Here is a 57,671-nt window from a genome sequence, read left to right as displayed (position 1 = left end):
GTGATTGTGCTGCTGGATGGTCAGGGGGGCGATGAGACGCTGCTGGGCTATCATCGCTATTATGCGGCGTGGCTCCGCGACCAGCTGGATCACTCCGGTGTAAGGGGATTCCTCTCCGCCTTCCGCGCGGCCACACAGGCTGGCGTTTCGGCTCAGCGCTTGCTGATGTACCTGTTTGGCGCCAGCTCGGCGGTGCTGAGGGCCACATTCTACCGTTGGCGATACGCCTTCCTGAAGAACCCGGACCTGCCGGAGTGTCTTCGCCGTTTTGCGCGGGAGACGAGGGACGCGCAGGAAATGCAGGTACTGGAGATCACGGAAACCAACCTGCCGATGCTGCTTCGTTTCGAGGACAAGAACTCGATGCGGTTTGGGATCGAGACGCGATTGCCGTTCCTGGATTACCGATTTGTTGAGTTTGCGTTGAGCTTGCCGACGCGCATCAAGTTGAACAATGGGTGGACGAAGTGGCCGCTTCGTGCGGCCATGCAGGAGGTTCTTCCGGCCAGCATCTCCTGGCGCAAGGACAAGATCGGTTTCGCCGCGCCCGATCGGCTATGGCTCAACCGACACTCGCCTGCAATGTATGAAAAGGTGGCCGGCAGCGCACTGCTTGCCCGGTACGTGAACATGGCTGCGGTGAAGAGGAAATTTCACCGGCTCGACCTCGGAATGCGCTGGCGGCTCTATTGCGTGGCGCTTTGGGCTGAGCGCTTTGGGGTTGAAGCCCCATGAAGATTTGCATGTTGTCGAGTGTCCATTCGGCCGATGACATTCGAATTGTCGAGAAGGAGGCGCGGAGCCTCTCCGAGGCCGGTCACGACGTGACTGTCGTGGCGCGATCACCCCGTCCGAGCGATCCAGGTCGCATTGAATTCAAGTTGATCGAGGTGCCGCCGGTTCCCCGATGGAAGCGCCCGTGGGTCGCGGGACGAGCGGCACTTGCGCTTGCCCGCGCGACCGGCGCGGATGTCGTGCAATTTCACGATCCTGAGCTGATACCGTTCGCGCTGCGGCTGAAGAGCCGACGTTGCAGGGTGATCTACGATGTCCACGAGGACGTGCCGGCGGACATTTATTCCAAGAAGTGGATACCTCGGTGGATGCAGCCGATTGTCGCATTCGGTATGGAATTGGTGGAGCGGAAGACGGCGTGTCGGTTCGATGCCATCATCGCGGCGACACCGGCGATTGCCCAGCGTTTTCGTGACTTTGGCGCGGCCGTGACGCTAGTCCGAAATAGCGTTCGGTTGAATGAGTTTATCGAGCCGACTGATAACGCGCCGAGAAAGAGACAAGCGGTCTATGTAGGGCATGTGAGCTTTAATCGGGGGCTTGTTGAAATGGTCGAAGCCTGTGAAGCGGCTCGTTTGCCGCTGGTCCTGGCGGGAAGTATCGGTGTGGCCGAAGCTGACTGGTTGAAGTCGGTGTCTGGTGACGTCGTTCACCGTGGAAAATTGGATCGATCCGAGATCGCTACTCTGCTTAACGAGAGTCTAATCGGACTATGCCTCTTCCATCACGAGCCCAATCACCTTCATGCCATGCCAACGAAGATCTTCGAGTATATGGCTGCTGGAACGGCGGTTATTACCAGCGACTTGCCAAGATCGAAAGAAATCGTCGAGGCGGCCGGCTGCGGATTCTCGGTGTCTCTGGATGACAAAGCTGAACTAGTGGAGCGTATCGCATTGCTAGCGGGAGAACCTGAACAAGCGATCAAAGTGGGGCAAGCAGGTAGAGTAGCCGTTGTCAGAGACTACAATTGGCAGCATGATGCGGCCGAACTGAAAAATCTCTACGAGAAGCTCGCGTCATGAACATTTGGCTGCTGCATCCCTTTGCAGGGGGGCCGGCCCTGGGGCGTCATTGGCGTCCGTTCTGGCTTGCAGACGCTTGGCGAAAGATGGGGCATCGGGTGTTGGTGGTCAGCGCCGCCTTCCATCATCTGCACAGGGAGCCACGCGTACCGGGACCGCAGTGGATCAATGACGTCGACTTCTGGTTTCTCGACACACCGCGCTATGGCAATGGCAGCTTGGGGCGGCTTCGCAACAACCTGAGCTTTGGGCCAGCCTTCCGCTCCGCAGCGCCTGCAATCGCCGCGCAGTTCGGTAAACCGGATCTGATGATTGCGTCGAGCCCGCATTTGTTCTTCATCTCGGCGGCAGATCAGATCGCGCGGCAGTTCGGTGCCAGGTTCTGGCTGGAGGTCCGCGACCTCTGGCCGGAGAGCATCGTGGCGCTTGGAATGACGCCCGCCTGGCATCCGCTGATGAAGGTGCTCGGCTGGAAGGAGCGCTCGGCCTATCGCGCGGCAGATCGCGTGATCTGTCTGCTGGCCGGGGCTGAGGCGCATATGCGCGCGCGTGGCTTGCCGCCTGGCAAGTTCACGTGGATCCCCAACGGAGTGTCCGACGGTGAAATACAGAGCGCGCTGACGATCGAAAATCTGGCTCACCCTCTGATCGATCGCATCAATCTGTTGAAGCGGCAGGGCAGGCGCGTCGTTCTCTACGCCGGCGGCATGGGCCCGCCAAATGCCGTGGAGGCCATTCTCGACGCTGCTTCCATCCTCGGCAAAGCAAACCCCGAGATCCATTTCGTGATGATCGGTTCAGGCACTTCGAGGGAGGCGTTGAGACAGCGGGCGGCCACGCTTGCCAATGTGGAGTTTCATGATGAAGTCGATCGATCGGTCGTGCACGGCATGCTGCATGCCTCCGATTGCGCGGTCGTGGCCTTCCACAAGAACGCGCTCTATCACCATGGCATCAGCCCCAACAAGCTGTTCGACTACTGCCTGTTCGCGCCGCGCAGCGTCATTGCCTGCGAAGAGCGGGCGCTTGCCGGCCTCGAGGATTTGGTGACCGCACGATGCGCGCCGAACGATCCCGGTGCGCTCGCTGCGTCCCTGCGCGCCGCCCTGGACGGTCCAGCGCGTCCACTGGGCGATCGAATAGCTGTCGCGCGGCAATACAGTTATTCAACGCTCGCGGCGCAATATTTGGCCCCCCCCCCTGATCGGGCCTGAAGTGTGGCCATTGCGACACATTGGCTTGATTAAAAATTCCTGTGCAATCAGTTAGTTGCGGCGTTCATCGTATGAACGAATTCGCTTGACGTTCATTGAGTGAACGCGCTATCAGCCTCTCCCAGTGGGGATAGGTGTGATGGCAGGCATTCTACCGACGGATGAGAATGACAGCGACCGGCTCGTGCTCGGCCTGCTCACCTCCCTCGAGGCGGATGGTGCGCAATCGCAGCGGCGGATCGCAGCCGAACTGGGCGTCGCGCTCGGCCTAGTCAACGCTTACCTGAAGCGGGCGGTCAAGAAGGGCTTCGTCAAGGTCGGGCAGGCGCCTGCGCGGCGATATGCCTACTACCTCACGCCGCAGGGCTTCTCCGAGAAATCGCGGCTGACCGTTCAATTCCTTTCGGACTCCTTTTCGCTCTTCCGCAAGGCGAAGGACGAATATGGCCGGCTGTTTGAACGCGCGCAGGCGCGTGGCTTCAGGCGGGTTGTGCTCGCCGGACAATCGGATCTTTGCGAAATCGCGATCCTGTGCGCGGTCGACGGGCCAATCTCGATCCTTGCTATCGTTGATCCCGATGCAACCGCGACGCGGTTCATCGGCGTCAAGGTGGTTGCCTCCTATGCGCTGGTGGACGAGCCGTTTGATGCGGTCGTTGTGACCCATTTGACGGGCGCTCGAAGTGTATTCGACCAGGCCGTCAGCAATTTCGGGGCAGAGAAAGTGCTCGCGCCAGACCTGCTGGGCTTGCGTCCGAAGCAGTCGCTGGGAGCGTGATCGCCATGGAGTCCGGTTCCCGCTGGTACGTCGTGCGGACACAGGTCAATGCCGAGGCAAGAGCGGCGGCTGGCCTCGTGCGGCAGGGCTTCTCCACCTACCTCCCCCGTTATCAGAAGCGCCGCAGTCATGCGCGGAAGGTGCAGTTTGTGCCGCGACCGCTATTCCCGCGCTACCTCTTCGTCGCGATCGACATTGCGGCCCAGCGGTGGCGCGCGATTCAATCGACGCTCGGGGTTTCACATCTCGTGTGCGTGGGAGACCGGCCGGCCGCGGTGGAAAATGGCGTCATCGATGCCTTGAAATCGCGCGAGGATGAAACCGGATTCGTCGCCCTTGCGCGCAGGCCGGCGTTCTCGCCCGGCGACACGGTGCGAATCGTCGAGGGTGCATTCGTCGACAGTCTTGCGCTCGTGGAAGATGCCAGCGATCACCATCGCGTGGCGGTTCTGTTGAACTTGTTGGGCCGAAAGGTTCGCGTTCTCGTCGGGGCGGATCTCATCGCTGCGGCTTGAGTGCGTCTGCCGCCTGGCAGGCGTGATGGATTATTTTGGCTTGGGTGTGACGCTCGATTCACCCCGAGTGCGGTAGCTTGCCTAAATCAGAAGCTCGAAGAGAGGAATTTCATGACGATCTACGCGCTGATCGGTGCCGCCGGCTACATCGCGCCGCGACACATGCGGGCAATGGCCGATACCGGCGGAAAGCTCGCTGCGGCCTACGATCCAAATGACTCCGTGGGAATCATGGACAGCCATTTTCCCGATGCCGAATTCTTTACGGAGTTCGAGTTGTTTGATCGTCATGTCGGTGCGTTGCAGCGCGACGGCAAGAAGATCGACTACATGACGATCTGCTCGCCGAATTACCTTCACGACGCGCACTGCCGATTTGCGCTTCGCTCCGGGGTGGATGCTATCTGCGAAAAGCCGCTGGTCCTCAATCCCGGCGACATCGACGGGCTGGCGGCGATCGAGCGCGATACCGGCCGGCGCATCTCCACCATCCTGCAGCTGCGGCTGCATCCGGCGATCATCGCGCTTCGGGATCGCTTCGCGAAATCACAGAGGCGCCACAAGGTCGAGCTTACCTACATCACGTCGCGGGGACGCTGGTATCACGCCTCCTGGAAAGGTGCCGAGGCGAGATCCGGTGGCGTCGCCACCAATATCGGGGTGCATTTCTTCGATATGCTGAGCTTCGTGTTCGGACCCGCCAGCCGCAACGAGGCGCATCTGCGCGAGGCGGAGCGGGCGGCCGGCTCGCTGGAGTGCGAGCGCGCCGATGTTAGCTGGTTCCTGTCTCTGGACCGCAACGACCTGCCGGACAGCGTGAAAGGCAAGAAGACGACCTTTCGCTCGATCACCGTCGACGGTGAAGAGGTCGAGTTCTCCGAAGGCTTCACCGATCTCCATACCAGAAGCTACGAGGAAATCATCGCCGGCCGAGGCTTCAGCCTGGACGAAGTCCGCCCCTCGATTGATATCGTCTCCACCTTTCGGACGGCGCCGATCGTTCGCAGCAATGGCGTTCACGCGTTTGCCCAGAAGGCGATGCACAAATGAGCGGGATGCGCGAAGATCCGCGCTTTCCGGGCGTATTGATCCATCAATCCAGCTACGTCGACGACGGCGCAGTGCTTGGACGCGGCACCAAGGTCTGGCACTTCTGCCACATCCTGCCGCGCACGATCATCGGTGAGAACTGCTCGATCGGCCAGAACGTGATGATCGGCCCCAATGTCAGGATTGGAAACGGCTGCAAGATCCAGAACAACGTCTCGATCTATGACGGCGTCGAGCTCGCCGACGACGTGTTTTGCGGCCCGAGCTGCGTCTTCACCAATGTCAACAATCCGCGTGCCGACGTTTCGAGGAAGGATGAGTTTCGCAAGACGCCGATCGGGCGCGGGGTGAGCATTGGCGCCAATGCGACCGTCGTCTGCGGACATTCCTTGGGTGACTACTGCTTCATCGGGGCCGGTGCGGTGATCACGAAGGATGTCCCGGCATTTGCGCTGATGGCGGGTAATCCAGCACGACGAATTGGCTGGATGAGCAGAGCAGGCGAGCGGCTGGGCAGCGATTTGGTGTGCCCGCGCACTCACCGTCGCTATGAACTTCAAAATGAAGCGTTGGTAGAAATCGAGGGTTGAAGAGAATGGACATTCGCGGAAAGAAGGTAGTCGTTATCGGGGGCGCCGGACTGATTGGATCGCATGCGGTCGATCAGCTGACGAAGACCGATGTCGGCGAGATCGTCATTTACGATAATTTCGTACGTGGTACGCATGAAAACCTTGCCGTCGCGTTGCGCGACCCCCGCGTCAAGGTTTTCGAGGCTGGCGGCGATATTACCCAGACCGATATCCTCGATGCTGCCCTGAAAGGAGCCGACGGCGTCTTCCAGTTCGCGGCGCTCTGGCTGCTGCAATGTCACGAATTTCCGAGGACGGCCTTTGACGTCAACGTCAAAGGAATGTTCAACGTCCTGGACGGCTGCGTCCGCAACGGAGTGAAGCGGCTGGTCTGGTCATCGTCGGCGTCGGTGTATGGCGACGCCGTCGAGGAGCCGATGACGGAAGATCATCCCTTCAACAACAAGAACTTCTACGGCGCCACGAAGATCTGCGGCGAGGCGATGGCTCGCGCCTACCACTTCCGGTACGGCCTCGACTATGTCGGACTTCGCTATATGAATGTGTACGGCCCGCGGCAGGATTATCGCGGCGCCTATATCGCGGTCATTATGAAGATGCTCGATGCAATCGACAAGGGAGAGGGGCCGACGATCCTGGGCGACGGATCGGAAGCTTTCGATTTCGTCGCGGTCGAGGATTGCGCGCAGGCCAATCTTTGCGCGATGCAGGCGACCGCCACCGACCGCTTCTACAACGTCGGTACGGGAAAACGCACCTCGTTGAAGGAGATTGCCGAAAAATTGCTCAACCTCACTGGCTCCAACCAGCCCGTCAACTACGCGCCCCGCAGTCAGGCGACGCTGGTTCGCAACCGCATCGGCTCGCCGAAGCGCGCGCAGGGGGAGATCGGCTTTACCGCCGCAATCGACCTGGATGAGGGCCTGCGTCGGCTGATCGACTGGCGGAAGCAGCACATCGATCAGGTCGAGCAGCGTCGTGCAAAAGCACAGATATGAACTCGCGGACCTGAATTCGTTGAATAGCTCGGCGAGCGACATATGTGCGGCATAGCCGGAATTCTCCACCGCGACGGGCGACCCGCTTCGATCGCCGCGCTGACCGCGATGACAGACGTCATCGCGCATCGCGGACCGGACGGCCAGGGACAGTACTGCAACGGTCCTGTCGGACTTGGTCATCGGCGGTTATCGATTATCGATTTGACCGACGCGGCGCGTCAGCCGATGGAGACGCGCGACGGCAGGTTTGTGCTGACCTACAACGGGGAGATTTACAACTACAAGGAACTCAAGCTCGAGTTGTCGTCCCGAGGACACACGTTCAACTCGTCGGGCGACAGCGAGGTTCTGCTCCAGGCGTTTGCCGAGTGGGGGCTCGATGCCCTGCTCAAGTTCAACGGCATGTTCGCGTTCGCAATCTGGGATACCAAAGAGCGCAGGCTTACCATCGCGCGCGATCGGTTTGGGGTGAAGCCGATCTACTATGCGGAGATCAACGGCACGTTCCTGTTTGCCTCGGAACACAAGGCCTTCCGGGCGTTTCCCGAATACGTCTCCCGCCTGGACGTCGAGGGACTTGCTGAATACCTTTCGTTTCAGAACTTCTTCACGGATCGCACGCTCTTTTGCAACGTGAAGCTCCTGCCGGCGGGTTGCTACATGCAGCTGGATCAGACCGGAAAGAAGGCCGAGCCGGTCCAGTATTGGGATTTTCATTTCGAAGAGCCTGAAGGCAATATCGGCGAAGCCGATGCGCTCGACGAACTCGACCGGCTGTTTCAACAGGCGGTCAATCGGCAGCTGGTCAGTGACGTCGAGGTTGGGTCGTACCTCTCCGGTGGAATGGATTCCGGTTCGATCACGGCGCTGGCTGCCGCGCAATTGCCGTTCATGCGAACATTCACCGTGGGCTTCGACCTTAGCTCTGCCTCGGGCGTCGAGCTTGGCTACGACGAACGCTCGAAAGCCGAGTACATGTCGTACCGCTTCAAGACCGAGCACTATGAAATGGTGCTTAAGGCCGGCGATATGGAGCGTGCTCTGCCGACCCTCGCCTGGCATCTCGAGGAGCCGCGCGTCGGCCAGTCGTATCCAAATTTTTACGCGGCGAAGCTGGCCTCGAGGTTCGGCAAGGTCGTCTTGAGCGGGACGGGAGGAGACGAACTGTTCGGCGGGTATCCCTGGCGATACTACAGGGCCGTGGTGAACGATGACTTCGACCACTACGTCGAGAAATATTTCGGCTTCTGGCAGCGCATGGTTCCGAGCGGAACGCTTCCGCGATTGATGGCTCCGGTGTGGAGCGATGCGAGCCGCGCGTCGCCGATCGAGATTTTCCGGAGCGTCTTCAAGGACCACGCTCCGCAGCTGACGCGTCCAGAGGATTACGTCAATCACTCGCTCTATTTCGAGGCCAAGACGTTCCTTAACGGGTTGCTCGTGGTCGACGACAAGCTTGCAATGGCACACGGGCTCGAGAGCAGGGTGCCGTTTCTCGACAACGATCTCGTCGATTTCGCAATGAAGCTTCCGGCCAAATTGAAGCTTGGAAACCTGACCGAGGTTGTTCGTCTCAACGAGAACGAACCAGGCGGCAAGGCGCAGCGCTATTACGAGCGCACGAGAGACGGCAAGTTGATCCTGCGCAGGATGATGAGCCGGCACATTCCTGAAGAGGTTGCCGAGCGCGAGAAGCAGGGTTTCTCCGCACCGGATGCAAGCTGGTTCAAGGGCGAGAGCATCGACTACGTCAAGCGCAGGCTCTTCAGCAACAGCGCCCGCATCTACGATCTGGTCGACCGGAAGACCGTCCATTCACTCGTCGACGATCACCTGGAGGGGCGCGAGAACCGGCGGTTGCTGATTTGGTCCCTGCTCAATCTCGAGCAAATCATGGAAAGCTACTTTTAGTCACGTGCAAATGAGAGCTTACGTCAGAACATGAGCGGCATTTTTCCGGCAGCGAGATGGGTACGGGTCGGCTTGTCTCCGTACCGCAATTCCCAAGCGCTATGGATCAGCATCAAACAGATCCGGCGATATCGCGAGCTCTTGCGAGAGATGGTGCATCGTGACCTAAGCGCCGCCCATGCGATGCATGGTTTTGGTGCCTTGTGGATATTCATACATCCCCTGGTCATCGTCGCGACGTACCTGCTTATCTTTGGATTCGTTTTGGGCAGCAAGTTGGCGATTAACGCTGATTTCCCCGGCGATTATTCCGCCTACATCCTGGCCAGTCTTGTCCCGTGGCTGATGCTACAAGCTGCGATCGTTCGCGGTCCCGGGGCACTCCTCGCAAGCGCAAATCTCGTCAAGCAGGTCGTGTTTCCGATCGAGGTGCTGCCGATTGCAGCGACGATCGCCGCAACGATCCCTCATCTGCCTGCGCTCGCGCTGGTCACTCTCTACAAGGCCTACGTTGGTGGTCTCAGCTGGATGGTGCTGCTCCTTCCGGTGGTGCTGGTCATGCATGGCATTCTGGCGATCGGCTTGAGCTTTGCTCTTTCTGCGATCACGCCTTTTTTCCGTGATTTGCGCGATATCGTCACGGTCTTCACCTCAATTGTCATGTACTTGATGCCGACGGTGTATCTCCCGGATTGGATGCCAAGTGTCCTTCGCCCGTTGATCTATTCGAATCCGTTCAGCTACGTCGTCTGGGTGTATCAGGACGTCCTCTTCTTCGGCACGTTCAAGCATCCCTACGCCTGGGTGGTCACTCTCCTGTTTGCGTTGCTGAGCCTGGGGCTCGGATACCGCACGTTCGAAAAGTTGAAGCCCTACTATGGCAATGCTCTCTGACAATCAGCTAGCCGGCGCGCTAAATCCGCTGATCGGCTCATCGGTGCCCGGATACGCCATTCGTGTCACCGGTCTGGGAAAGGCCTACCGGTTCTACCAGCAGCCGTTGGATTTCCTGAAAGAAGTCGTTACGGGCAAGCCTCGACACGTCGAGCACTGGGCAATTCAGAACGTCTCGTTCGAAGTGCCGCGGGGCTGCGTGGTCGGCATCATCGGGCCCAACGGAGCCGGGAAGAGCACGCTCCTGAAGATCATCGCCGGGTTGCTGGATGCCACAACCGGGCGCGTCGAGGTGGCTGGCAAATTGTCCGCGATTCTGGAGTTGGGGACCGGCTTTCATCCGGATGTGTCGGGCCGCGACAATATCGTCCTGGGCGGCATGTGCCTGGGAATGTCGCGGGCGGAAATAGAGGCGAAGGTTCCCTGGATCATCGACTTCAGTGAGCTTGGAGATGTCATTGATCAGCCATTCCGGACCTACTCCAGCGGGATGCAGGCTCGACTCACGTTCGCCACGGCCATCAGCGTTGATCCGGAAATCTTCATCGTCGACGAGGCTCTTGCGGCTGGCGACGCGGCGTTCGTTCACAAGTGCATGAAGCGCGTTCGCGAGATCTGTGAAAGCGGAGCTACGGTCTTGTTCGTCTCGCATTCGAGTGGATTGATCGGCGAGTTGTGCGACGAAGCGATCTGGATCGAGAAGGGGCGGGTCCTGATGCAAGGCAATGCTCAGCGCGTCAGCAAGGCGTATGAGCAGAGTGTCTGGGATCTTGAGGAAGCGCGCAATCTCAAGGCAACGCAGAAGCTAAGCCAGGCGGTCGAGAACACGTCCGAAACCGGCAAATATGAGCTTGGCGGCGATACGCTGCGTATTGCCTCGGTCGAGGTGATCGATGCCGAGGGCCGGGCGGTGGGCCTCGTAACGAACGGTCAGCCGCTTCGGGTGCGGATCTCGTGGTCAGGAACAACGGAGCACAAGCAGATCTACGCCAGCTTGCGGATCGATAGCGGCCGCCTGCAAGCCGTCGCGGGAATTGAAGGCTATGACGGTGGCATGTTTCTGGACGCGGACGGCGTTTTGCCGGCGCGCGGGAGCATCGTCTACGAAATACCGGAACTCGCCCTCGGCGAGGGCCAGTACTTCGTTTCCGCGGCTCTCTGCCGTCACATGCTGCCGAAGGGATCGGAAGCCATTCTCCACTACGTGGAAAAGGCCGCTCAGTTCTCGGTTGCCCGGAATTCCCTCTGGCACTTCAACTATATCTATGACCCGAAATTCACATGTCGGATAGAGAGCACTGAATAGCACAAATGACAGATCGTGATTGGCAGGAAAAGCTTGAGGCGTTCTTCGAGCTGCGCGCGAGACAGATTTCGGAGGTGCCCACGCTGGATGACCTCTGCTATCTCGCTGGCAGAAATCCGCTGCTCTGGACCGACCAAAACCTGCTTTCCGATCTCAAGTCCCATGTCCTTGATCTGATGCAGCTTGATCAGACTTCCAAGGTGCTGGAAGTCGGGTGTGCGGCTGGCCTCCTGGCATCCCTGATTGCGCCGAAGGTTGGCAAATACGTCGGGATCGATCTTGCGGAGGCTCCTCTCAGTGTCGCACGGCGGCTAAAGCTGGCCAATGCCGAGTTCCGGAAAGGTGATGGACAGAACCTGCCATTTGGAGATCGCGAGTTCGACGCTGCATTGTGCTACGACGTGTTCTCCAATTTTCCGGCGTTTGAGACAGGCGAGAAGATCATCCGCGAAATGCTGCGCGTGGTGCGAAGCGGTGGGCGCGTGCTGGTCGGTTCTATCCCGGATCGGAACGAAATCGAGCAGTCACAGCAAATCTCGGCTCGATTGGCCGCCGGATTTGGCACGCAACAGAGTCGTCCCCCCCTGCAAACCTTGGTCAAGGCCGAGAAGGCCGGCCCTCTTGCAAGACTTTCGAGCTATTTGGGATTGACCGATAAGGACGCCGTCCGGGAGATCAAGCCGGAGATCGTGTCGTATTATTTTTCCAAAGACGACTTTGTCCAGTTCGGAAGTCGTCTTCAAGTTGAGACCCGAATTGCGGATATTCATCCGCGCAATCCGTATGCCGGCACTCGCTTCAACGTCATATTCACCGCAAAATGAAGATCCTCAGGTTTCACGAACTCGGTCCTGATCGCTGGAACCTGCTGGCCGCGTCCTCGGCCGAGGCGTGGCTGAACCACGACGCTGCGTGGGTTGCGATCGAGGAGCGGTTCTTTGTGGGCGCCAACTTGTCGTTTGCTCTCGTTGAAAACGACGAAGTGCTCGGAATACAGCCGCTCTATCTGGACGAGGGGGCAAGGGTACCGTTCGGCGAACGACTGCTTCATTCGGGAATCCATCGGCATGCCGGCTTGGCGACAAGCGAAGCAATCGGTCGGAGCACCAGGAGGGCCGTGCGCTCGGCGGCCATGGAGGAAATATTCAGGCTTGCCGAACTGTACGATGTCGATCGCATTCAGTTGAATACTCATAACCTCGCGCCGGTCAATCGCTCGACTTCACGCGAGGAAATTCCTTTCTGGGTGAGTGACTTCGGATTCCAGCTGGGAATTGCTTTTGGTCCGAATGGAATGATGCCGTTTCCGGGCCTTTCGACGGTTAATGCTGATCAGTTGATCGATCTTGATCGATCCGAGAATGATCTGTTCGCGAGTTTGGATGAGGGGTGTCGCAGGGCGGTTCGGAAGGCCATCAAGGCGGGTTTCGAATTCGAGCCTGCCAACGATCGTTCCGCGCTGCGGAGCTATGTGGAGATCGCCGAGGAATCCGCCACAAGGACCGGTGAGGTACTCCCGCCCATAGACTATTACGAAGCGATCCTGGACCAATTCCTTCCCCAGGGTCGCGCCCATCTGCTGTTCGCGCGTACTCCGGCTACCCGAGCGGCAGGCCTGATCCTGTTGAGTGACAAGAATGCCGTGCATTTCTTGGCGGGGGTTTCACGGCCCGATGAATTGAAGCTCAGGCCAAACGATTTTCTCCACTGGAGCGCGATGGTATGGGCGAAGAGCGCTGGCTTTCAAACCTACCGATTGGGGCCGTGGTTTCCTGAAGTGCCGCGAGACTGGCCAATTTCCAAGGTGTCGCGCTTCAAGACCAAGTTCGGATCGAAGTCTTTGCCTATCATTCAGGGCAGCCTGTTTCGACGCCCCGAGAAATACATTCAACAGCTTCCCGCAATCCGGAATGATTTGAAGATTGGACATGGTGCCGCATCGACCTCGGCATCTGCGCGAACCGGAGGCGAATTTGTTGCTCATCTTCTCCGGATTTTTGGCCTTCCCGGGGCCTCGGCATCTATGGACGGAGTGCCTGTCGTATTGTATCGCCCCCGGCAGGAGGCTGTAGCCGAGGCGCGCGAAGTTCTTGCTCGCGGGGGGACGGTCGTGGCGATGCTGCCCGCACTCGAATTTGCTGAAGCATTTGCCGTCGTCCTGCAGGCAAGAACCACCGGCTCGCCACAAGTTCTGCAAGCCGAGATGGCGGGGTCCAATGCCTGGAGAAGGCTGCGAACCTTGCATTCCTACATGCGCTTTTCCTCGGCGGATGGCGTATCCGTCGTATCCGACGACCAGGGATGCGCCGCTTGGCTTTACCTCGACGTGGTCGCAGGAGGCCGGATCCTATTCATCGGAACCGATTTGGTTTCGGACGTCGTTCGCTATCGCCAGGGCGATCCAGCCGCGGCCGCAAGGCGGCCAACGGAAGCGCAGTGGGGCTACGCCGGCGAGCGGCCAAACTACCTGTTCGAACCCCAGCTTGCCGGCGAAGACGCTCGTGCACGGCCGGCGGATTGGTGGTGTGAAGCGCTGGCCGATGCGTTGGAAAAGCTCTGCGGTCTGGCCAGATCACCGATGTTGCCGAAGGGGGCACCCGGCGCGATCGTCGTGACCGGCGATGACGACCAGGCGCCGCTGCATCGCTATGCTCAGCAGCAAGAGGCGTTGGGGTCGATGCCGATCACCTATTTTCTTCATCCGCTCACGAAGCACGACAAGGCTTCGTTGCAGCAGCTTGGAGAGGGTCGGCGCGTTGAACTCGGGCTTCATCCCGATGCGCTTGATCGTCCCGACCAATACAGAGAGCTGTTTTGCGAGCAGGCGGACTGGTTCAGGCAATTGACGGGCGAGGACGCGCGCACGGTTCGAAACCACGGCTTCCTCAATGACGGCTATTGGGGGCATGCGGCAACGTGGAACGACCACGGTGTCGAAGGGAGCTCCAATCTGCCGGGATTGGATGGCCGCATCATCAATGGCTCGCTCCTCCCGGCGCGACTACTGCTTGACGATAAACTAACGGAGCACTGGAGCATCCTTACCGCCATCGGAGATGGGATCGTCTTCGTGCACGGTTGGGACGATGTCCAGTCGGCGGCGTGCGTACTGGATTTAGCCGACCGGATTCGGGCGAGCGGCGTCCCCGGGGTGATCGTCATCAATCTCCATCCCGAGAACATTGACAAGACGCGAGGAATGCACCAGGCGGTCCTTAAGGTTGTCGAGGACGGATTCCTGCCCTGGACGATGAGTGAGTGCTTCGAATGGTTCGGAAAAAGTGCATCGCGAAGTGCCACGGCAGTTGCTTCAGATCGTGGGCGCAGCTCCGTTCTCGAAAAGGTTCGCCATCTGCTGAGTTGAACCGAAATGCTGCTAGGTGTTCTGTCAGATGCTCACGGAAATGTGGAAGCGTTTCAGCTTGGATTGAATCTGTTGGCGGAAGCCGGCGTCGACGCCGTCTATTTCCTCGGCGACGCCGTCGGATACATTCCGGATGCCGGCGTGGTGTCCCTGCTTCGTCAGGGTGAAATCCGTTCGATCAGGGGAAATCACGACGACATGCTGGTGCGACGAAGCGCGACCGCCGACCTCGACAAAGTCTACCGCCACAGCGAGACTTTTGCGAAGCTCAGCGATGACGAGCGAGATTTCCTGATGACGTTACCGTCACAGCTCAGGCTCAGCAGGCCGGGAACTGATATTCTGTTTGTTCACGGCAGTCCGTCCGATCCCCTGGCCGGTTACGTGTATCCAGACACCAGCCTGACCGATTTTATGAACGTGAATGCAGATGTCGTGTTCATGGGCCACACGCACCATCCGTTTGTTCGTCGGCAAGATGAGAAGCTGTTTGTGAATGTCGGCAGTTGTGGCCTGCCAAGAGGACAGGACCTTCGCGGAACGGTCTGTATCTTCAATGTCGATCAGCGGGACGTTGAGATCATCAGGTACGACATCTCGGCATGCTGTGAACGCGTACTTTCGCGCCATTTGCTATCATCGTCGGTTGCCGCACTGTTGGATCGATGTTCTCAGCCTATGACGGGAGAACAAGCATGAAGACTCGGCGCGCAAAGGTCTTGCTGACAGGAATTGGCGGCGGAGGGCACGGCGAGCAGATTTTGAAGGCGCTTCGGCTTGGCGAGATCGAATACAATATCGTCGGGACCGATACCAGCGATGCCTGCGCGAACCGCAATCGTGTCAATAAGTTCGTCCAACTGCCGCGGGCAACCGATCCGAAGTATCTCGATGAGCTGCGATCCCTGGCCCAATCGGAGAAATGTCTTGCGATCTTTCACGGCTCCGAGCCGGAGATGGCGGTCTTCAGCCGATCCAAGCCGTTGCTGGAAGCCGATGGATTCTATGTGCCCGTCAACCCTCCCGCGGTCCTCGAGATCTGCCAGGACAAGTTCAGAACGATGGCGCACCTGACCTCTCGCGGCTTTCGTACCCCGAAATTCATCGAGGTGCGCAAGCTCGAGGATACGGAAGCGTGGCACCAACTGCCGGCCATCTTGAAACCGTCGGTCGGCGGAGGCGGCTCTGCGAATGTCTTCATCGTGCAATCGAGGAACGAATTGCTGGCGTTCTCGCAGTACCTGCTGGGGATATGCGAATGCTTCATATTGCAGGAGTATGTCGGCAGCTCCAACGAGGAATACACCGTCGGAGTATTGTTCGGGAGAGATGGCTCGTTCATCAACTCGATCGCGATAAGGCGCGTCATAAACAATGCATTGACGATCCGAACTCAGGTACCGAACCGGACCTCGCGGGGCGAACTCGGCTCTCGATTGATTGTATCGACGGGTATCTCACAGGGACATGTCGCCGATTGGCCTCAGGTTCGAGAAGCGTGCGAGGCAATCGCCTCGTCCCTTGGGCCCACTGCTCCCGTGAACGTCCAATGTCGCGTGGTGGATGGTGCGGTCATTCCGTTCGAGATCAATCCGAGGTTCTCCGGAACCACCTCGCTCAGGGCAATGGTCGGCTACAATGAGCCCGACGTCTTGATCCGCAGAGATGTGTTCGGCGAGAGTATCGCGCCGCGTTTTCCATACAGGGAAGCGATGATCCTGCGCGGTCTTGAAGAGCATGCCGTCGCTTAACCTGGATTTCCCGGTACCCTCGAAGGAGAATGAACCGATGTCTGTTCGCTGTCCGGTCTGTAGTTCCGATCAGTTGCATGATCTCTATCCGTCGTTTTCGGGCACTTGCATCACGTCCGATATGATGGTGCTGCGCAATGCTTCGCTGGACAATCGGCTCTGCTCGGGCTGTGGGCTGATATTCAACGCCGGCGGCACGCGTGGCTGGAGTGAGGCCTTCTACAAGGGCAGCTACAGCTTGATGATGAGAAGCCCAAACGCGGCCATTCAGAGCTTTTCGGGCCCGGCGCCGATTTCGCAGGCGGAGCGCACGCATCAGATATTGAGAGAGATGAGCGAATTGCCTTCGCAGGGAGCGATCCTGGAGGTGGGCGCCGGAAAAGGCGATTTCCTGGGACACTTCCTCGAGCAATCGACGGAATGGCGGGCCACCGCGTTCGAGCCGAGTTCGGCTTTCGATGTGTTGAAGCAACGGTTTCCGAGCGCCTCAATTCATCACTGCGATTACAAGGAGTTCGATGCCGGCGCGGCGAGGTTCGATTTGGTCGTGGCACTCGGCGTCTTGGAGCATGTGGAGAACCCGCTCGACATGCTTCGATGGGGGTACGAGCGTCTGCACGAGTCCGGGTTGTTCTACATTCGTGTTCCCAATTTCGCACGCAATCCCAACGACCTGTTTTGTGCGGATCACCTTTCGAAGCTTACGATCCACAGCCTAACGTCGTTGGCGAAAGCTGCCGGATTTGATGTGGTCGCGTCGAAGGAGGCGGGTGTCCCGATCTTCGTGCTGCTTAGAAAGAACGGCCATCCGACAGCTTCGATCGAGAACGTGGCGGCCGTCAACCGGAGCGTGCTGGACCAGAATTTGCCTGTTGCTGGGAATGCGATGGAGGCGATCAACCGTTGCCAGACGGCAGCGCGTGCAGCGGGAGAGCCGTTCGCGATCTTTGGACTGGGACCCTCGGGCCTGTTCGCTCCGTTCTATTTTGGATTCGATGTGGCGGAGATTTCGGCGTACCTCGATGAGAACCGATCGACGTGGGGAAGCGGCATTCATGGTCGCCTGGTGGGCGGACTGGACAAGATCGACGAGCTGGGCATCCGCCACGTAGCGCTCGCCATAAGTCCGGTCTACTTCGACCAGGTGAAGGCAAAATTGGCCGGGCACAAGGTTCAAGTGTATTCGGCCTAAAGGTCAATGATCGTCCCGGTAACTCACCAGCGAACTACGGAATGGTTCGTAGGAGGTGGACGGGATATCTGCATCAAGAGTAACAGTTAGATGAACATCACAGAGCCAAGTTTCGACGAGACTGAAATAGAGTTGCTTCGGGAATGTCTCAGCTCGAAATGGGTCACGCAAGGCCCGTTCACCGAGCGGTTCGAGCGGCTTATCGCCGAGAAGCAGGACGTGAAACATGCGCTCGCCTGCACGTCATGCACCGCCGCCCTGCATTTGGCGACGATGGCGCTCAAGCTCGGTCCTGGAGACGAGGTTATTGTTCCGGCGTTCACGTGGGTGACAAGTGCGCATTCGGCGGAATACGTTGGCGCAAAACCGGTATTCGTCGACATCGACCTATCGACCTTCAACATCGACCCGGATGCCCTTCAGGCGGCGATTACGCCGCGAACAAAGGCAATTGTCGCCGTCCATCTGTTCGGCCTTGCCGCACCGATGGATGAAATAAAGGCCATTGCGGAGCGTCAGGGCATTGCCGTGATCGAGGATGCTGCTTGCGCGATCGGCACCACTTACAGGGGCGCACCGGTTGGCGCGATCGGCGATATAGCTTGCTTCTCGTTCCACCCGCGTAAGGCGGTTACGACGGGAGAGGGAGGAGCTGTAACCACGAACCGCGATGATCTCGCCGAGCGCGTGCGATCGCAACGAAACCACGGCTCCACGGGCGCGCCGGATTCGTCGATTGAGCCGCATGGTCCGTGGACGATGGCGACGTTCGACAACCTTGGCTTCAATTTGCGCTTATCGGACATTCAGGCGGCTGTCGGAGTTGCACAGATGGGGAAGCTCGACCGTTTGCTATCGGAGCGCAGACGTCTCGGACGTCGCTATTCCGAGCTGCTAGCCGGAAACAATTCGATCGGGCGACCGCTGGGCGGGGACGTCGATGGACATACGTATCAGTCCTACGTCATTCGCCTCTCCGAGGGGAATCGAGTGCGCCGTAACGCGGTGATGGCGGCGCTGGCGGCGGCGGGAATCCAAACCAGGCCGGGCACCCACGCGGTACATCGGCTCGGCTATTACAAAAGCAAGTATGGACTCAAGGCCGAGCAATTTCCAAAGGCGGCACTTGCGGAGGACACCACGATTACGCTGCCCATTTTTCCCGGCATGACCGAGCAGGATCAGGAGTTCGTAGCCGATACCGTAAATCGAGCCATTACTTGAGGCGTCCCGTTGTGTTTGCGCTAAGGCTGGCTCGGTCGGTTCGAAAGCTGTTTGGGATCGATTCGGACTTTCCCAACCTGAAGCGGTTCGCAAGACGAAACGCGAGCTTTCGCGAAGCTTCGCGAAAGCTGTTCCCAAATAGCTCACTTGCAAAGATAGGCGAGAACCTCTTGCAAACGGCAGATCGAATTGCTGTTGAAAAGGATTATTCGCAGGTCATTCTTCTCCTGGATGTCTTGCGGCCCTTCCTCAATCCGGATCAATCTACCGACGCGCAGGATTTCTGGAACGCCTTTGTTGGCGATTGCCGCAAGATCTCCGAGAAGCGAGTCCTGGCCGGCCATCTCAACTCGCTATGGGGGGTCACGCCAATCGTCAGTCTTCGCGCGTGCGTCGCGGCGGATCGTGCTCTGAACGTGAATGCGAGTTCAGTCGTATTTACCACTTATCACACGGCATCGGATTTTGATTTCGTCTTCGCCGAGATTCAGTCGCGTCTTGCCGCCGAGCGCAGTGAGGACGTTTATTTGTTTAGGTGGATCATATTGATCTGGGCCATTGCGAATTTCGATTTCTTTCACCTGTACAATGACCGGGGAATTATTGAGCCTGCGGGCGGTTACGGCAGCCCGCGCTTTGGAATCGCAGTGCGGGAAATGGAGCTGTATCGAGAGGCGGGAAAGCGTCTCTACACGTATGCGTATGGCGCTGACCACCGAACGCGCAATAAGACTCTAGCCTTGGGAAAATGGAGCTTCTGTTCGGAATGTCCTGAGCCAGGCCAGTATTGTGTCTGCGACGATGCCGGCGGGGCGAGCATGTTGGGGACCATCAGAGAATACTCGACAGCGGTCGTTGCGCACGGTCTTGCCGCAAAGCTGATTCCTGGCGCCAGGAATGTCCCGTATCTTACGGTGGATGTTGCCAAGTTTAACCCGCGAAAACTTGTGGGGCGCCGGGGTGGGGAATTGCTTGTTGGTCACTTTCCAAACCATCCCTATTTTAAGGGATCCAGGTATCTTGAGAAGGCTGTGCTTGAACTGCAGTCGGAGGGATATCGTATTGAGCTCCTGCAGCTCAGTGGAAAGCCAAATGACGAGATCTTGGCCGCAATGCAGACGATCGACGTCCTTGTTGATCAACTTGTGAGCGGATCGTTTGGGCTGACCGCTGTCGAAGCGATGGCCTCGGGGTGCCCCGTGATCTGCTACTTGCACGCAGGAGTAGGTGTCGCAGATCTCGACACCTGTCCAGTGATCTACGCCGATCCGGATACGATCAAGGATGTCCTGAGAGATCTTGTCTCGGACCGCGCGCGCCTCTCTGTGGCTGAAGCGGCCGGGCCAATTTATGTCAAGCGAAACTACTCGATAGAGGCACTCGCGGGACATTTGGCAAGCCTGTACGTGGAGACGGCAGATCTTCCCGAGCTCGAAGCAGCCAAAATGGATCAGAGAGCCAAGGCTCTCGCTCTATAGGCCGTGCCATTGAACGCGAGCAGCTTCCCGGTTCGCATTGGGCGCCAAGGAAGCGAGCGCTGTGCATCCATGCGAATGCGGCGGTGTCGAGAACGAAAGGGGCAAGAGCTTGTTGAATGCTATGACAACCGTGGTAGCGCGGTATCCTAGGCTGAAGAAGTGGTTGCGCCCGGTTTGGTGGTTCGTCAACTCGCGGCGACCGAAGCTGGCGCGTAAACTGGAATTCCCTGCGCGGGTCGTCCGTGGCGTGCGGTCGAGATATCTGCGTATCAGCACCATGTTTTTGCAGAACGCGGAATTGATGCGTCAGCGCCTTCCGTTGCTCCGGGCGGCTTCGCGGCAAGGTCCTTTCTCCCGGATCGGCACGAATGCCAGCGGGACGGAGGTTGTCATGCTTGTAGTATCCGATCTCCGGATCGATCCTCGCGTGGAGCGCGAGGCTCGCGCGCTGGCCGAGGCCGGATATGAGGTCACGGTGCTTTGTCCGGAGCCGTCCGACGGGGCCGGAGAAAGCTTCAAGATCGATTGGGGGCCGTCGGTGTCGATCAAATGGCTGAATTGGACGGCAGCGTCATTCGTCAGCGAATCTCCCGGATATGTCGGAAATCAGCTCTATGCCGCCGCCGTCACGCTGAAGCCATTTGCGTTTCATGCACACGATCTCAATACGGCCTATGTCGCGCTTGCCGCAGCCAACGTCACCGGCGCCCATCTGATTGTGGACTTTCATGAGTGGTTTTCAGAGAACGTGCATTGGGACTCGGGGCGCAAGGAGTACTTGCCATATCCGCAGCCTTGGAAGCGGCAATTGCAGAAACTGGAAGCTCGCTGTTTGCGTGAGGCGTCCGCCACGGTCACGGTTTGCGATTCAATCGCCGATGCCATGAACGCGGAATTGGGAGGCAAGCGTCCCTTGGTGGTGCGGAACATACCTAACATTCACCGCAGCCCGACGAAGAAATATCCGCCGCTCAAGGAACAACTGAGTCTCGATCAATCGACCTTCGTCCTGCTCTGGCAAGGCGGAACGGGGCCCACCCGCTTGATAGAGCCGATTATTCAGGCTTTGGAATACGCAACGAAGTGCGTGCTCGTCATCAGAGGGCCTTCGCTTGAACTGTTCGGTGAGGGGTATCGTAAGCTAGCGGCCGAGATCGGTGCTGAAGGCCGGCTCATTCTCTTGCCTCCCGTGCCCTCCCACGATGTCGTAGCGGCCGCGCGGGGCGCTGATGCGGGCATTTGGACCTTGCCGGCTCTGTGCAGGAATTTTACGTTTGCCCTGCCCAACAAGATCTTTGAATACCTCGCTTCGGATCTGCCGGTCCTGGCCGCCGATTACCCGGAAGCAAGACGTCTCGTGTCAGGTAACCAGGTCGGGTTGATGTTCGACCCGTACGATCCGAAGTCGATCGCCCGTTCCATCAACAAGCTGATCGAGCAGGCGGATCTGACTGCCAGGCTCCGCGCCAACATAGGCGTAACGCTCGCAAGTCTTGATGCAGGGCGTGAATGGCAGCGTCTGGTGGAAGTCTACAAGCAGCTGCCACGGCGATGATGCAACGTGTCATCCGCTAGTGACGGCATGTATAACCTGCTTCCGTTCATGGCATGCCGCAATACGGCATTTCGGCGACATGCCGCATGGCTAGATTCGTTTTGGCCAACGACGGCCCTGTCCTAAGAACATTTGTCTCTGCAGGTAATTTCGCTATGTATGACCGGTTAAGAGCGGCCTCCAGGCTCGTGCTCCCCGTAACAGTCCGCAGATGGCTGCTTACCGTCTGGTCGATTGCGCGTTCACCAGATCGGAACACCCTGATTCTCTACCAGCTGAGAGCGCTTAGTCGAAAGCTCGCTCGCCTGGTCTTCATCCCGCCGGCCGGCACCGCAGTCTCGAAGGCAATTTTGGATGCCGCTATTTGGCTCAGTCCACGATTCGGCGCCATGCGGTTAAGGTTGGGCCGCGTTCGAACGCTGTGGGGCGTAACACCAATTTTGACGCTGCCACTGAAAGCCAAGGCGGATCGAGCGCTCGGGTTTCGCTCAACGTCTCTTGTTTATGTCACCTACATCATAACCTCGCAGTTCGACATCAATCTCAGGCGTCCCTATGCATTCGCCTGTTCGTTCGGCCTTGGCCTTGCGTTTCAGCGGCTGGTTCTTGCTTGGGCTCTGCTGCGGTATGATGTGTTTCATTTTTTTGCGGATCGCGGGCTGCTGGATTCGACGGCCCGCTTGCAGATCAATTTCGAGGAGCTTGCCGCGCTCCGGCGCGCTGGCAAGCGGGTCTATGTCTACGCCTATGGCGCGGACGTTCGCACCAGGCAGGCAACATTGGCGCTGGGCAGGTGGAATTTTTGCGTCGATTGCACCGAGCCGCCCAAATACTGTACGTGCCATGATGCCGATGCTCAGCGATACGTCTCCGAATTGGACAAGACGGTGACGGCCTTGGTTTCGCTGGGCGACATGCTGACCTACATGCCGACAGCGAGACATATCAATTACTGGCCGCTTGACCTGGGTCCAGCGAGGGCATCCGGTCCCGGCGCCTCGTCTGGCTCACTTCGGATCGCTCATGCTCCAAATCACACGCATTTCAAGGGATCAACGTACCTTGAGCAAGTGATCGAGAAGCTGCGTGCTCAGGGGCATCAAATCGAATACTTCAAGATACAGGGCGTTCGTAACAGTCAGGTCCTCAGCCTGTTTGCCGAGAGCGACGTCGTTGCCGACCAGTTTATCGGGGGCGCATACGGCTATACTGCCCTAGAAGGGATGGCGCTCGGCAAGCCGGTGCTGAGCTTCGTGAGGAGCAGAGCTCTGGTCGATGCACCGGACGAATGCCCAATCATCAACACGACCCCAGACGAGCTCGAGCAGGTCCTGCTTTGGATGATGGATAACCGAAGCCGTCTTCGACTGATCGGCGAGCAAGGACGGCGCTACGTGGAACGGTGGCACACGGTTTCGGCCGTTGCTACCCGTTTGGGGCAACTCTACGAGGATACCGCAGACTTCCCGCCCCCAGTGCTGAGCCGGATAAGGAAAAAGCGCGCGCAGGAAGAGACACGGCGAAACTCCATTCCGGTAGCCACCGGCTGGCAGCATCCGTTTCAGGTCTCAAGACAATGTGGCGCCGAACAACTTGGCGCTACCGGGACATCCGACACATGACGTTCGTGAGAAAGCACCGCCATCGGCGCAAACAACGAGCGACCGGCCTCGGGCCGAGGCTTGTCTTCGGCCAGGCCGATCGTCGCAATCCCGGATTGGTTGCGTCAGAAGGGGTGGACGCGCGATGAGAATTCTTCACGGCCCCTTCAACATCGGCAATCAGCCTTGGTCGCTCTCGCGCGCGGAACGGCGCCGCGGCAACAGCAGCGACCTGGTGGTAAGAAGCGGCACTTGGTTCAAGTATCCGGCGGACCGGGTCTTGTACGACGACAGCACTAGCCGATTTCAAAAGACGCTTCGCAGTGCCGCTTTTGGGCTGTTGGCGCTGTTTCGCTACGATGTCCTGCACTACTACTTCGGCTTGACGTTCCTGTATCCGGGATTTCCGTTCCCTGAAACCACTCGAAGGGGCCGCCTGCTCAATCTTCTGGCGACAATTGATCTCAGGATAGCCAAGCGTCTCCGCACCAAGAGATTCATGACGCTTCAGGGGTGCGACGCGCGACTGGCAGGAGAGGGTAACAAGCGAAATCAGTGGACCATGTGCAGCAAGGGCCGCTGTTCAGCGTACGAGACTTGCATCAGCATGCTGGACGCGCGGCGTCGACACCTGATCGACCACGTTCTGCCGCTGTTCGACCGGGTGTTCTATCTCAATCCGGAACTCGGCCACCTCGTCCCGACGGGGCAGTTTCTGCCCTATGCCAATGTCGAAATCGACAAATTTGCGCCTCAGTACCCATCGCCAAGAGGCAAGCCCAAGATTGTGCATGCTCCCAGCGACGGGAGTATCAAGGGTACCCAGCTCATTCTCGATGCGCTGGATCTCTTGAAATCGAGATTTGAATTCGAGTTGATCCTGGTCGAAAAAAAGACCCACGAGGAGGCGCTGGCCATCTACCGGTCGGCCGATCTTGCCATTGACCAGGTGCTTGCAGGTTGGTACGGCGGCTTTGCCGTTGAGATGATGGCGATGGGGAAGCCGGTGGCATGCTACATTCGGGAAAGCGACCTGAAATTCGTGCCTGAAGCGATGAGGGACGATTTGGCGATTCTGAACATCGATCCCGGACGGCTTGCCGAGGATATCGCTGCAATTCTGGAACGCCGGGACGAGTGGCCCGAACTGGGAAGAAAGGCCCGTCGTTACGTCGAGCGCTGGCACAACCACGATCATATCGCCGATGCGATGCTTGCAGCCTATCACGATACGCACAGCTTGTTTGTGCTGACCCCCGCCGGTTCCTGATCCGTCGCGCTGGCCAGATTCACATGTGCGGTATCTCCGGCATTTTGCATTTCGGTTCGTGTTCGGACGCGGAATTACGCATTCGGCGAATGACATCGAGTATTGAGCATCGGGGCCCCGACGACAGCGGCTATTATTCCTCACCCGACGTCGTGCTCGGCTTTCGCCGCCTTTCGATCGTCGATCTTGCGACAGGCCACCAGCCGATGCGCAACGAGGATGGGACCGTTTGGGTGATATTCAACGGTGAGATCTACAATCACCGTGAGCTGCGCAAGGAGCTCGAGGCGGCTGGCCATCGCTTTATGACGGATCACTCGGACACGGAAGTCCTGGTCCATGGCTGGGAGCAATGGGCGACGAATTTGTTCTCGCGGCTCAACGGTATGTTTGCCTGTGCGATCTGGGACGAGAAGCAAGGCGAACTTGTCGTGGCCCGCGACCGCTACGGAATCAAACCGCTTTACCTCTCAAACTTGCCCGGCGAGGGTGTGGTCTTCGGTTCAGAGGTTCGCTGCCTGCATTCCAGCGGTCTGGTCCAGAAGGCCTTTGATGCGTCCGCAACGCTTGAATATTTTACACTGATGAATAACTGGAACGGGCGTACTCCGTTCCGCGACGCTCGGCTTCTGCAGCCCGGCACTTTCGAGCGTTTCGCGAGAGGCCGCCACTCCCGCGGAACGTACTGGTCGGCGTCCTACAACCGCGTTTACTCGCCCAGCCTGTCGCAAGCCTCCGGCGAATTCGCCGAGATCGTTCAGGCTGCGCTGCGGCGACAGTTGGCCGCCGATGTTCCGGTGATGACCTATCTTTCGGGCGGGATCGACAGTTCGGCCATCACGTCCGCCGCCCACCAGATCGATCATAATGTGCGGGCGTATTCCTGCATTTTCGACCTGGAGAATGTCGGAGCGGATAGCTTTGTCGACGAACGGGATTTCTCCCGTGCCGTTGCCAAGAGCTTGGACATCGAGCGCATTGAGTTAACGGTGCCGCAGGATGCGTTGGCAACCAATCTGGACTCCACAGTCGCCGCGCTCGAATATCCCCGGATGGGCATGGCTTATGTGAACTATCTGATTGCGCGCAGGGTCGCCCAGGACGCCAAGGTCGTAATGTCAGGCACGGGCGGCGACGAGGTTACCGGAGGCTATGTAGGGAGGTACGCTATCGTGTCTCGGCCTGCATCGCTGATGCTGCGGGCAGCTCAATGGCTTCGTTCGGTCAGGTATCGAAGGCCGTCGCCGACAGATCCTTTTGCTTTGTACAGGGCCAATTTGAACGTTCCTGTTTCGGCCCAACAAATCGGAGACGCGTTCACGCCGGAGTTTCTCCGGGCCGCGGCCGGATTTGATCCAGTCGCGGCGATCAATGACGCTATCAATGCGGCGCCGTCACGAGATCCGTGGGACGTCGTGATGCACGTGGATTTTACGACCTACCTGCCAGGTCTGCTGGTCCTAGAAGACAAATTGTCGATGGCGCACTCTTTGGAAGCGAGGGTGCCGCTCCTGGACAACGAGGTTGTGGACTACTTGCTCAACGTCGATTGGAAGCTCCTGTCCGATGGCGTAACCGGAAAGATTCTGTTTCGCGAAGCTGTTCGGCCGCTCGTGCCGGAGGTCATATACCGCAAGCCGAAAATGGGCTTTGGACCGCCGGATGCTTCCTGGTACAGAGGAATCCTTCGTCCATGGATCGAGGAGCAGCTTTCGGAATCCCGAATCAAGCGGAGAGGCGTACTGCAACATGCATTCGTCCGCCGGATTCTTGACGAGCATTTTTCCGAGAAGGCTAACCACGTCGCCTTGATATGGAGCCTGTTGAGTTTCGAAGCATGGTGCCGACAACACGGCGCCTACGGCGGTCCCGTCTGATAGCGACACGAGGTATTAATTCATGCGACCTGTCGACAGTTCTCTGCTGCGGCCTGCCGGCCAGGCCTTGAACCTGGAGGTTTTCTCTCAGGCCGATGGTCATGTGCTCGAGGGTCTGCTTCGGACGCATGAGCCGTCGGTTTGGTATCCGATCTTGCAGGGAGTTCCCTGCTTCCTGGGTGGGCCGATGAAACCCGACCTGACGGACTTCTGCGCGCGCCACGGACTGAAGGAACCGGTGACGGCTCCAACACGACCGGAGGCCAGCGAACAAGCCAAGACCAACGAAACCTTTTCCGACAAGTGGCGGCGTTTCAAGCAGTACGGCTTGGAGCCCGAGCACAAGGAATTTCTGTTCGGCTGGTACTGCAAGAAGCTCGGTCTGCCGGATATTGACGCGCTTCAGGATTTCTATCGCGCCAAGCGGCGCGTGTTGGAGGTTGGGCCGGGCTCTGGGTTCAACACTCGCTTCATCGCCGAGAATTGTCCTGGCGAGGTGTTCGCACTTGACGTTTCGGATGCGGCGTTCACGACCTTCGAGAATACCCGCGATCTGCACAATTGCTGCGTGGTTCAGGCCGATCTGATGGAAGCACCGTTTCCTGACGACACATTCGATTTCATTATTGCAGACGGGGTGCTGCATCACACGCCGAACACTCAATTGGCTGTGGAAGCGCTATACAAGAAGGTGCGTCCGGGCGGACAGTTCTTCTTCTATGTCTACCGGAAGATGGGCGCTGTCCGCGTATTTACCGACGGCTACCTGCGCGAAAACTTCATGCCGCTTTCGGCGGAAGAGTGTTATGCGGCTTGCGAAGGCATCACCGAGCTCGGACGCGAATTGTCTCGCCTGAATGCGACCATCGAGCTCAAGAAACCCATTCCCGCGTTGGGAATTCCTGCAGGCAAGCACAACGTTCAACGGTTGCTTTATTACAATTTCCTGAAATGCTTCTGGAACGAAGCCTTCGACTACGAGACCAACAATATGGTCAATTTCGACTGGTATCATCCTCACAATGCCTGGCAGCACACCGAGGAGGAAGTCGAGGGCTGGCTGAAGGGATTGGGTGTAGAGTCCTACAGCTTCAACGACTCTAATCCGAATGGGATCTCCGTCCTTGCGACGAAGCCTTTAGCCTGATTTGAACATGCGGATATTGCTGACAGGGGCCACCGGGTTTGTCGGCTCTACACTTGGTCCTCGGCTAGTTGCCGCGGGTCACGAGCTCTTTTGTGTTTGCCGGCCCGAATCGCCGGTCGCTTTCGGCGACAAGGTGATTTGGGACGGGCGGGCGGAAATTGATTTCCCCAAGCTGCCTGACAAAGTCGACGTCGTCATTCATCTCGCGCAGTCGCGCAACTACCGTCATTTTCCGGCGGATGCGGGCGACATGTTTGCGGTCAACGTGGCGATGACGATGTTCCTGCTCGAATGGGCAGCGAAATCCAAGGTCAAACAGTTCTGCCTGGTGTCATCCGGAGCCGTATACGAGCCGTTCGTCGGCTCTCTGAAGGAAGACAAATCGCTGGCTCCCGCCGGCTTTTTGGGGGCGAGCAAGCTTGCGTCGGAGATCATCGCAAGGCCGTTCGCCAGCGTCTTCGCATTAAACATCTTGAGACTGTTTTTTCCCTACGGACCCGGTCAACATGGTCGTCTCATCCCGGAGCTCGTACGTCGAGTTCGTGACGGCACGGCGGTTCACTTGACCGACAACGGCGAGGGCGTTCGTCTGACGCCGACTCTTGTCGATGATGTCGTCGAAGTCATCCTTGCAAGCGTCACACATGGCTGGACGGAAACGTTGAATGTTGCGACGCCAGAGATGCTGACGATTCGTCAAATTGCCGATATGATCGGCAGGCAGCTCGGTGTTGAGCCGAAATTCGAGCTCGTCAAGACACCGTCGGCCAGCATCGTTCCTGATCTCGGTCGGCTTGCAAGCCGGTTTCAGCTCGATCGTTTCACGCGATTTGAGGACGGCTTGCGCAAGACCATAGGCGCGGATCTTCCACGCAGCACCACATGACGATCAACCCTGTACCAGTCTCTGGAGAGTACTCGTGAAGATCCTCACCATCGTCGGCGCGCGGCCGCAGTTCATCAAAGCGGCGGCCGTCAGTCGCGCAATTCGGGAAACCGGCGGGCTTACCGAAGTGATGATCCATACCGGTCAACACTTCGATGCGAACATGTCCGCAGTGTTTTTCGAAGAACTAGACATTCCTGAGCCCCGCCATCACCTCGATATCAACGGCGGTGGCCACGGAGATATGACCGGACGGATGCTGGCGGCCATTGAGCCGATCCTGCTCGCGGAGAAGCCCGACTGGGTCGTCGTCTACGGCGACACGAACTCCACACTGGCCGGGTCGCTCGCGGCCTCCAAGCTGCACATCCCGGTGGCTCACGTAGAGGCAGGGCTTCGCTCGTTCAACCGGCGCATGCCCGAGGAAATTAATCGACTGGTCACCGACCATCTCTCGACGATGCATCTTTGCCCAACCGGGACCGCCGTCGCAAATCTCGCGGCCGAAGGCGTCACCGACGGCGTTCATCACGTCGGCGACGTCATGTATGACGCCACGCTGTTCGCTATCGACAGGGCTGCAAAGAGCTCGACGATACTTTCTGATCTGTCCCTGTCGCCGAAGGAATATGCCATCGCTACGGTGCATCGCGCGGAGAACACCGATGACCCGCGGAACCTTCGCGCGGTCGTGCACTTTCTGCAGGAGCACGCGAAGCAGTACCAGATAGTCGTGCCATTGCACCCGCGGACCCGGCAGGCCGCAGCCCGAATGGGAGTGAGCCTGGATGGGCTAAGGGTTATTGATCCGATCGGCTATCTAGACATGGCGAAGCTGTTACACCACGCTACAGAGGTCTATACGGATTCCGGCGGACTTCAAAAGGAGGCCTATTTCCATCGTGTACCGTGCACGACGCTCCGTGACGAAACCGAATGGACCGAGACGATCGAGAACGGGTGGAACCGGCTCTGGAAGGGGCCGGAGCGTGCCGAACGCCGAGAGATCGGGGAATACGGGCAGGGGCGGGCAGCCTTCGCGATTTCCAGTCTGCTGAAAACCGGAATCCAGATGCAGTAATGACGTAAGTTCGACGAAAACTGCCCTCTTGGGGTTGTTCGCCGACCAAGGCTAGTCTAGGAAACCCGTGCAGGCTGTCCTTTTCTGCCATCCATTAATCCGAAAATGCCGCTATACGCGGCTCACGAGTCTCAACAATGAACTCCGACCTGATCGAGAAGCTCGACCGTAAAACGGCGAAGATTGGCATCGTTGGTTTGGGCTATGTCGGCCTTCCGCTGTTGCTCCGCTATTGCGAGGTTGGCTACCAGGTCATCGGCTTCGACATCGACCAACGCAAGGTTGATCAGCTTCAAGCCGGCCACTCCTACATCGAGCATATTCCGGCTTCGAGCGTGAAGGCTGCAAACGAGCGTGGCTTTGAAGCAACAACGGATTTTTCCAGAGCCAAGGAAGTGGACGCGCTGATTCTTTGCGTTCCTACTCCACTCAATAAGTATCGCGAACCCGATCTTAGCTTCGTGCTGAGCACGACGGAGTCGTTGCTGCCCCATCTGCACCAAGGCATGATCATATCGCTTGAGAGCACGACCTACCCCGGAACGACTGAAGAGGAACTGAGGCCGCGCGTCGAGAGCCGTGGGCTAAAGGCGGGAAGCGACGTATTTCTGGTCTTTTCACCGGAGCGCGAAGATCCCGGCAATCAAAACTTCACGACGCGATCCATTCCGAAGGTCTGCGGCGGCTGTACGCCGGCGTGCCTCGAGGCGGGCATCGCGCTCTATCGGCAGGTGATCGACAAGGTTGTCCCGGTGAGCTCGACTCAGGCCGCCGAACTCACGAAGCTCCTGGAGAATATCCACCGTTCGGTCAACATCGGCCTCGTCAACGAGATGAAGATGGTCGCCGACCGGATGGGCATCGACATTCACGAAGTGATCCGCGCCGCAGCAACCAAGCCGTTCGGATTCGTGCCCTATTATCCCGGCCCGGGAATTGGTGGTCACTGCATTCCGATCGATCCGTTCTACCTCACCTGGAAAGCGCGCGAATTCGGTATGCACACGCGCTTCATCGAGCTTGCCGGTGAGATCAATTCGTCGATGCCGGACTATGTGGTTTCGAAACTCTCGCTTGCGCTCAACCAGCGCAACAAGTCGATCAACGGCAGTTCGGTGCTTGTACTGGGGATTGCATACAAGAAGAATGTTGATGATGTTCGCGAGTCACCATCCGTGTTGCTCATGGAGAGGCTTCGGGATCTCGGCGCCAAGGTGGCGTATAGCGACCCGCACGTGGCTTCATTCCCGAAAATGCGCGCGCATTCGTTCGACCTGTCGAGCGTAGCGCTGACTGCCGACAACCTGAGGCGTTTCGATTGCGTCCTGCTCGCAACTGATCACGATAAGTTTGACTATGAGTTGATCCGGGCACAGGCACCGCTGATTGTCGATTGTCGCGGCAAATTCATTCAGTCGGCCGACAACGTGGTTCGCGCGTAAACGCGAGCGGGCGCCAGCTGTTTTGGTGATCGAGCCGAGAGCCGCCTAATAGCATGAGCAACCGGGCCGGTCGTGGCGCGGACGCTGCGATGATCGCTGCCGTCGTCGAGGCGCTGAAGGCGACGAGGTGATCGCCCGTCCGAAGCAGTTTGGGTGACGGTAGCCATCAAGCCGGTCAACTTCCGCAAGGGAATGGAGGGCTTGCGATGCTGGTGCGCGAGCACAGCCGCCCAGCCACGCCTTCACAAGCGCGTCTTCGAATCGCAGGCAGATTGGAAGCGTGTGGGGCGGTCATGGATTGCCGATCTTGGATGAGTTGTTGGCACGACCTTCCCCCGGGAGGTCTACACCTTCTGCGACTTGAGGAATTCAAATGACTAGAGCGACCGCCGCATTGTTCACGGCAATCTTCATCATTGGAGGCGCCGCCAAGGCTGAGCCAATGCAGTCGACGACGACTGAATCGTCTCCCTATCTCGGCATTCCAGCTCTCGTCGAACACAAGAACGCGCAATTCCTGCGACCTTACTTCGCTATGAGGGCCGGCTTGCGAGTGCGCTACGTTAAGAATATCTTCTCGACCTACCAACCAGACATGATGTGGTTCCCCTCGATCGAGAACGGCAGGCAGATTCTCGCCTGGCAGACATTTGACGGATCGGCCGGCCTTTACGGTGTGTTCCCTGGTAGTGAGCTTGAGCTGGTCGATGACACTTTGTACGATTTCGGGGTTGGCGCGCTCTTCGTTAAGGTCAAATCGAAGGACAAGCCGGAGAGTTACCTTCCATTGGAAACTCTTGTCGGGGAGACAGAGCCCGCAAACTCCGCGTTGTTGGCTGCTTCTGATCGGTCTCAGTTTTACAGCCATGCGTCGGTAGAGTTTGATGGCATAAGGCTTTACGAACAAACCGTCAGTCATGATCGGAAACAGTTCGAGAAGTTTGTTAGTCTGCTCGCTCGTCCAGAAGACTATGCCACTCAACTTTCCGGCGGACAGCCTGGCGGAGTTCACCCGTTGTTCGCTGCCTCATCGGTACGCGGAATGCTCTTCACTGCTCTATCGGACGGGATAGCGCCAGAGCAAAAGGCCGACGCGATCGCCTCAGCCGAGATCTTCGCCAAGCATTATATCAGTTCCGCAAAGAGGGAGGTTGCGCCCGGCGTCTTCGCTTGGCCATACAACTTCGAATGGACCATGAACTGGGGAATTAAACTGAGCCCGCCCTGGTATTCCGCGTTTGCGAATGGTCAGATCCTGAGTGTGTGTGCTCTTCTTTACCGGCTGACCGGAAAGGATGAATACAAAACTCTCGCAGGCGAGGCCTTCAGCTTCATTAAAACGCCAATATCATCTGGCGGCTCCGAATATGATGTCTCAGGGTTCAAGCTTCCGGCAGAGTACGTATACCCAACTCCACCTACGCCAAATGTTCGCGTGCTCGACGGAGAACTTGCCGCTTCGATTGCAATCTACAATGCGTCCCGCCTCTTGGGAGATTCCGAGATGCTACGGGTTTCCTTTCGATATTTCGCGAGTCTGGCCATGCAGCTGGACCTCTATACGACTGCAAATGGAGACTTGCGGTTTTCGATGTATGGCGGATCCATGCCGGATGGCTATCGTTGGCCAATGTGGGCCATGTTGCAGGAAGCAGCGATCATCACGAAGGACCGACGGTTTACTGAAGCGGCCCGCAAGCTTACACCGTTCATCGGTAAGGCTTGGTGCGACCAGTACGGGTGCTGACCGCGTTGGCTCTTCTTAACGTGGCTCCAATACGTTCAAGTGTGTCGGACCAGTTCATTTGAGCCGCTAGCAGTACGCTCAACCTGTGCTTCGTTGCTGCCGGTTTGTTTCGCCCTAAGCCTCGGCCCTGATCGGCGGTAGGTCACTTACGGTGATCCGCAAGTCTCCCGTTCCCAAAAGATGCAGGCGCATTCGTTCGACCTGTCGAGTGTGGCGCTCACTGAGGACAATGTGCGCCGCTTCGATTGCGCCCCGAGCGGCGCGCTAGCCGGCACTTGCCGCTTGCAAATGTTCGCTCATAGCGGTCGTCGACGCTGCCGTCTGGCCGAATGCTGACCGCGGCGTAATGTACCAGAGCAGGAACAGCAGACCGGTGCCGTTCGTCAGCAGAGCGGTCGAAAGCGGCACATTGAGGAGGACCTGGGGGAGCAGCCCCGCGGAGAGCAGCACGAATTGCGACGGCAATCCGGACGACAGGCGATTGCCGAGAGCAATGATCAGGCCGCAGCCCAGCGCGGATACCGGGGCGAGCACGAGGCCGACCGAAGCGACGCCTTCGGTGGCGAACAGCGAAGCATTAAAGGCGCCGAGATCGTAGGCCTTGGCCATGACGGCCCATATCGGCTCGTCGTAGGCGCAGGCAACCACGAGCTTCAACGCGTTGATCTGGCAGAAATGGGTCAGCGGGTGCGCCGAGAAGTAGTTGTTGTAGACTTCAAGGGCGAGCGACGGGATCGCAACCATCCTGGTGTTGACGGTGCCGAAATAAACCAATGCGGGCTTGATTGGCAGCACCTCGGCCTTGACCAGGAAGAACAGGATAGTGCCGATCAGGATCGGCACGAAAAACGACAGGATCGTCGTGACCCTGGCCTCAGCCAGCTTGCTGATCAGCGCGAGGAACAGCAGCCAGACCGGAGCAAACAGTGCCATCTTGGTCAGCATGATCGGGTAGAACATCAGCATCAGAAGCAGAGCGGCTCCTGCCTGCCAGATCCGCTTGCTGGCGACGAAGCAGGCAAAGGCGAACGGCAATAGCGCGTTCGAGACGATCCAGACCGCATATCGCAGGACGCCCGGCAACGCGAGCTCCGCGCGATATTTGTAGATCTCGGCGAGATCGACCAGCTTGAGGTTGTAGAGAGACCCGATGCCGATGATCGCGACTGAGGCAATCAGGATGACGGAAGGCATCATGTGAAAGGCGCGCGCCGGCATGACGACAGCCTGCCGTAGCGGCGCGGTGATGAACAGCACGGGGGCGAGGAATGCGAGCGCCGAAAGCACGATCGAGGCGAGCGCCAGGCGATGATCGTAATCGAGCACCGAAAATTCGATCAGCCAGAGATACCCCAGGACCATGATGTAGAAGTAGAAGCCGACGAGATAGCCAAAGCTGAAGCGACTGATTGCGAACAGGATGACGAGGGGACTGAACGCCAATACGTTGACGATTGCGGATGCCAGGTGTGCCTTGTCGAAGGCGATGACACCCGGGAAGGAATCGATGATCGTGATGCAGTACAGCGAGATGCAGCAAACCACGACGTGGGCATAGGCAAGCAGGGCAAGCTTGGCCTGGTGCCATCCGAAACCGGGCTCCAGCTGAATAACGCGATCGTTCATTCTCACCTACCGCCGTCTCGGGCTGCGCTTTTGGACCGTCTCGTGGATAGTCATCGTATTCGGCAGACCAACCCACGATCGCCAACCGATGCCGCCTTTGAGCCAGCGGCATGGCACGACGCCGATAAGACGACAAGAACTATGCTGATCCTTCATCCTATTATTCCTGGTTAATAACGCAAATGCCGCTTGTGCTCGGGGCAGGGGAGCGGTTGTCCCTGATCGGATCGCCGTTACCCGGCGAGGCTTGTCGCAAGGACCTTTGCCACGCTCACAAAGGCCAAGCGCGCCGAGGCCGCGCGAAATCGTGGTGCCGCGGCCGCGCCGCCTGACTGGTGCATGGCCTTGCCTTACCCCGAGTTTTCTGGGTAATGGACGTTGTCGCGCGGCTCGCAAGGCCGCTTGTTCCCTCGGCTCTTCGGCCGGCTGCAATGGCCGGCCACGAGACAAGACAGGGCCTGTTGCATGATCAGATTTGGCCTGCTCGGATGCGGGCGTATCGCCAAGCGTCACTCCGATCTCCTGGGTGGCAATCACATCGAGGGAGCGAGCCTGGTCGCGGTCTGCGATCCGATCCGCGCACGCGCCGATGCGGTTGCCGGGAAGTTCGGCGTTGCGGCCCATTACGACATGGACGAATTCCTGGCGCGGAAGGACATCGATGCCGTCGCCGTGCTGACGCCGAGCGGGCTGCATCCCGCGCATGTGATTGCCTGCGCCAAGGCCGGCAAGCACACCGTCGTCGAGAAGCCGATGGCGCTGCGGCTGCAGGACGCCGACGACATGATCCGGGCCTGCGATCAGGCCGGCGTCAAGATGTTCATCGTCAAGCAGAACCGCTTCAACGTGCCGGTGGTCAAGGCGCGCGAGGCGCTCGACGCCGGCCGCTTCGGCAAGCTCATCCTGGGGACGGTCCGGGTGCGCTGGTGCCGCGACCAGGCCTATTACGACCAGGACGATTGGCGCGGCACCTGGGCCTATGACGGCGGCGTGCTGACCAATCAGGCGAGCCACCATGTCGACATGCTGGAGTGGTTCTTCGGCGACGTGGTGAGCGTGCATGCGCGCGCGGCAACGGCGCTGGCCAATATCGAAACCGAGGATACGGCCGTCGCAACGCTGAAGTTCCGCAACGGCGCGCTCGGGATCATCGAGGCGACCACCGCGGCGCGCCCGACCGATCTCGAGGGCTCGCTCTCGATCCTGGGTGAGAAGGGCACCGTCGAGATTTCGGGCTTCGCGGTCAACCAGATCCGGCACTGGCGCTTTGTCGACGAGCTGCCGTCGGACAAGGACGTCGTGGAGAAGTTCTCGGTCAACCCGCCCAACGTCTACGGCTTCGGCCATCAGGCCTATTATCACCATGTGGTCGATTGCCTCGAGAACCAGCGCGCCGCGCTGGTCGACGGGCTCGAGGGCCGCAAGAGCCTGGAGCTGATCTCGGCTCTCTATGAGTCGATCGAGACCGGCGAGGAAGTCGCGCTGCGCTTCACGCCACGGCTGAGCCGGCTGGGCGTCGTTTCGTGAACCGGCCGGACGTGCATCAGGCCAGCGTGCGCGATGTCGCGTTCGGCGAACGCGTCAAGATCGTCGAGCCGTGCAACCTCTACGGCTGCAAGCTCGGCGACGACTGCTTCGTCGGCCCTTTCACCGAAATCCAGAAGGGCGTGATCGTCGGGGCGCGCACCCGCGTGCAATCGCATGCCTTCGTCTGCGAGCTCGTCTCCATCGGCGAGGACTGTTTCATCGGTCACGGTGTGATGTTCGTCAACGACACGTTCTCCACCGGCGGCCCGGCGCGTGGACGCAAGGAGCTGTGGCGCGAGACGGTGATCGGCAACCGGGTGTCGATCGGCTCCAATGCGACGATCATGCCGGTCAGGATCGTCGACGACGTCGTCATCGGCGCCGGATCGGTGGTGACCAAGGACATCACGACGCCTGGCACCTATGCCGGCAATCCGGCGCGCCGGCTGCTGACGAGCCAATAGGGCAATAGGGGAATATCGATGGCGGTGCCGTTTGCCGACCTGCAACTGCAATACCAGTCCATCAAGGGCGAGATCGACGCTGCGATCGCCGGCGTGATCGGCGACAACGCCTTCATTCGCGGCAGCTATGTCGACGCCTTCGAGCGCGAATTTGCGGCGGCGGCCGAGGTCGCTCATTGCGTGTCCTGCGCCAACGGCACCGACGCGCTTTACCTCGCCATGCGGGCGCTGAAGGTGAAGCCGGGCGACGAGGTGATCACGACGGCGCATTCCTGGATCTCGACCGCGGCGATGATCACCCATTCCGGTGCCACCGTCGTGTTCTGCGACACCGACGAGGCGACGTTCACGATCGATCCGGCGGCCATCGAGGCCGCGATCACGCCGCGGACGGTCGGCATCATCCCGGTGCATCTCTATGGCCAGCCCGCGGACATGGACGCGATCATGGCGATCGCGCAGAAGCACAAGCTGTGGGTGATCGAGGATTGCGCCCAGGCCCATCTCGCGCGCTACAAGGGCCGCATGGTCGGCACCTTCGGCGAGGCCGCGACCTATTCATTCTATCCCGGCAAGAATCTCGGCGCGATGGGCGATGCCGGCGCGGTCGTCACCAACGACGCGGCGCTCGCCGAGCAGATGGCCATGCTGGCGCGCCATGGTGGACTGGTGAAGCACCAGCACCACATCGAAGGCATCAACAGCCGGCTCGACGGCATGCAGGCTGCGATCCTCTCGGCCAAGCTGCCGCATCTTGCCGCCTGGACCGAGGCCCGGCAGACGGCGGCCGAGGTCTATGATGCCGGCCTCAACCAGATCGAGGATGTCGTGGTGCCCGAGGTCGCGCCGGCACGCAGCCACGTCTATCACCTCTACACGATCAGGCATCCGCGCCGTGACGCGCTCGCCGCCCATCTCAACGCCAACGGCGTGCAGACCGCCATCAACTATCCCACCGCGCTGCCGTTGCTGCCGGCCTATGCGCGGTTCGAGCATCGGCCGGAGCAGTTCCCCAACGCGCATCGCGATCAGGGCCGGATTCTCTCGCTGCCGATGTTCGCCGAGATCACGTGCCAGCAGCAGGACGAGGTCATCGAGCTGATCCGGAAGTTCTGATCGCGATCGCGGCCACGCGCCTGACGCTGTGGTCTTCAGCTCCCGGGCAGCAGAGGCCTCAGGAACTTTTCCAGATTGGAGCCTGAGAACAGGTAGCCCTTCAGCCCGGCCGCACGTGCCGCCTCGAGATCCGTCGGCTGATCGCCGACCAGAAAGCTGCGTTCGACGTCGACCGGAAAGCGTTCCAGCAGATCATTGATCATGCCCGGCGATGGTTTGCGGCGGTGGCTGACCTGCCGATATCGTTCAACCGTCCCTTCAGGATGGAACGGGCAGTATTCAAAGGCGTCGATATGCGCGCCGATCCTGCCGAGCTCATCGGCCATCCAGTCGTGAAGCTGCCGCACGTGTGTCTCCTCGTAGAGACCCCTTGCGACGCCTGACTGGTTGGTTACGACGAACGCAAAATACCCCATGTCGTTGACGGCCTTGACCGCCTCGCGCGCGCCGTCGATCCAGACCAGTCTGTGGCTCTCGAACAGATAACCGATGTCCCGGTTCAGGACGCCGTCCCGATCGAAGAACACGGCCGGCCTTCGCGGCTGATCTCCGGAAGCGCTGCTCATGAGGTGATGATCCGTCCGTCTCCACGGGGCACGAGCTAGCTCAATAGTTCACGACGCCGCGCGCGACAAATCCGGACGGGTCAAACGCCGGGTGATCTCAAGGCCTATCGCTCGTCCGCAATCACCTTGCCGTCGTTCGGCAGCGAGCCCGGACCGACCAGCTCGACGGTGCCGCCGAGCTTTGTCACGGCACGCAGCGTTGCCGCGACCTCGCTCTGCAGGGCATCCGCCGCCGAGGCGCATTCGGCTCTCAGCGTCATCGCGTCGGCCTCGCCGGCGCGCGTGACCACGAGGCGCAACCGTCCGAGCTCGGGATGGCGCCTGCCGATCTCCGCGATCTGCTCGGGGCGCACGAACATCCCCTTCACCTTGGTGGTCTGGTCGGCGCGGCCCATCCAGCCCTTGATGCGCATGTTGGTGCGTCCGCACCGGCTCGCGCCGGGCAGGGCGGCGGTCAGGTCGCCGAGCGCGAGGCGTATCCAGGGATGGTGCGGATCGAGCGAGGTCACCACGATCTCGCCGACGTCACCCGGCGCAACCGGATCGCCGGTGCCGGGCTTGACGATCTCCAGGATGAGATCCTCATTGACCATCATCCCCTCGCGCGCCGCGGTCTCGAACGCGATCAGGCCGAGATCGGCAGTGCCGAAGGCCTGGTAGGCCTCGACGCCGCGCAACTTCATCTCCTCCTGCAGCGATTTCGGAAATGCCGCGCCTGAGACCAGCGCGCGCTTGATCGAGGATACGTCGCGGCCGGCGGTGGCGGCGGCGTCGAGCAGGATCTTGAGGAAGTCCGGGGTGCCGCTATAGCCGACCGGGCGATAGGCCTCGATCAGCTCGAATTGCTGCTCGGTATTGCCGGGGCCCGCCGGGATCACCGCACAGCCGAGCGCCCGCGCCGAGGCGTCGAAGATGAAGCCGCCGGGGGTGAGGTGATAGCTGAAGGTGTTCAGCACCACATCCCCCTCGCGAAAGCCCGCCGCAAACAGCGCCCGGGCGCCGCGCCAGGGATCCGCCTGGCGGCCCTCCGGCTCGAAGATCGGTCCGGGCGAGGTGAACAGCCGGGCGAACGAGCCGGGCGTGTCGGCCACGAAGCCACCAAACGGCGGGGCGGCCTTGTGCAGGGCCGGCAGTTCCGACTTACGGAGCACCGGCAGCCCGGCCAGCGCCTCCCGGCTGGTGACGGAGGCGGGATCGGTGCCTCTCAGCAAATTGGCATAGGCGGGCGCTGCCATCGCCTTGCGCAGCACCTCGGGCAGCCGGGCGAACAACGCGGCCTCGCGCTCGGCCGGATCGCGCGTTTCAAGGGCGTCGTAATGGTCGGTCATGGCAGGTCCTTGGGAGGATGTGCGCGGGTTGCGTGCCGGTCCGCCCGTGCTATCAGACGGTGACCGCTGACATTGGGACGGTTCCAGGGAGCACGATGGCTGAGGCAGAGAGCGTTGCGGCGGACGGGGCCGCCGACGTCGTCGCGAGGCTGAAGCGCCGTATCATTGGCGAGGCCCTGCCGCTGTGGTCGACCGCAGGCTGGGACAGCAGCGCCGGCGGCTTTGTCGACCGGCTGCACCACGACGGGACGGCCGACCGCGCCGCCCCGCGCCGGATCATGGTGCAGGCGCGCCAGATCTATTGCTACGCCAAGGCGGCCCAGCTGGGCTGGTATCCGGAGGGGCGCGCGGTCGCGCTGAAGGGGCTGGACTACCTGCTGGCCAAGGCCAGGGGGCCGGACGGCCGGCCTGGCTTCGTCTACAGCCTGACGGCCGAGGGCGGCGTGCACGACCCGCTGCGCGACACCTACGGCCACGCCTTCGTGCTGCTTGCGCTCGCGACCGCCTACGGCCTCGACCAGGACGCCCAGATCCGCGCCGAGATCGACGCGCTGCTGTCGTTCCTCGATACCCAGCTGCGCTCGCCCCATGGCGGCTTCCACGAGGGCCTGCCGCCCTCGATGCCGCGCCGGCAGAACCCGCAGATGCATCTGTTCGAGGCGATGATCGCCTGCTTCGACGCGACCCACGATTTGTCGTTCCAGAACCGCGCCGGCGATTTCTTCGCGCTGTTCCTTGCCAGCCTCTACGACAAGCAGACGCGCACCCTCGGCGAATATTTCGAGGAGGACTGGTCGAAGATCCCGCCGGTCAGCGTCGAGCCCGGGCACCTCGCGGAATGGGTCTGGCTGCTGAGGGGATTTGAGCGGATCACCGGCTGTCCCACCGGGCGACCGCGCGGCGAGCTGCTGGCGTCGGCGCTGCGCTATCGCGACGCGGCCACCGGCTGCCTGGTCGACGAGGGCGACGCCGAGGGCAACATCCGCCGCCACACACGTCGGCTGTGGCCGCAGAGCGAGCTGGCGAAGGCCTGGATCGCGCAGACCGAGTCGGGCGAAGCCGGCGCGGCGGACGAGGCGCGTGCGGCGCTGGTGCTGCTCGAGCGGCACTATCTCGGCCATGCCGTGGCCGGCGGCTGGTACGACCAGTTCGACCGCGACGGCAATTCGCTGGTCGACACGATCCCGGCGTCGTCGTTCTATCATGTGCTCTGCGCGGTTACTGAAGCCGAGCAAGTGCTCGGGTAGAACCGCCTTCCTGGTCTGACGCGTTTTCTGCACACGCAACTCCGCCCGAAAACGCTCGCTATCCTCACAGCCAGCGCTTGCGCCGCTTGAAGCTCTTCAGGTTCTTGAAGCTCTTGCGCTGGTCGCCGGCGCCGCCGAGGTAAAATTCCTTGACGTCCTCGTTGTCGCGCAGCTCGTCGGCGGAGCCGTCGAGCACGACCTTGCCCTGTTCCATGATGTAGCCGTGGCTCGCGACCGAGAGCGCGGCGCGCGCATTCTGCTCGACCAGGAGGATCGTGACGCCGAGGTCGCGGTTGATCTCCTTGATGATCGCGAACACTTCCTTGACGAGCAGAGGCGACAGCCCCATCGACGGCTCGTCCATCAGGATCATCTTCGGACGGGCCATCAGCGCGCGGCCGATCGCCAGCATCTGCTGCTCGCCGCCGGAGAGATAGCCGGCGAGGCCGGTGCGCTCCTTCAGGCGCGGGAAATATTTGAACACCATGTCGATGTCATCGGAAACCTCGCCGTCGCGCCGGGTGAAGGCGCCGAGCCGCAGGTTCTCCAGCGACGTCATGTCGGCGACGATGCGGCGGCCTTCCATCACCTGGAAGATGCCGCGGCGGACGATTTTGTCCGGATCGATGCCGTTGATGCGCTGGCCCTCGAACAGGATCTCGCCGCGGGTGACCTCGCCGTCCTCGGTTTTGAGCAGGCCGGAGATCGCCTTCAGCGTGGTCGACTTGCCGGCGCCGTTGGCACCGAGCAGCGCCACGATCGCGCCCTTCGGCACCTCGAGGCTGAGGCCGCGCAGCACCAGGATGACGTCGTCATAGACGACCTCGATGTTGTTGACGCTGAGCAGCGGCGGCGGCGGGACTGCCGTCGGCCCCGGGCGGGTGGCTTCGAGGGTTTCGTTCATGGCCTGTGTTACCCTTCGACGTCATTGCCGGGCATAGCCGTCAGAAGGACGGCGTCGCTTCCGCTCGCCTTTGACCCGGCAATCCATCGATCGGAATACGTCTTCGCTTGATGGATGCGCGGGTCGAGCCCGCGCATGACGATGTGTGGACGTGTTCGGCTGCCGCCTCACCACCCAAACCATTCCGGCTTGCGCGGCAGGTCGACGGTCTTCACCTTCTCGAGCTTGATCGTGCCCTTGCCCATCAGGTCGTTGATGTCGCCATCGGTCGCGCCCGAGACCTTCGAGCGATACAGGTCGACCTTCGTGGTCGGGCGGTGATCCTTTTCGGTCCAGGTCGACGGATTGCAGACGCCGTCCATGCCGGCCGGCACCCAATCCTTCTTCTGGTAGAAGCCCTTGGCGACGTTCTCGCCGGTGGCGCCGCCGTTCTTGGCGGCCCAGTCGAGCGCTTCCTTCAGATAGAGCGCGCTGCAGACCGCGGCGATGTAATGCACCGGCCGATAGACCTTGCCGGACGGGTCGGACATCTTGGAGATTTCCATCACCGTCTTCATGCCGGGCGCGTTGCCGCCCCAACTCACCGCCGTGCGGAGCGGGAAGATCACGCCGTCGGCTGCATCGCCGGCGGTCTTGGCCGCGTTCTCGTCCATGCCCCAGACATTGCCGAGGAACTGGACATCGACGCCGGCGGTCTTGCAGGCCTTCAGCACCGAGATGTTGGAGGCCGCCGTGTTGCCGAGATAGGCATAATTTGCGCCCGAGCTCTTCAGGCTGAGACACTGCGCCGAGTAGTCGCCGGGCGACAGCGCGAACACCAGCGGCGGCAGCACCTCGAAGCCGAGCTCGGTCGCCAGCGCTTCACCGGCCGCCTTCGGTGCGTTCGGATACGGATGGTTGGCGCCCATGTGGACGAATTTCGGCTTGCCGGGCTTGCCCTTGGCCTTCCAGTCCTCCGCAGCCCAGGTCAGCATCGCGCGCATCGAGTCCGAATAGCTCGGGCCGTAGAAGAAATTGTACGGCGCGGGCTTGGCCTTGCCGCTGGTGCCTTCCGGATCGGTCAGCGCCGCGGCGTAGGAGCCGGAGATGTCCGGGATCTTGTCCTGCGCCAGGAAGCCGGTGAGGGCCTCGGTATCCGCCGTGCCCCAGCCCATGATCGCCGCGACCTTGCCGTCGGGCGCCGACCACTTCTTGTACAGCGCGATGGCGCGCGGCACCTGGTAGCCATAGTCATTGCTGTCGACATTGAGCTGTTTGCCGCCGATGCCGCCATTCTTGTTGACCCAGGCGAAGGTGTCGGCGACGCCCTGGCCATAGGGGGTGCCGACGTCGGACGTGCCGCCCGAGAGGTCCTGCAGATGGCCGATGGCGATCTGCGCCTGCGCGGTGGCGGCCGCGCTGCTGATCAGCAGCGCAACGGAGACCGAGCTCAAAAGGGATCTAATCGTCATTTTTGCTTTCCTCCTGCTTATTCGTTGAACCGAATTTTGAGTTGCGTTCCGTGCCTTGCGTCAATGCGAGAACGGGTAGAGCTTCCAGTAAGCCTTGATCTGCCGCCAGCGATGCGCGAGGCCGTCGGGCTCGAACATCAGGAAGCCGATGATGATCAGGCCGATCGCGATCTCGCGCAGGAAGGTGATGTTGTTGTTGAGCTGCAGCGCCTTGTCGATGGCGCCGCCCTTCAGCCAGGCGCTCAGCCATTCCATCGATTCCGGCAGCAGCACCACGAAGGCCGTGCCCATCAGCGTGCCCATCACCGAGCCGGTGCCGCCGATGATGACCATCGCGAGGAATAGCACCGAGCGCTCGATGCCAAAGCCTTCCTGCGAGACCACGAGCTGATAGTGCGCGTAAAGCGCGCCGGCGATGCCGGCAAAGAAGGCGGCAAGCCCGAATGATAGCGTCCGGTACTTGGTGAGGTTGATGCCCATGATCTCGGCCGAGAGATAGTGATCGCGGATCGCGACCAGCGCGCGGCCGTCGCGGGTGCGCATCAGATTTGTCACGAGCAGGTAGCTGATCACCATATAGGCGAGCACGACGTAGAAATACTGCCGGTCGCCGCGCAGGGTGTAGCCGAAGATCGAGAACGGGTTGGCGCTGGCCGGCACCGAGCCCCCCGAGAACCATTCGGCGCGCGAGAAGAAGTCGAGCAGGATGTACTGCGCCGCGAGCGTCGCGATCACAAGATAGAGCCCCTTCAGCCGCGCCGCTGGCACGCCGAAGATCAGGCCGACCAGCGCCGTGACGACGCCGGCGAGGGGGATGGCGAAGAACACCGGGATCGGCGCGTTGTTGGAGATGTAGGCCGAGGTGAACGCGCCGAACAGGAAGAACGCGGCGTGGCCGATCGAGATCTGGCCGGTGAAGCCGACCAGGACGTTGAGGCCGAGGGCCGCGATCGCGAAGATGCCGATCTGGATCGCGATCGAGAGCAGGTAATTGGACAGCAGCATCGGCGCGAAGCAGGCGAGCACGATGCCGAGGATCGCGAAATTGCGGCTGGTCGCGGTCGGGAAGATCGTGGTGTCGGCCGCATAGCTGGTGCGGAAATCGCCCGAGGGGATGAGTGTGCTTGTCGCCATTGATCAGACCCGCTCAATATCCTTGGTGCCGAACAGGCCGTACGGCTTGATCATCAGGATGATGATCAGGACGTAGAACGGCGCGATCTCGTAGAGATTGCCCCAGTGCAGGTACTGGCTGTCGACATACTGGGCGACGTTTTCCAACAGCCCGATGATGATGCCGCCGAGCACGGCGCCGCCGACCGAGTCGAGCCCGCCCAGGATCGCGGCCGGAAACACCTTGATGCCGTAGGCGGAGAGGCCGGACGACACGCCGTTGACCACGGCGACCACGACGCCGGCGACCGCCGAGACCGTGGCCGAGATCGCCCACGCCATCGCGAACACGTTCTTGACGGAAATGCCGAGCGACTGCGCGACCTGCTGGTTGAAGGCGGTGGCGCGCATCGCAAGGCCATATTTGGAGGCGCGGAAGAACCAGGCCATGCCGACCATCATGGCGAGCGAGACCACGAGGCTCATGACATAGACGGTCTGGATCTGCAGCCCGAACAGGCTGACCGACTGGCTCTGGAACACGCGCGGGAACGGCTGCGGGTTGACGCCGAAGATCCACTTCAGCGCGGCCTGGAACACCGTCGACAGGCCGATCGTCACCATGATCACGGAGATGATCGGCTCGCCGATCATCGGACGCAGGATCACGACCTGGATCGCGATGCCGAAGATGAACATGAAGACCAGCGTGATCGGCATGCCGACCCAGAACGGCACCTGATACTTCGTCAGCAGCGCCCAGCACACCCAGGCGCCGACCAGCAGCAATTCGCCCTGCGCGAAGTTCACGACCTGCGTCGCCTTGTAGATCAGCACGAACGACATCGCGACCACGCCGTAAAGCGTGCCGACCACGAGGCCGTTGACGATCAGCTGAATCAGGAACTGGATGTTCATATGCTATGCTGAGCTGTTCGCCTCGCCCCGCTTGCGGGGAGAGGCCGGCGCGCGCTGAGCGATGCGAAGCATCGTCCGGAGCGCGACGGGTGAGGGGGAGCCTCCGCATGCGCGGTGCTGATGAGACCAAAATCAAACGCGCAAGGAAATTGCGAAACGCGTCGACAGGTGCTGAAGGGACGCTCTGGTACCGGCTTCGTGCCCGCAGGCTGAATGGCTACAAGTTTGTGCGACAGGAGCCGATTGGGCCTTACATCGTCGATTTCATCTGCCGCGAGCGCCGTCTCGTGATCGAAGTGGATGGCGGGCAACACGCCGACAGTCAACCCGATGCTCTTCGCGACAAATGGCTTGTCGATCACAACTACCGTGTCTTGCGCTTCTGGAATAACGAAGTGTCCAGCAATTTGGTTGGTGTTCTCGAAACAATCCTCACCGCGCTTGCGGAGGCTCCCCCTCACCCGGATCGCTGACGCGATCCGACCTCTCCCCGCAAGCGGGGCGAGGTGAAGGTCAGCGCGTGTCGCGGAGAACATCATTCCGCGGCCTCCGCGAGCACGGCGCGGCCGAGGTCGACGACCTCGAGCGTGGTGCGGACGCGCTGGGTCGAGCCGTCCTGGAAGCGGATCACCGTGTCGACGGGGATGCTGGCCTTGCCGCGGTAGATCGCATCGATGATGTCGGCGTATTTCTCATTGATGACGCCGCGGCGGACTTTTCGGGTCCGGGTCAGCTCGCCGTCATCGGCATCGAGCTCCTTGTAGAGCAGCAGGAAGCGCGAGATGCGTTGCGCCGGCGGCAGGGAGGCGTTGACGGTCTCGACCTCTTTCTTGAGCAGCGCATAGACTTCGGGCCGCGAGGACAGGTCGGTGTAGGTCGTGAACGAGATCCGGTTCTTCTCCGCCCATTTCGAGATGATCGAGTAGCGGATGCAGATCATCGCGGCGAGCGCGTCGCGGCCGGCGCCGAGCACGACTGCTTCGGCGACATAGGGCGAGAACTTCAGCTTGTTCTCGATGTATTGCGGCGAGAAGCGTTCGCCGCGCGAGGTCTCGGCGAGATCCTTGATGCGGTCGATCACGACAAGCTGCCGGTTGTCGTTGTAGTAGCCGGCATCGCCCGAATGCATCCAGCCGTCCTTGATGTCGGCGACCGAGGCTTCGGGGTTCTTGTAATAGCCGTGGAACATGTTGGGATGCCGCACCACGATCTCGCCGACCCCGTTGACGTCGGCATTGTCTATGCGGATCTCGATGTTGTCGGCCATCGGCACGCCGGTGGTGTCGGGATCGACCTTGCCTTCAGGATGCAGCGTGTAGGCGCCGAGCAGCTCGGTCTGGCCGTACAGCGTGCGCAGCGGCACGCCCATCGCCTGGAAGAACTTGAAGGTATCCGGTCCGAGCGCCGCGCCGCCGGTCGCCGCCGAGCGCAGCCGCGTGAAGCCGAGCCGGTCGCGCAGCGCGCGGAACAGCAGTTGGTCGGCGAAAACAGAACGCTTGCCCTCGGCAAGCGCCGCCAGCCCGGTCTTCATGCCGAGGTCATAGAGCCGCTGCTTGAACGGCGAGGCGTCCATCACCCCGGCGCGGACGTCGGCCGCAATCGACTCCCAGACCCGCGGCGCGAACAGCACGAAGGTCGGCGCGATCTCGCGGAAATCGTGCATCATGGTGTCGGGCTCTTCGACGAAGTTGACCTTCATCCGGGAGAGCAGCCCTTTGCCCAGCGCGTAGATCTGTTCCATGATCCAGGGCAGCGGCAGCACCGAGACATATTCGTCGTCCGGTCCCTTCGGATCGAAGGCCAGATAGGTCGCGCAGTGCCGCAGCACGCGCCCGGCCGAGAGCATCGCAAGCTTCGGATTGGCCGTCGTACCCGAGGTGGTGCAGAGGATCGCGACGTCCTCGCCATCAGTGGCGTCGACCAGCCGCTCGTACAGGCCAGGCTCGCGCGCGGCGCGGTCGCGGCCCAGCGCAACGAGCCTACTCGCCTCCATCAATCGCGGATCGTCGTATTTGCGCATGCCGCGCGGGTCGGAATAGACGATGTGCTTGAGGTGGGGCACGCGATCGGCCAGGCCGAGCATCTTGTCGACCTGTTCCTCGTCCTCGGCGAAGACCAGCTTGGCCTCGCCATGGGTCAGGAGGTAGGCGGCTTCCTCGTCCAGCACGTCGCGATAAAGACCGAGGCTCATCGCGCCAATCGCGTGGGCCGCGATCTCGGCGGCGACCCAGTCCGGCCGGTTGTCGCCGATAATGCTGATCACGTCGCCGCGGCCAAGCCCGAGTTCGACCATGCCGAGCGCGAAGTCATGGCTGCGGGTCTGGTAGTCGTTCCAGGTGAATTCGCGCCACAGCCCGAAATCCTTCTCGCGCAGCGCGATCTCGCTGCCATGCTCCTTGGCGTTGAGGCGCAGCATCTTGGGAAAGGTGTCGGCCTGCGCGGCGCGACCGGCATAGTCCATCATGCGGCGCTCTCCCGCACCGCCGGCTTGTCGTCGGGATCGACCAGCGCCTCGTCCTCTTCGCCGAGATAGGCGCGCTTGACATGGGGATCGGCGAGCACGGTGGCCGGATCGCCCTCGGCGATCTTGCGGCCGAAGTCGAGCACCATGACGCGGTGGGAGATGTCCATCACGACGCCCATGTCGTGCTCGATCATCATCACCGTCATGCCGAACTCTTCGTTGAGATCGACGATGTAGCGCGCCATGTCTTCCTTCTCTTCGAAGTTCATGCCGGCCATCGGCTCGTCGAGCAGGATCAGTTGCGGCTCGAGCGCCATCGCGCGGGCGAGCTCGACGCGCTTGCGCAGGCCGTAGGGCAGGGTGCCGGCGGTCGCCTTGCGCACCGATTGCAGATCGAGGAAGTCGATGATCTCCTCGACCTTGCGCCGGTGCTCGAGCTCCTCGCGGCGCGCGCCGGTCAGCCAGTACAGCGATCCCGTGATGAAGTTGTTCTTCAGGAGGTGATGGCGGCCGACCATGATGTTGTCGAGCACGCTCATGTGGTGGAACAGCGCGAGGTTCTGGAAGGTCCGGCCGATGCCGAGCCGGGGCCGCGCGTTCGGGTTGAGGCCGGTAATGTCCTGGCCGCGATAGAACAGCTGGCCTTCGGTCGGCCGATAGCGGCCGGAGATGCAGTTGACGATCGAGGTTTTGCCGGCGCCGTTCGGGCCGATGATGGAGAACAGCTCGCCCTCGTTGACGCCGAAGCTCACCTCGGTCAGCGCGCGGACGCCGCCAAAGCGCAATGAGACTCCGCGCACCTCGAGACTATTGGCCACCCTGTTCCCTCCAGATACGGGCGCTTTGGCGCGCTCTTTATCTTCACTTCGATCTTACACTTCGATCTTACATGGGCCGCCGAAGGGAGACCATCCGACTAATGATGCCGGCGTTCGGGAGATCGCTCGCCCCGATCGCCTGCGTCATGCGCGGTAACGCCGCACCCGCCTGCAAGCCCGTCCCCTCGCGTCGTCCGCCTTCAGCGATCCTTCAAGGCGCTGCGCGACGTTACGCGATGTGGCTCTGAATACGAGAAAGCGATAGGTTGAATTGTCATGTGCCCGACATTTGGTCAGGAATTTTCGCTGGCATTCCAGGCCTCGGGTCCTTGGCTCGCGCACGGCGTTGCTGCGGTGCAATATCGTTGCAGTCTCTTGGGGTAGGACGCCGTCGCTAGAATGATTGCTGCTGATTACCTGAGGCGCATCGCGGCCTGGTCGCGCGAACTGAGCGAGCAAGAAATCGAAATCGCGCGCGCCGGCATTTCCGAGAAATCCTATCGCGCCAACGAATTCATCTTCATGCGCGGCGACAATTTCCAGTACTGGACCGGCATCGTCACCGGCCTGGCGCGCATGGGCATCGTCTCGCGCGGCGGCAAGGCGGCGAGTTTCGCGGGCCTCACCGCAGGCGCGTGGTTCGGTGAGGGGACGGTGCTCAAGAATGAGCCCCGGCGCTACGATGTGGTCGCGCTGCGCGACACGCGACTGGCGATGATGGATCGCCGGACCTTCGTCTGGCTGTTCGAGAACAGTGTCGGCTTCAACCGATTCCTGGTCGGCTCGCTCAATGAGCGGCTCGGCCAGTTCATCGCGCTGCTCGAATATGGCCGCACGCTGGACGCCACGGCGCGGCTGGCGCGCTCGATCGCCTCGCTGTTCAATCCGATTCTCTATCCCGACCTGACGCTGCACCTCGAGATCACCCAGGAGGAGATCGGGGCGCTGTCGGGAATCTCCCGGCAGAACGCCAACCAGTGCCTGAAGCGGCTCGAGCGGGAAGGGCTGTTGCGGCTCGAATATGGCGGGGTGACCATCCTCAACCTCGACCGCCTGCGGCACTATGGCGAGTGACGGGTTCCGGGCGCATTGAGGCGTTTTCGCAGACCTAAAGTCCTGATTTCAAACGATTAAGCCATTAGACTTGGAGCAGGCTGGATGCTACAGACCGGCCTCGTCGGGATCGCGCGGTTTTCGCGCTCTCTGGAGATGACATGGCGGTTAAGGATTCGGCGGCTCAGGACTCAAAGCGGCGCGTTGCGCTGATCACCGGCGTGACCGGGCAGGACGGCGCGTATCTCGCCGAATATCTGCTCGGTCTCGGCTACACCGTGCACGGGATCAAGCGCCGGTCGTCCTCGTTCAACACCGCGCGCGTCGACCATCTCTACCAGGATCCGCATGCCGGCAACGTGCCGTTCCTGATGCACTATGGCGACATGACGGATTCGACCAATCTGATCCGCCTGGTGCAGCAGATCCGGCCGACCGAGATCTATAACCTCGCCGCCCAGAGCCACGTCCAGGTCAGTTTCGAGAGCCCGGAATACACCGCCAACGCCGATGCGATCGGCGTGCTGCGGCTCTTGGAGGCGATTCGCATCCTCGGCATGGAAAAGGAAACGCGGTTCTACCAGGCTTCGACCTCGGAGCTTTACGGGCTCGTGCAGGAGGTGCCGCAGAAGGAGACCACGCCATTCTATCCGCGCTCGCCCTATGGCGTCGCCAAGCTCTACGGCTACTGGATCACGGTGAACTACCGCGAGGCCTATGGCATGTTCGCCAGCAACGGCATCCTGTTCAACCATGAGAGCCCGATCCGCGGCGAGACCTTCGTGACGCGCAAGATCACCCGCGCCGTTGCCCGCATCGAGGTCGGCCTCGAGAACAAGCTCTATCTCGGTAATCTCGACGCCAAGCGCGACTGGGGCCACGCCCGCGACTATGTCGAGGGCATGCACAGGATCCTGCAGGTCGACGAGCCCGGCGACTTCGTGCTCGCGACCGGCGAGACGCGGTCGGTCCGCGAGTTCGTCGAGCTGGCGTTTGCCGAGGTCGGCCGCAGCATCGAATGGCGCGGCAAGGGCGTCGAGGAGGTCGGTCTCGACAGGGCGTCCGGCAACACCCTGGTGCAGATCGATCCGACCTATTTCCGCCCGACCGAGGTCGATCTTCTGATCGGCGACGCCAGCAAGGCGCGCGCCAAGCTCGGCTGGGCGCCGAAGACGCCGTTCGCGCAGCTGGTGAAGGAAATGGTCGCCAGCGATCTCGTCGAGGCCAGGCAGGACGCGGCCAATGGCAAGCACGGCGTTTGAGCTGAAGGGCAAGACCGTCTTCGTTGCCGGCCATCGCGGCATGGTCGGCTCGGCCCTGATGCGCCGGCTGGCGCGCGAGGAGGCCGATCTACTGACGGTGTCGCGCAGCGAGGTCGATTTGCGCGACCAAACCGCGGTCAACGCCTGGTTTGCCGCGAAGCGGCCGCAGGCCGTGTTCCTCGCCGCCGCCAAGGTCGGTGGCATCGTCGCCAACAACATGCTGCGGGCCGAATTCCTCTACGACAATCTGGCGATCTCGAGCAACGTGATCCAGGCGGCGCACGCCAATGGCTGCGAGAAGCTGATGTTCTTCGGCTCGTCCTGCATCTATCCGCGCCTGGCGCCGCAGCCGCTGCGCGAGGATTCAATGCTGACCGGCCCGCTGGAGCCGACCAACGAGCCCTATGCCATCGCCAAGATCGCCGGCATCAAGATGGCCGAGGCCTATCGCAGCCAGTACGGCGCCGATTTCATCAGCGTGATGCCGACCAATCTCTACGGCCCCGGCGACAATTATCACCCCGAATACAGCCACGTCGTCGCCGCGCTGATCCGCCGCTTCCACGAGGCCAAGGTTTCGGGCGCCGGCAACGTCGCGGTGTGGGGCACCGGCACGCCGCGCCGCGAATTCCTCTATGTCGACGATCTCGCCGACGCCTGCATCCATCTGATGAAGACCTATTCATCGCCCGAACTGGTCAATATCGGCACCGGCGAGGACATCACCATCGCCGAGTTCGCGCGCGTCGTCGCGGCCGCCGTCGGCTATCGTGGCGAGATCAGCTTCGACACATCGCGCCCGGACGGCACGCCGCGCAAGCTGCTCGACGTCGGTCGGCTGGCGAGGCTCGGCTGGCGCGCCAGCACCTCGCTCGAGGATGGCATCGCCCTCGCGTACCAAGCCTATCTGCGCGAGACGAAGTGACGCGGTAAACCTCCCGCCCTCCGACTGAGAATATCTGTCGGCTTGGCGACGCTGCGCGGCTAGGATGCGCGTGCCCGAGCGTGCCGCAAGAGCCGCCAGTGCGTCGGAGGAGATATCATGAAGGTTCTACGCCGCCAGTTCCTGCAACTTGCAGCCGCTACGGCTGCGCTTCCGCTCACATTTGGAAAAGCGATTGCCGAGGCCTATCCGACGCGGCCGGTTCGCCTCGTGATCGGCTATACCCCCGGCGGTTCGGCGGACCTGACGGCGCGCCTGATGGGGCAGTGGCTGTCGGAAAAGCTCGGGCAATCCTTCATTGTCGAGAACCGGCCGGGCGGCGGGACCAACATCGCCACCGAGCAGGCGCTGCGCGCGGCACCCGACGGCTACACGCTGCTGCTGGTCGCGCCGGCCAATGCGATCAACGCGACGCTCTACCAGAAGCTGCCGTTCGACTTCATGCGCGAGATGGAGCCGATCGCGGGCATCATTCGCTTTCCCAACGTCGTGGTGGTGCACCCCTCGCTGCCGATCAAGTCGATTCCCGAATTGATCGCCTATGCAAAGGCCAATCCCGGCAAGCTCAACATGGCGTCCTCAGGCAACGGTTCGACGATCCACATGTCGGGTGAACTGTTCAAGATGCTGACCGGCATCAACATGCAGCACGTGCCCTACCGGGGCGGAGCGCCGGCGCTCACCGATATGCTGTCCGGCGTGATGCAGGTGATGTTCGACAATCTTCCGACCTGCGCCGAGCACGTCAAATCCGGCAAGCTGCGCGGACTTGCGGTCACCAGCACGACCCGTTCGGACGTGCTTCCGGACCTGCCGCCGGTCGCCGACTTCCTGCCGGGCTACGAGGCCAGCGCCTGGTACGGCCTCGCGGCGCCGAAGAACACGCCGCCTGAAATCGTCGACAGGCTCAACAAGGCCGTCAATGAAATCCTCGCCGATCCCAAGGCCAAGGCGCGGTTTACCGAGATCGGCGCGATCATGCTGCCGGGCTCGGCTGCCGACTTCGGCAAACTAGTGGCCGACGAGACCGAGAAGTGGGGCAAGGTGGTCAAGTTCGCCGGTGCCAAAGTGGACTAAAGCGCGATGAGATTCGGTCGAATCGTCATCGCACTTTAACTTGTTGTTTAAGCATGGTCTTCCCGGAAAACCGCTTCCCACTTCTCCGGATCATGCTTTAGCTTCGCGCCGTCGCGCGCGGTGGATTTTTTGAAAGCGCCGCCGCCATCGCCGATATCAGCGGCCGCATGAAGAAGGCGTCTTCGGCCGGGTAGATGTCGGTGCGCAGGCCGTGGGATTTGAGCTCGTCCGATACCGCCGGTCCGACGGAAGCGATCGGTGTACGCTCGAACCCCTGGCGTAACCTGTCCTCGCAACCGCGCGCCCGTGCCACCTCGATGAGCCGACGGACCTGGCCGAGATTGGTCAGCGCGATCGCGTCGATGCGGCCCTGCGCCATCTCCTCGATCGCGGTGACGATGTTGGCGTCGGCGGCCTGCGCATCATAGACATAGGGCAGCACCGTATCGACCTCGGCGCCCTGTGCCTTGATCGCGCCGATCAGGGTGGCGTGATCCTTGTCCGGATAGAGCTGCAGGCCGAGCCGATGGCCGGCGAGGTCGAGCTTCGACAGCATCTCCGCGACGCCTTCCGACGTCGGCTTCTCGGTCGTCATTTGCGGCTCCAGGCCGATCTCGCGCAGCGCCCGGCCGGGCTTGGGGCCGCGGGCGAATTTGCGCGCCTTGGCGAGGCCATCGACGAACTCCCGCTCGACGCCGATCTGGCGCACGACCTTCATCAGCCGGCGCAGGCCTTCGCCGGTCATCAGCACGAGGTCGTCGAGCGGCCGTTCGATGGCGCGGCGAATCCAGGCCTCGATCGGCGCCGCATCAGGCGCATCGTGGATGGTGAACATCGGGCATTGCAGCACGTCGGCCCCCTGCTCGGCGAGCAGGCGGGAGAACTGCGCCTCCTCGCGCGTCTCGAGGATCAGGATGCGGTAGCCGTTCAGCCGTTCAGCCATGATGGTCCCTAACAAACATTGTCGTCATTTGTTCGATTTGACCCCCGCGCCGGGATTGGCGCAAGGCCGCCTGCGGTGTAGACGAGGGCCGAAAATGACCGTTCCACCAATCTGCTCAAGCTTTGGTCAATTGGCATGCCCGACCATCAATTCGTTTTGACCCTGTCCTGTCCGGATCGTCCGGGGATCGTCTCGGCGGTCTCGACGTTTCTTGCCCATAACGGCCAGAACATCCTGGACGCCCAGCAGTTCGATGACGTCGAAACCGGCAAGTTCTTCATGCGCGTGGTGTTCACCGCGGCCGACCTCGCGGTCGAGCTCGCGGCGCTGCAGACCGGCTTTGCCGCGATCGCCGAACGGTTCGGCATGGAATGGCAGATGCGCGATCGCGCCAGCCGACGCCGGGTGATGCTATTGGTGTCGAAGTCCGATCACTGCCTGGTCGACATCCTCTACCGCTGGCGTACCGGCGAGCTCGAAATGATCCCGACCGCTGTTGTCTCCAACCATCCGCGCGAGACCTACGGCTCGCTCGATTTCGGCGAGATCCCGTTCCATCATCTGCCGGTGACGAAAGAGACCAAGCGGCAGCAGGAAGACGCGGTGTGGCAGCTGGCCCAGGACACTAAGACCGATCTCGTGGTGCTGGCCCGCTACATGCAGATCCTGTCGGACGAGATGTCGGCGCGGCTGTCGGGCCGCTGCATTAACATCCATCATTCCTTCCTGCCGGGCTTCAAGGGCGCCAGGCCCTACCACCAGGCCCATGAGCGCGGCGTCAAGCTGATCGGCGCCACGGCGCATTACGTCACCAGCGATCTCGACGAGGGGCCGATCATCGACCAGGACGTCGAGCGTATCAGCCATCGCGACACGCCTGAGGATCTTGTGCGCAAGGGGCGCGACATCGAGCGCCGGGTTCTGGCGCGCGCGATCCGTTACCATCTCGCCGATCGCGTCATCCTCAACGGACGCAAGACCGTGGTGTTCGTCGACTGATCCGCGCTTCGCTCGCCCGTACAAGGCGATGCGGGCTTTGCCGGCCGACCGTGCGGCTCAGCGTGCCGCGTCCTGCGGTGCCGTTGCCGGCTTGGCGTCGTCGCCGCGCTGGGCCGCAGGCATCAGCCGCTTGCGTTCCCGATCCTGCATGAACTTGTCGTATTCGGGGGTGCCCGGCCGCGGCGGCGCATCCGCCGGCAGGCCGCCGGCCCAGGATGGAATGGTATCGGCCATGCCGGCCGAGAGCTTCTGGTTCATGGAGCTGCATCCCCCGAGCGCGCCGGCCGCGAGCGCGAGGGCGGTCAGGACAGCGATGGGACGCGAGACGATTGGCATGGGAAGCAGGATACAGCCCTGGTCTTTATGGATGATGATCTCGGGCGCGACCGTTCGGCTGCAATTGTGCTTGTTTGTTGACATTGTCGCTGCGTTTGTACGGTCGTACAAATGAATCGAGCCGGCGGCGGCCTTGAATGCGCGAGACCGGCTCTCGCGGAGGCATTGAGTCTTGTGGAGCGATGTTGGTATCCTGATACTTGTCTCTGCAGCCAATCCCGATCGCGTCGCGCGCGGCACGCGTCCATCGTCCGATTGACAGAGGGCACGGGGAGACGCCTTGTCGCGTTGCGGCTTGGCCGTGCATGCTTGAGTTAAAACAAGGCAAGAGCCGGGACCAAGGCTCGATGCAGAACAGCGGAAGGGGGAGGGACGTCGATGTTCAATCGTCGCAAAATGTTGCTGTGGGGCGCCGCTTCGGCCGTGCTTCCCGGGTTGTGTGCCAGCGTGCCGGCGTGGGCGGACGACGCCGTCAAGATCGGGCTGATCCTGCCGATGACCGGCGGTCAGGCGTCGACCGGCAAGCAGATCGATAACGCCATCAAGCTCTACATGCAGCAGAAGGGCGACACCGTCGCCGGCAAGAAGATCGAGATCATCCTGAAGGACGACGCCGCGGTGCCGGACAACACCAAGCGGCTTGCGCAGGAACTGATCGTCAACGACAAGGTCAATTTCATCGCTGGCTTCGGCGTGACGCCCGCGGCGCTCGCCGCGGCGCCGCTGGCGACGCAGGCCAAGATCCCGGAAGTCGTGATGGCGGCCGGCACCTCGATCATCACCGAGCGTTCGCCCTATATCGTGCGTACCAGCTTCACGCTGGCGCAGTCCTCCACCATCATCGGCGACTGGGCGGTGAAGAACGGCATCAAGAAGGTCGCGACGCTGACCTCCGACTACGCGCCCGGCAACGATGCGCTGACCTTCTTCAAGCAGCACTTCACCGCAGGCGGCGGCGAGATCGTCGAAGAGGTCAAGGTCCCGCTCGCCAATCCGGACTTCGCGCCGTTCCTGCAGCGCATGAAGGATTCCAAGCCCGACGCGATGTTCGTATTCGTGCCGGCCGGGCAGGGCGGCAACTTCATGAAGCAATATGCCGAGCGCGGGCTTGACAAGAGCGGCATCAGGGTGATCGGACCGGGCGACGTCATGGATGACGATCTGCTCAACAACATGGGCGATGCCGCGCTCGGCGCGGTGACGGCGCATCTCTATTCGGCGGCGCATCCGTCCGCGATGAACAAGGAGTTCGTCGCCGCCTACAAGAAGGCGTTCGGCAACCGCCCGGGCTTCATGGCGGTCAGCGGCTATGACGGCATCCATCTGATCTACGAGGCGCTGAAGAAGACCAATGGTGCGACCGACGGCGACAAGCTGATCGAGGCGATGAAGGGCATGAAGTGGGAGAGCCCGCGCGGCCCGATCTCGATCGATCCGGAAACCCGCGACATCGTGCAGAACATCTATATCCGCAAGGTCGAGAAGGTCGACGGCGAGCTCTACAATGTCGAGTTCGCGACCTTCGAGGCCGTCAAGGATTCCGGCAAGACCAAGAAATAGCATCGTCATCGGCGGCGTGCGCTCCGGCCCTCACCACGTCATGCCCGGCCAAAAGCGCGAAGAGCGTCTTCGCGCAGGTGTGCCGGGCATCCACGTCTTTTCTTCCCGGCGAGTAGAAAGACGGGGATGGCCGGGACAGGCCCGGCCATGACGATGACCTTGACGTTCGAGCTGTTGTTCTTGTTGCGTCCTCACGGCTAAGCTGACTCCATGGCCTCTATCCTCACCAACCTGTTCGACGGCGTCGCCTACGGCATGCTGCTGTTCGTGCTTGCCTGCGGGCTTGCGGTGACGCTCGGGCTGATGAATTTCGTCAACCTCGCGCATGGCGCCTTCGCGATGGCCGGCGGCTATATCTGCGCCGTGCTGGTGAATAATTCCGGTTGGCCGTTCTTCGCAGGCCTGCCGCTCGCCTTTGTCGGCAGCGCCGTGATCGGCGTCGCGCTGGAGCGCACGCTGTACCGCCATCTCTATAGCCGCAGCCATCTCGATCAGGTGCTGTTCTCGATCGGTCTGGTGTTCATGTCGGTGGCGGCGGTCGACTACATCATGGGATCGTCGCGGGTCTTCATCAAGCTGCCGGCGGCGCTGGAAGGCCAGATCGACCTGTTCGGCGTCGGCATCGGCCGTTACCGGCTGATGATCGTGGTGATCTGCGGCCTGCTCACGCTGGCGCTGCAACTGATCCTCGCCAAGACCCGGTTCGGCAGCCGGCTGCGCGCCGCGGTCGACGATCCGCGCGCTGCGATCGGGCTCGGCATCAACGTGCCGCAGGTGTTCGCCTTCACCTTTGCCTTCGGCTGCGGCCTGGCCGGTCTCGGCGGTGCGCTGAGTGCGGAGATCCTCGGGCTCGATCCGTATTTCCCGCTGAAGTTCATGATCTACTTCCTGATCGTTGTCACCGTCGGCGGCTCTTCCTCGATCACCGGACCGTTCCTGGCATCGCTGCTGCTCGGCATCGCCGATGTCGCCGGCAAGTATTACGTGCCGAAGCTCGGTCCGTTCGTGATCTACACTGTCATGATCGTGATCCTGCTCTGGCGTCCGAACGGCCTGTTCGGCCGTACCGCGGCGCGGTGAGGCTGATATGACCGCGCTGTCCGACGTCTCCACCCACGCGATGGCCAGCGCGCGCTGGCGGATCAGCGAGGTCGTGTTCTGGGCGCTGGCGCTCGCCTGCGCCTTCCTGTTCCCGTCGCGCTATTTGATCATGACCGACATCGTGCGGCTCGGTTTGTTCGCGCTGTCGCTCGACCTGA

The 57,671-nt window shown here is 60.9% G+C and carries 51 protein-coding genes (2 of these 51 cut by a window edge); 40 read left to right on the top strand and 11 right to left on the bottom strand.

The features are described from left to right. The 27 genes from asnB (ACVI1L_RS41380) to ACVI1L_RS41250 all read left to right on the top strand — a co-directional run. Positions 1-735, top strand: the 3' portion of a protein-coding gene (gene asnB, locus ACVI1L_RS41380) for an asparagine synthase (glutamine-hydrolyzing) (protein ID WP_456785435.1). The gene continues 1,080 nt to the left of window position 1, outside the view; only the last 735 of its 1,815 coding nucleotides appear in the window; its start codon lies beyond the left edge, outside the window; it ends in the stop codon at positions 733-735. Positions 736-743: 8 nt separating this feature from the next. Beyond that, positions 744-1,820: a glycosyltransferase family 4 protein gene (locus ACVI1L_RS41375; RefSeq protein ID WP_229190104.1), complete on the top strand. Its 1,077-nt coding sequence runs from the start codon at positions 744-746 to the stop codon at positions 1,818-1,820. Then, entirely contained in the window at positions 1,817-3,034 is a 1,218-nt protein-coding gene (locus ACVI1L_RS41370; protein WP_456785434.1) for a glycosyltransferase family 4 protein, read from the top strand. The genes ACVI1L_RS41375 and ACVI1L_RS41370 overlap by 4 nt, the downstream gene beginning before the upstream one ends. 139 nt (positions 3,035-3,173) lie before the next feature. Beyond that, complete coding sequence (locus ACVI1L_RS41365) at positions 3,174-3,812, top strand: winged helix-turn-helix transcriptional regulator (RefSeq protein WP_229190134.1); 639 nt, start codon at positions 3,174-3,176, stop codon at positions 3,810-3,812. A 5-nt stretch (positions 3,813-3,817) separates the two neighbouring features. Beyond that, entirely contained in the window at positions 3,818-4,327 is a 510-nt protein-coding gene (gene nusG / locus ACVI1L_RS41360; protein WP_229190108.1) for a transcription termination/antitermination protein NusG, read from the top strand. Between the two features lie 111 nt (positions 4,328-4,438). Then, positions 4,439-5,377, top strand: a complete 939-nt coding sequence (locus ACVI1L_RS41355; RefSeq protein ID WP_229190135.1) for a Gfo/Idh/MocA family protein — start codon at positions 4,439-4,441, stop codon at positions 5,375-5,377. Beyond that, positions 5,374-5,967: an acyltransferase gene (locus ACVI1L_RS41350; RefSeq protein WP_229190110.1), complete on the top strand. Its 594-nt coding sequence runs from the start codon at positions 5,374-5,376 to the stop codon at positions 5,965-5,967. Before ACVI1L_RS41355 ends, ACVI1L_RS41350 begins: the two co-directional genes overlap by 4 nt. 5 nt (positions 5,968-5,972) lie before the next feature. Next, positions 5,973-6,968, top strand: coding sequence for an NAD-dependent epimerase/dehydratase family protein (locus ACVI1L_RS41345; protein ID WP_229190112.1), 996 nt, complete (start codon positions 5,973-5,975; stop codon positions 6,966-6,968). A gap of 42 nt (positions 6,969-7,010) precedes the next feature. Beyond that, positions 7,011-8,882, top strand: coding sequence for an asparagine synthase (glutamine-hydrolyzing) (asnB, locus tag ACVI1L_RS41340; RefSeq protein WP_283070110.1), 1,872 nt, complete (start codon positions 7,011-7,013; stop codon positions 8,880-8,882). A 30-nt stretch (positions 8,883-8,912) separates the two neighbouring features. Then, positions 8,913-9,776, top strand: a complete 864-nt coding sequence (locus ACVI1L_RS41335) for an ABC transporter permease (RefSeq protein ID WP_456785433.1) — start codon at positions 8,913-8,915, stop codon at positions 9,774-9,776. Beyond that, on the top strand, positions 9,760-11,082 hold the full coding sequence (locus tag ACVI1L_RS41330) for an ABC transporter ATP-binding protein (RefSeq protein ID WP_456785432.1): 1,323 nt from the start codon (positions 9,760-9,762) through the stop codon (positions 11,080-11,082). The genes ACVI1L_RS41335 and ACVI1L_RS41330 overlap by 17 nt, the downstream gene beginning before the upstream one ends. Before the next feature lie 5 nt (positions 11,083-11,087). Further along, the gene (locus ACVI1L_RS41325) at positions 11,088-11,906 is read left to right on the top strand and encodes a class I SAM-dependent methyltransferase (RefSeq protein WP_456785431.1); all 819 of its coding nucleotides are present in this window, start codon (positions 11,088-11,090) and stop codon (positions 11,904-11,906) included. Next, positions 11,903-14,446, top strand: a complete 2,544-nt coding sequence (locus tag ACVI1L_RS41320) for a GNAT family N-acetyltransferase (protein WP_456785430.1) — start codon at positions 11,903-11,905, stop codon at positions 14,444-14,446. Before ACVI1L_RS41325 ends, ACVI1L_RS41320 begins: the two co-directional genes overlap by 4 nt. A gap of 6 nt (positions 14,447-14,452) precedes the next feature. Beyond that, positions 14,453-15,145 carry a metallophosphoesterase family protein gene (locus tag ACVI1L_RS41315; protein ID WP_229190118.1) on the top strand — a complete coding sequence of 231 codons (693 nt, stop codon included), beginning with the start codon at positions 14,453-14,455 and terminating at the stop codon, positions 15,143-15,145. Then, positions 15,142-16,197 carry an ATP-grasp domain-containing protein gene (locus ACVI1L_RS41310; RefSeq protein ID WP_456785429.1) on the top strand — a complete coding sequence of 352 codons (1,056 nt, stop codon included), beginning with the start codon at positions 15,142-15,144 and terminating at the stop codon, positions 16,195-16,197. Before ACVI1L_RS41315 ends, ACVI1L_RS41310 begins: the two co-directional genes overlap by 4 nt. Before the next feature lie 37 nt (positions 16,198-16,234). Then, entirely contained in the window at positions 16,235-17,389 is a 1,155-nt protein-coding gene (locus tag ACVI1L_RS41305) for a class I SAM-dependent methyltransferase (protein ID WP_456785428.1), read from the top strand. Positions 17,390-17,479: 90 nt separating this feature from the next. Beyond that, positions 17,480-18,613, top strand: coding sequence for a DegT/DnrJ/EryC1/StrS family aminotransferase (locus ACVI1L_RS41300; protein ID WP_456785427.1), 1,134 nt, complete (start codon positions 17,480-17,482; stop codon positions 18,611-18,613). Between the two features lie 170 nt (positions 18,614-18,783). Continuing rightward, complete coding sequence (locus ACVI1L_RS41295; RefSeq protein WP_229190122.1) at positions 18,784-20,091, top strand: glycosyltransferase; 1,308 nt, start codon at positions 18,784-18,786, stop codon at positions 20,089-20,091. A 163-nt stretch (positions 20,092-20,254) separates the two neighbouring features. Continuing rightward, positions 20,255-21,646 carry a glycosyltransferase gene (locus ACVI1L_RS41290; RefSeq protein WP_456785426.1) on the top strand — a complete coding sequence of 464 codons (1,392 nt, stop codon included), beginning with the start codon at positions 20,255-20,257 and terminating at the stop codon, positions 21,644-21,646. 440 nt (positions 21,647-22,086) lie between these two features. Then, positions 22,087-23,268 (top strand): glycosyltransferase, encoded by a 1,182-nt coding sequence (locus tag ACVI1L_RS41285; protein WP_456785425.1) that lies wholly within the window; start codon positions 22,087-22,089, stop codon positions 23,266-23,268. A 124-nt stretch (positions 23,269-23,392) separates the two neighbouring features. After that, the gene (locus ACVI1L_RS41280; protein ID WP_456785424.1) at positions 23,393-24,517 is read left to right on the top strand and encodes a glycosyltransferase; all 1,125 of its coding nucleotides are present in this window, start codon (positions 23,393-23,395) and stop codon (positions 24,515-24,517) included. Between the two features lie 23 nt (positions 24,518-24,540). Further along, positions 24,541-26,394 carry an asparagine synthase (glutamine-hydrolyzing) gene (asnB, locus tag ACVI1L_RS41275; protein WP_456785423.1) on the top strand — a complete coding sequence of 618 codons (1,854 nt, stop codon included), beginning with the start codon at positions 24,541-24,543 and terminating at the stop codon, positions 26,392-26,394. A 22-nt stretch (positions 26,395-26,416) separates the two neighbouring features. Continuing rightward, a complete protein-coding gene (locus ACVI1L_RS41270) occupies positions 26,417-27,541 on the top strand; it encodes a class I SAM-dependent methyltransferase (RefSeq protein WP_456785422.1) in 1,125 nt (374 codons plus the stop codon). A gap of 7 nt (positions 27,542-27,548) precedes the next feature. Further along, positions 27,549-28,427, top strand: a complete 879-nt coding sequence (locus ACVI1L_RS41265) for an NAD-dependent epimerase/dehydratase family protein (RefSeq protein ID WP_229190128.1) — start codon at positions 27,549-27,551, stop codon at positions 28,425-28,427. Positions 28,428-28,461: 34 nt separating this feature from the next. Beyond that, positions 28,462-29,508 (top strand): non-hydrolyzing UDP-N-acetylglucosamine 2-epimerase, encoded by a 1,047-nt coding sequence (wecB, locus tag ACVI1L_RS41260; protein ID WP_283070132.1) that lies wholly within the window; start codon positions 28,462-28,464, stop codon positions 29,506-29,508. A gap of 137 nt (positions 29,509-29,645) precedes the next feature. Next, positions 29,646-30,950: a nucleotide sugar dehydrogenase gene (locus ACVI1L_RS41255; protein ID WP_229190130.1), complete on the top strand. Its 1,305-nt coding sequence runs from the start codon at positions 29,646-29,648 to the stop codon at positions 30,948-30,950. Between the two features lie 373 nt (positions 30,951-31,323). Then, positions 31,324-32,697 (top strand): D-glucuronyl C5-epimerase family protein, encoded by a 1,374-nt coding sequence (locus tag ACVI1L_RS41250; protein ID WP_456785421.1) that lies wholly within the window; start codon positions 31,324-31,326, stop codon positions 32,695-32,697. 264 nt (positions 32,698-32,961) lie between these two features. On the opposite strand, the gene ACVI1L_RS41245 is transcribed toward ACVI1L_RS41250, so the two are convergent. After that, positions 32,962-34,323: a hypothetical protein gene (locus tag ACVI1L_RS41245; protein ID WP_456785420.1), complete on the bottom strand. Its 1,362-nt coding sequence runs from the start codon at positions 34,321-34,323 to the stop codon at positions 32,962-32,964. Between the two features lie 465 nt (positions 34,324-34,788). Between ACVI1L_RS41245 and ACVI1L_RS41240 the strand changes: the two genes are divergently transcribed. The 3 genes from ACVI1L_RS41240 to ACVI1L_RS41230 are packed head-to-tail and all read left to right on the top strand — an operon-like array spanning position 34,789 to position 37,430. Next, the gene (locus ACVI1L_RS41240) at positions 34,789-35,850 is read left to right on the top strand and encodes a Gfo/Idh/MocA family protein (protein ID WP_050383792.1); all 1,062 of its coding nucleotides are present in this window, start codon (positions 34,789-34,791) and stop codon (positions 35,848-35,850) included. Continuing rightward, a complete protein-coding gene (locus ACVI1L_RS41235; protein ID WP_057020455.1) occupies positions 35,847-36,314 on the top strand; it encodes an acyltransferase in 468 nt (155 codons plus the stop codon). Before ACVI1L_RS41240 ends, ACVI1L_RS41235 begins: the two co-directional genes overlap by 4 nt. Before the next feature lie 18 nt (positions 36,315-36,332). Then, positions 36,333-37,430 carry a DegT/DnrJ/EryC1/StrS family aminotransferase gene (locus tag ACVI1L_RS41230; protein WP_456785419.1) on the top strand — a complete coding sequence of 366 codons (1,098 nt, stop codon included), beginning with the start codon at positions 36,333-36,335 and terminating at the stop codon, positions 37,428-37,430. A gap of 35 nt (positions 37,431-37,465) precedes the next feature. Here ACVI1L_RS41230 and ACVI1L_RS41225 read toward each other — a convergent pair whose 3' ends face one another. Together ACVI1L_RS41225 and ACVI1L_RS41220 are read right to left on the bottom strand one after the other, a co-directional pair. Next, positions 37,466-37,996: an HAD-IIIA family hydrolase gene (locus ACVI1L_RS41225; protein WP_456785418.1), complete on the bottom strand. Its 531-nt coding sequence runs from the start codon at positions 37,994-37,996 to the stop codon at positions 37,466-37,468. Positions 37,997-38,100: 104 nt separating this feature from the next. After that, positions 38,101-39,324, bottom strand: a complete 1,224-nt coding sequence (locus ACVI1L_RS41220) for a phenylacetate--CoA ligase family protein (RefSeq protein ID WP_057020453.1) — start codon at positions 39,322-39,324, stop codon at positions 38,101-38,103. A 95-nt stretch (positions 39,325-39,419) separates the two neighbouring features. On the opposite strand from ACVI1L_RS41220, the gene ACVI1L_RS41215 reads away from it, so the two are divergent. Next, on the top strand, positions 39,420-40,571 hold the full coding sequence (locus ACVI1L_RS41215; RefSeq protein WP_456785417.1) for an AGE family epimerase/isomerase: 1,152 nt from the start codon (positions 39,420-39,422) through the stop codon (positions 40,569-40,571). A 64-nt stretch (positions 40,572-40,635) separates the two neighbouring features. Here ACVI1L_RS41215 and ACVI1L_RS41210 read toward each other — a convergent pair whose 3' ends face one another. The 4 genes from ACVI1L_RS41210 to ACVI1L_RS41195 all read right to left on the bottom strand — a co-directional run bounded on the left by ACVI1L_RS41210 (position 40,636) and on the right by ACVI1L_RS41195 (position 44,957). Then, a complete protein-coding gene (locus tag ACVI1L_RS41210; protein WP_038380790.1) occupies positions 40,636-41,475 on the bottom strand; it encodes an ABC transporter ATP-binding protein in 840 nt (279 codons plus the stop codon). 167 nt (positions 41,476-41,642) lie between these two features. Beyond that, complete coding sequence (locus tag ACVI1L_RS41205) at positions 41,643-42,926, bottom strand: ABC transporter substrate-binding protein (RefSeq protein WP_050383787.1); 1,284 nt, start codon at positions 42,924-42,926, stop codon at positions 41,643-41,645. A gap of 60 nt (positions 42,927-42,986) precedes the next feature. Further along, positions 42,987-44,060, bottom strand: a complete 1,074-nt coding sequence (locus ACVI1L_RS41200; RefSeq protein WP_057020451.1) for a branched-chain amino acid ABC transporter permease — start codon at positions 44,058-44,060, stop codon at positions 42,987-42,989. A gap of 3 nt (positions 44,061-44,063) precedes the next feature. Next, positions 44,064-44,957 (bottom strand): branched-chain amino acid ABC transporter permease, encoded by an 894-nt coding sequence (locus ACVI1L_RS41195; RefSeq protein WP_016847993.1) that lies wholly within the window; start codon positions 44,955-44,957, stop codon positions 44,064-44,066. Positions 44,958-45,064: 107 nt separating this feature from the next. Between ACVI1L_RS41195 and ACVI1L_RS41190 the strand changes: the two genes are divergently transcribed. Then, positions 45,065-45,430: an endonuclease domain-containing protein gene (locus ACVI1L_RS41190; protein ID WP_456785416.1), complete on the top strand. Its 366-nt coding sequence runs from the start codon at positions 45,065-45,067 to the stop codon at positions 45,428-45,430. A 62-nt stretch (positions 45,431-45,492) separates the two neighbouring features. Here ACVI1L_RS41190 and ACVI1L_RS41185 read toward each other — a convergent pair whose 3' ends face one another. Beyond that, on the bottom strand, positions 45,493-47,421 hold the full coding sequence (locus ACVI1L_RS41185) for a long-chain fatty acid--CoA ligase (RefSeq protein ID WP_057020448.1): 1,929 nt from the start codon (positions 47,419-47,421) through the stop codon (positions 45,493-45,495). Then, positions 47,418-48,239 carry an ABC transporter ATP-binding protein gene (locus tag ACVI1L_RS41180; RefSeq protein ID WP_028338338.1) on the bottom strand — a complete coding sequence of 274 codons (822 nt, stop codon included), beginning with the start codon at positions 48,237-48,239 and terminating at the stop codon, positions 47,418-47,420. Before ACVI1L_RS41180 ends, ACVI1L_RS41185 begins: the two co-directional genes overlap by 4 nt. 399 nt (positions 48,240-48,638) lie before the next feature. On the opposite strand from ACVI1L_RS41180, the gene ACVI1L_RS41175 reads away from it, so the two are divergent. The 4 genes from ACVI1L_RS41175 (at position 48,639) to ACVI1L_RS41160 (ending at position 52,574) form a co-directional block, all read left to right on the top strand. Continuing rightward, the gene (locus ACVI1L_RS41175) at positions 48,639-49,313 is read left to right on the top strand and encodes a Crp/Fnr family transcriptional regulator (protein WP_028343069.1); all 675 of its coding nucleotides are present in this window, start codon (positions 48,639-48,641) and stop codon (positions 49,311-49,313) included. A gap of 140 nt (positions 49,314-49,453) precedes the next feature. Then, positions 49,454-50,554, top strand: coding sequence for a GDP-mannose 4,6-dehydratase (gmd, locus tag ACVI1L_RS41170; RefSeq protein ID WP_456785415.1), 1,101 nt, complete (start codon positions 49,454-49,456; stop codon positions 50,552-50,554). Beyond that, a complete protein-coding gene (gene fcl, locus ACVI1L_RS41165; RefSeq protein ID WP_057016737.1) occupies positions 50,535-51,479 on the top strand; it encodes a GDP-L-fucose synthase in 945 nt (314 codons plus the stop codon). Before gmd ends, fcl begins: the two co-directional genes overlap by 20 nt. A 117-nt stretch (positions 51,480-51,596) precedes the next feature. Then, positions 51,597-52,574 (top strand): tripartite tricarboxylate transporter substrate binding protein, encoded by a 978-nt coding sequence (locus ACVI1L_RS41160; protein ID WP_225644449.1) that lies wholly within the window; start codon positions 51,597-51,599, stop codon positions 52,572-52,574. A gap of 97 nt (positions 52,575-52,671) precedes the next feature. Here ACVI1L_RS41160 and ACVI1L_RS41155 read toward each other — a convergent pair whose 3' ends face one another. Then, positions 52,672-53,517 carry a uroporphyrinogen-III synthase gene (locus ACVI1L_RS41155; protein WP_057016735.1) on the bottom strand — a complete coding sequence of 282 codons (846 nt, stop codon included), beginning with the start codon at positions 53,515-53,517 and terminating at the stop codon, positions 52,672-52,674. Positions 53,518-53,652: 135 nt separating this feature from the next. On the opposite strand from ACVI1L_RS41155, the gene purU reads away from it, so the two are divergent. Beyond that, positions 53,653-54,516: a formyltetrahydrofolate deformylase gene (gene purU, locus ACVI1L_RS41150; protein WP_456785414.1), complete on the top strand. Its 864-nt coding sequence runs from the start codon at positions 53,653-53,655 to the stop codon at positions 54,514-54,516. A 57-nt stretch (positions 54,517-54,573) separates the two neighbouring features. Here the strand turns inward: purU and ACVI1L_RS41145 are convergent, their stop codons facing one another. Continuing rightward, positions 54,574-54,774 (bottom strand): hypothetical protein, encoded by a 201-nt coding sequence (locus ACVI1L_RS41145; protein WP_375166674.1) that lies wholly within the window; start codon positions 54,772-54,774, stop codon positions 54,574-54,576. Positions 54,775-55,230: 456 nt separating this feature from the next. On the opposite strand from ACVI1L_RS41145, the gene ACVI1L_RS41140 reads away from it, so the two are divergent. The 3 genes from ACVI1L_RS41140 to ACVI1L_RS41130 all read left to right on the top strand — a co-directional run. Continuing rightward, positions 55,231-56,412 (top strand): ABC transporter substrate-binding protein, encoded by a 1,182-nt coding sequence (locus ACVI1L_RS41140; protein ID WP_141343202.1) that lies wholly within the window; start codon positions 55,231-55,233, stop codon positions 56,410-56,412. Between the two features lie 210 nt (positions 56,413-56,622). Continuing rightward, on the top strand, positions 56,623-57,492 hold the full coding sequence (locus tag ACVI1L_RS41135; protein ID WP_456785413.1) for a branched-chain amino acid ABC transporter permease: 870 nt from the start codon (positions 56,623-56,625) through the stop codon (positions 57,490-57,492). A 7-nt stretch (positions 57,493-57,499) separates the two neighbouring features. After that, positions 57,500-57,671 carry the start of a branched-chain amino acid ABC transporter permease gene (locus ACVI1L_RS41130; protein ID WP_456785412.1) on the top strand. 860 nt of this gene lie beyond the right edge of the window, so 172 of the gene's 1,032 nt are visible here — the first part of the coding sequence; it begins with the start codon at positions 57,500-57,502; the stop codon falls past the right edge of the window.

The organism is Bradyrhizobium sp. USDA 4516, from assembly GCF_054055915.1.
This window is presented reverse-complemented; position numbering and strand designations above follow the sequence as displayed.

Coding starts and splice junctions, on each gene's coding strand:
- ACVI1L_RS41375 (WP_229190104.1), top strand. CDS start 744: ATGTTGTCGAGTGTCCATTCGGCCGATGACATTCGAATTGTCGAGAAG.
- ACVI1L_RS41370 (WP_456785434.1), top strand. CDS start 1,817: ATGAACATTTGGCTGCTGCATCCCTTTGCAGGGGGGCCGGCCCTGGGG.
- ACVI1L_RS41365 (WP_229190134.1), top strand. CDS start 3,174: ATGGCAGGCATTCTACCGACGGATGAGAATGACAGCGACCGGCTCGTG.
- nusG (WP_229190108.1), top strand. CDS start 3,818: ATGGAGTCCGGTTCCCGCTGGTACGTCGTGCGGACACAGGTCAATGCC.
- ACVI1L_RS41355 (WP_229190135.1), top strand. CDS start 4,439: ATGACGATCTACGCGCTGATCGGTGCCGCCGGCTACATCGCGCCGCGA.
- ACVI1L_RS41350 (WP_229190110.1), top strand. CDS start 5,374: ATGAGCGGGATGCGCGAAGATCCGCGCTTTCCGGGCGTATTGATCCAT.
- ACVI1L_RS41345 (WP_229190112.1), top strand. CDS start 5,973: ATGGACATTCGCGGAAAGAAGGTAGTCGTTATCGGGGGCGCCGGACTG.
- asnB (WP_283070110.1), top strand. CDS start 7,011: ATGTGCGGCATAGCCGGAATTCTCCACCGCGACGGGCGACCCGCTTCG.
- ACVI1L_RS41335 (WP_456785433.1), top strand. CDS start 8,913: ATGAGCGGCATTTTTCCGGCAGCGAGATGGGTACGGGTCGGCTTGTCT.
- ACVI1L_RS41330 (WP_456785432.1), top strand. CDS start 9,760: ATGGCAATGCTCTCTGACAATCAGCTAGCCGGCGCGCTAAATCCGCTG.
- ACVI1L_RS41325 (WP_456785431.1), top strand. CDS start 11,088: ATGACAGATCGTGATTGGCAGGAAAAGCTTGAGGCGTTCTTCGAGCTG.
- ACVI1L_RS41320 (WP_456785430.1), top strand. CDS start 11,903: ATGAAGATCCTCAGGTTTCACGAACTCGGTCCTGATCGCTGGAACCTG.
- ACVI1L_RS41315 (WP_229190118.1), top strand. CDS start 14,453: ATGCTGCTAGGTGTTCTGTCAGATGCTCACGGAAATGTGGAAGCGTTT.
- ACVI1L_RS41310 (WP_456785429.1), top strand. CDS start 15,142: ATGAAGACTCGGCGCGCAAAGGTCTTGCTGACAGGAATTGGCGGCGGA.
- ACVI1L_RS41305 (WP_456785428.1), top strand. CDS start 16,235: ATGTCTGTTCGCTGTCCGGTCTGTAGTTCCGATCAGTTGCATGATCTC.
- ACVI1L_RS41300 (WP_456785427.1), top strand. CDS start 17,480: ATGAACATCACAGAGCCAAGTTTCGACGAGACTGAAATAGAGTTGCTT.
- ACVI1L_RS41280 (WP_456785424.1), top strand. CDS start 23,393: ATGAGAATTCTTCACGGCCCCTTCAACATCGGCAATCAGCCTTGGTCG.
- asnB (WP_456785423.1), top strand. CDS start 24,541: ATGTGCGGTATCTCCGGCATTTTGCATTTCGGTTCGTGTTCGGACGCG.
- ACVI1L_RS41270 (WP_456785422.1), top strand. CDS start 26,417: ATGCGACCTGTCGACAGTTCTCTGCTGCGGCCTGCCGGCCAGGCCTTG.
- ACVI1L_RS41265 (WP_229190128.1), top strand. CDS start 27,549: ATGCGGATATTGCTGACAGGGGCCACCGGGTTTGTCGGCTCTACACTT.
- ACVI1L_RS41255 (WP_229190130.1), top strand. CDS start 29,646: ATGAACTCCGACCTGATCGAGAAGCTCGACCGTAAAACGGCGAAGATT.
- ACVI1L_RS41250 (WP_456785421.1), top strand. CDS start 31,324: ATGACTAGAGCGACCGCCGCATTGTTCACGGCAATCTTCATCATTGGA.
- ACVI1L_RS41245 (WP_456785420.1), bottom strand. CDS start 34,323: ATGAACGATCGCGTTATTCAGCTGGAGCCCGGTTTCGGATGGCACCAG.
- ACVI1L_RS41240 (WP_050383792.1), top strand. CDS start 34,789: ATGATCAGATTTGGCCTGCTCGGATGCGGGCGTATCGCCAAGCGTCAC.
- ACVI1L_RS41230 (WP_456785419.1), top strand. CDS start 36,333: ATGGCGGTGCCGTTTGCCGACCTGCAACTGCAATACCAGTCCATCAAG.
- ACVI1L_RS41225 (WP_456785418.1), bottom strand. CDS start 37,996: ATGAGCAGCGCTTCCGGAGATCAGCCGCGAAGGCCGGCCGTGTTCTTC.
- ACVI1L_RS41220 (WP_057020453.1), bottom strand. CDS start 39,324: ATGACCGACCATTACGACGCCCTTGAAACGCGCGATCCGGCCGAGCGC.
- ACVI1L_RS41215 (WP_456785417.1), top strand. CDS start 39,420: ATGGCTGAGGCAGAGAGCGTTGCGGCGGACGGGGCCGCCGACGTCGTC.
- ACVI1L_RS41210 (WP_038380790.1), bottom strand. CDS start 41,475: ATGAACGAAACCCTCGAAGCCACCCGCCCGGGGCCGACGGCAGTCCCG.
- ACVI1L_RS41205 (WP_050383787.1), bottom strand. CDS start 42,926: ATGACGATTAGATCCCTTTTGAGCTCGGTCTCCGTTGCGCTGCTGATC.
- ACVI1L_RS41200 (WP_057020451.1), bottom strand. CDS start 44,060: ATGGCGACAAGCACACTCATCCCCTCGGGCGATTTCCGCACCAGCTAT.
- ACVI1L_RS41195 (WP_016847993.1), bottom strand. CDS start 44,957: ATGAACATCCAGTTCCTGATTCAGCTGATCGTCAACGGCCTCGTGGTC.
- ACVI1L_RS41190 (WP_456785416.1), top strand. CDS start 45,065: ATGCGCGGTGCTGATGAGACCAAAATCAAACGCGCAAGGAAATTGCGA.
- ACVI1L_RS41185 (WP_057020448.1), bottom strand. CDS start 47,421: ATGATGGACTATGCCGGTCGCGCCGCGCAGGCCGACACCTTTCCCAAG.
- ACVI1L_RS41175 (WP_028343069.1), top strand. CDS start 48,639: ATGATTGCTGCTGATTACCTGAGGCGCATCGCGGCCTGGTCGCGCGAA.
- gmd (WP_456785415.1), top strand. CDS start 49,454: ATGGCGGTTAAGGATTCGGCGGCTCAGGACTCAAAGCGGCGCGTTGCG.
- fcl (WP_057016737.1), top strand. CDS start 50,535: ATGGCAAGCACGGCGTTTGAGCTGAAGGGCAAGACCGTCTTCGTTGCC.
- ACVI1L_RS41160 (WP_225644449.1), top strand. CDS start 51,597: ATGAAGGTTCTACGCCGCCAGTTCCTGCAACTTGCAGCCGCTACGGCT.
- ACVI1L_RS41155 (WP_057016735.1), bottom strand. CDS start 53,517: ATGGCTGAACGGCTGAACGGCTACCGCATCCTGATCCTCGAGACGCGC.
- purU (WP_456785414.1), top strand. CDS start 53,653: ATGCCCGACCATCAATTCGTTTTGACCCTGTCCTGTCCGGATCGTCCG.
- ACVI1L_RS41145 (WP_375166674.1), bottom strand. CDS start 54,774: ATGAACCAGAAGCTCTCGGCCGGCATGGCCGATACCATTCCATCCTGG.
- ACVI1L_RS41140 (WP_141343202.1), top strand. CDS start 55,231: ATGTTCAATCGTCGCAAAATGTTGCTGTGGGGCGCCGCTTCGGCCGTG.
- ACVI1L_RS41135 (WP_456785413.1), top strand. CDS start 56,623: ATGGCCTCTATCCTCACCAACCTGTTCGACGGCGTCGCCTACGGCATG.